This window comes from Acinetobacter sp. 479375 (assembly GCF_000581715.1).
Lineage (GTDB): Bacteria > Pseudomonadota > Gammaproteobacteria > Pseudomonadales > Moraxellaceae > Acinetobacter > Acinetobacter ursingii.
The window spans coordinates 171,816-223,867 of the sequence record NZ_JEZN01000003.1 but is presented as its reverse complement, the minus strand read 5'-3'; the positions used below and the strand labels follow the sequence as shown (position 1 = coordinate 223,867).

The following is a 52,052-nucleotide window of genomic DNA, read 5'->3' as shown; positions in this document are numbered from 1 at the left end:
CTTGTGTTTGGCGTAAAGCCAGTTGGAACAGGTTTCGTATCGTCAGGGCAAATTGAATTGCTATATCAGTGTAGGTAGGTTGACGTCCTTTTTTTCCAGTAGGTGTTGCAGACCATTGCATTTGGGGATCAAACCAAATGGTGAAAGCACCCCGTTGACGTAAAGCCTGATTGTACTCAGACCAGTTCGTTGTTTTGTATCGGCTTTTTGATTCTGTATTCATCTAACATGTATGGGGATGAAATTTATTTATGCAACAAAGCCTAATAAAAGCAAAGAACTAATGAGAGATTAAAACATTTCAATAGTCCCAAATTTGAGACTAGAGTCCACCATTAGATAACGTGGACTCTTTTTTTAGGCAAATAAAAAGCATCTTACGATGCTTTTTACCTAAATTATTGCTTACGTTTACGATGCCATTCAATAAATTGTTGCACCCTTGGATGTGTTAAAACATCTTGCAAATTCATAATATAGTATTTGCAATAATAAACATCTTTCCCCATTTCTGTTCGATAAGGGATTTTGTGTGCTTCAATTAACCACCCATCTTGCCTTAATTCACAAATACGGGCTGCTGAACTAACACAATCAAGCTTGTTACCCATTTGTTTATTTGTCGGCTGATCACCAGACAATAAAAACATTAAGATATCAGCTTTATTTGTACCCAATTTCGGGAGCTTCCCGATAATTGGAGTCATTTTTGGCATGTCACCAAAGTCTAAAAATTCCATAATGGAATCCTCTTATTACAGAGAGACTTTGATCAATATAGTGTCATACTCATGACATTAAACTAGCATTAATATAGGTAAAGCATTTCAATTCGATTTGCTTTTCGCTATAATCACGCGGCTTTTTGAATGAGCATCTCGAACGAAATTCAGCTTGACTAAATTTTGAATAAGATGTAATTCTAAACTTCAACACTTCGTTTAACGCTTTTAAGAGTGACATTTTTGATCTCCGTCTCTCACTTAAAGGTTTGTTGTGTTCTAGATTTGAATGAAAGGGAACTAGGCGGCCACCTAGTTCTTTTTCTATATCTAGTACACAAGTAACTGCTCAACCACTATATGTTGAGCATTGGAATGATTTTATTATAAAAGCTATGACAGTGGAAGTTTGTTGCGTCTAGATGTGACGCAGAGAGCGTATAAGAGAGTATTACTGCAACCCTATACTTTGGGTCAAATTCACTTGAATATGCAAGAATAAGCGGGAATAATGAGATAAAAACATAACATTTAAGATATTTTGATTTAAATTTAACCAGTTTGCTGTCTATATGCTTAAAATCATTTTTTTGTAACAAATGATTTCCAATTTGAATTTTATAATATTTACAATCTTAATACTGCTTCTTTTGCATATTCTTCTCGGTCAGTCCATCGACTGCTAATATTTTTCTTTCGACACCATTCATAGGCTTTATAACCTAAATATTCTCGTGTCTTTAAAAGATTTTTTTCCGTAACTTGCCCACCATCTTTGGTATTATCATTCCAACCATAAAAGTAAATTTTATCTGCATCTTCTACATCTCTTTTATATATAGCTATGTCTTGAGATGATACACGTTGTGTTTCTAAAGCAATTGCTGGAATAGCCTTATTGAACTCATTAAAAAAAGCAAATGGAGAAAACTTATTTAAAGGATCGTATTTAATACCTAAAACTTCACAAAGTTTTTTATAAGTCTCTCTAGGAAGTTTATCATTGATTAAAAAGCCATTTTGGACTTCAACAACAAAACTAAAATTCTTTATACGAACACCAAATAAGAGAATAAACGGTGATTCATCAATAAAAAAGAACACATCAAAAATTACATTATTTTTTCTAAAATTAAATTTATATCGTTGAATGCCTTGGCTTCTCATACTATTAAATAAAGGAACCAGACCATCTAATTTCATATAATAATTCTCTTTTGTCATTCTGAAGTCGCATAACTTCATTTTATGTTAAATAGAATATCTAAAGACTGTAGCCTACACAACACTGTTTGTTGCCACAGCTCAGTAATTTTGAATCTCTCAAATAAACTTTTCTTTGTCTATTTTCAATATATAGCGCGTACTACGCCCACCACCTTCGAGTTTATACAATACATCATTTTCTAAAAGCTCAACTAGATGGCGTGTTGCTGTCGCTTTACTTACACCAGTCACTTTTTGATACTGAGAAGCACTGATCCCATGAGGAAAATCATTTTCTTCACCATGAAGTAACCGATTTAAAACTTTATTTTGGGCTTCATTGAATTCGATATGTGAATAAGAACTCCAAAATTTAGCTTTGGCAATCGTTCTATCCAGTCTTAATAAAGACCTGTCGATACTTTTCTCTAACGTATCTAAAAACCAGATTAACCACTCATTAATCGTATAGGTATTATTCTGACACTTCTCTAGAATTTCATAATAGCTACTCCGATTTTCATGGATTGCCACTGACATCGCATACAAACGAATACTCTGGTGATCCATTTGCGCTAATGCTAAATCAGTGATGACACGAGTGATACGACCATTACCATCTTCAAATGGATGTAATGTTATAAACCAAAAATGAGCAATTGCAGCTCGTAATAACGGATCAAGCATGACATCTTCTTTAGAATGATCAAACCATTCTAAGAATTCATGCATGAGTCCTAGTAAATGTTCTCCACCTTCTGGGGCTTCAAAATAAAGCTTGGTTGATGTGCCATAAAGAGAACCACCCACAACCTGCATGGGAGCCGCATTATCTCGAATCTCTCCTACTTTGATTTTCTGGGCAGCATAATCAAAGCGTTCTATATTTTGAAAAAGCCATTTATGCCATTGCAACAGGCGCTCCATAGTTAATGGCGCATTATGATTATTTACGGCATCCATCATGATATTGGCTAATCCTTCAGTTTTATCCTGAAGTGGCGCAGGATTCTCTTCTGTTACACCTAGACGACGAGCTAAAGAGGATTTGAGTGAGCGAACATTTAACTTTTCATCCTCAATTAAAGAGGATGCTACAAGGTTGGTTAGCAGCATATCTAAGGGTAATGCCTCAGCATCTGGTGATGCTTTACTCTCACCGACCAACTGACCTATCTTCTTATGGATTAAGCGCAATTTGGCCGTGACGAGTGTGTCATCCCATTTAAATTTAGTCCAATCGGCTTTTTGCCAGACCCATTTTTTCATTAGCATCCCCTATTCCATGAGCTGATTATAGCCTTTATTCGACTCATAATGTGAGCTGTTTAACTAAATTATTCGGCTCATTCTGATGAAACATAGATTATGAAAATCCGCCATAAGCTAAATATGTTTTAAATTGGCTCATATATTGATTTAAATAGAATAATTATTCGGCTCATGAAACAAGCTGATAATGACTAGTATTTGGCTCACCTTGTAATTTAGATTTTTATGTGAAGGTCTAATCATCTTTACAAGATTTTTGCCGCAAGTATGGAAATGCAATTTTCAGAGTTCAATGTTATATAATAAAGCGCAATACACTCTTTATTTCATTCTTATATGGCCAGTACATTTTCCGATAGTCGTCAAATTAGCGTAGTTTCAACTTTTTCTGAATTGATAAATTCAAATTTTCAAAAAAGCATGAATGCGATTTGCTGGCATCGAAATCTAATTGGTGATTTCAAAGAGATTGTTGATAAACTTGAGTTAAAAAAGAATATTACAGAAATCTCGATTGAGGATCTTCTAGAGCTTAACCTCTCGGAAAATGGACATTTAGCAAGAGACATTATTTTAAAAGATATGCAATTATTAACTGATTTTGGTGCATCACCTGTGCTGAATTTGCTTAAAAATTATCAGCGCGATGAAGATCTCGATTTTATTTCCACAGATGTTTATTCATATCATATTGATCGTTCACCGATCGAGACTGATACATTTTTATGTACTTATTTTGGTCCAGCCAGTGACATTTTACCCAACGATCAAGTTGAGCAAAAAATTAAGATTCCAGAAATTAGGGAAAAACTTAAAGAGCTGTATCATGGCCCAGAAGATGAATTCGACATGTTCCTAGAAGACCATTTTTTCGATCTACATTATCAACCTAAACCTGATGCAAACCCTTTAAACTTAGGCTCAGGACATCTTTGGCGATTGGCAGTAGATCATCCCAAACAGCAAGTTTTACCTTGTGTTCATCGTGCGCCCACTGAAAGAAAAAATGAGTATAGATTATTATTGATTTGCTAAAACAAATCCGTCATTTTAATTCAATATAACTCGATGGCATTCTATAGGACACTCTAGAAGCCATGAGTCGATCGAAGGTGTAAGTTTAGAAGCGCTACTATTCCAAATTTTGTTTAATGATCTTCAATGAATCATTTAAACGGTCAATGTCAGAAGGCTTTAGTCCTTTAAAACTATCTTCAAACAACACAACTGTCATTTCATTAATTTTTTTGACCATTTCTTCACCTTGTTGTGTCAATTTAACTCGAGTCACTCGGTTGTCATCGGGACACAACATGGTTTCAATCAAATTCTCTTCACGCAAACGAATTAAAATTTTGGTAGTCGTTGATATTTTTATTAACGTCATTTCCGATAAATCAGAAACGCTTGCATTTGGATAAAGATAAGCCGCCAATAAAATACGACGTCTAGAATTATCTAAACCGTATTTTTTTAAAGAGTTGTCCATTTTGGCAACATACAAACCATAGACTTGTGTAATCCAGTAGTAAGGAAAATTATCTAGATTAAATTCGTCATGATTTGGAAAAAATTTGGAATACTTATTTGACATAAAAAAATGATTCATCCATAAGCTATGGGATAAAAGAAAAATTCAGACAACAGCTAAAAACTATGACCATTTTAGAGTATTTATTTTTTTAAAATCAATATACTAGTGTAATAATTTTCATCATAATTACTATGTTTTTTGGCATAATTTTATAAAATTAACCATTCATTAAAACTAAGTCTATGATCTTCTATACATAGTTTTCATAAGTTGTTCATTTAAAAAATTATGAAATTTAGCAGTTTATTCAAGCCACAAAGTCCATATCTAGCTCAAACCTGAACTTTTTTTAAAAAACTCCAGATCTGCTGTAGGGAGGAATCTTTGTTTAACTTATTCCTTAAAATAAAAATTTCTTGCTGAATGCTAAATTTTGTATCGGCTAAAATTTTGACTTTATTCGTTGCCAGTTCATCTTCAATCGTAATTCTAGGTAACCACGCTACGCCTGCTCCTTGCATTACAAAATCTTTTAAATTATTTGCATGATCTGTTTCATATAAAATCCGATAATTTAATTGGTTTAATATGACTTGATCTACTAGATTTCTTAAATACGCATTTTTACTATATGAAAGCAATGGAAAATGTTTATTTATATCAAACTTAGCTTCACCATTATTATTGGTAATGCAAACTGGAATAATTTCAGTTTGCCCTAATTTTAAATAATCAATAATATCAGTATTTATTTGATTGATTTTATTATGATCAATGTAACCAATAAAAAAATCACATGCTCCTTCTTTTAAAAGCTTAAAACCCTCTCCCACATTCGCAGCAATTAATTCAATTTTAAACTCTTGTAAATGCTCTGGAAATAGCTGAATAAACTTTGAAAAATACGTTGAACTTAAAGAATGAACGACAGCAAAACGAACCGTAATTTCTTTTGATCTATTTAAATTATTTAATAAAGCCAACGTTGCCTCTAATTGATTTTCTATACTTTTAGCGGTCGCAAGTAAAATCTGTCCTGCATCGGTAAACTCAAGATGCCGACTGTCTCTATCTAAAATTGGAAAGCCTAATGCCTGCTCAAGATGTTGAATTCGTCTGGTAAATGCAGATTGGCTAACAAATCTTCGTTCTGCGGCTTTAGAAATTGATCGTTCTTGTTCAAGGGTTAAAAGATCTTCAATCCAGCGAATTTCAAGGCTCATGTGTATGGTCTAAGCGTAAGATCATCAAATTATAATCACAGTATGCAAATTTTGCATAGCAAATTTAATCTATGCATTAGAAATTATTTCTTACCAATTTTATGATGAATTATCTTCCTCAGACAGATAAAAAAATGAACGCCGAAATTTTAACACGTACAGAAAAAGATCTTTTAGGTTTTCGTGAAGTACCCAATCAATTTTATTTTGGAATTCAAACTTTAAGAGCCATAGAAAACTTTAACTTAAGTTCAAATAAAATAGAACAATTTCCGAATATAATTAAATCTTTAGCCATGGTTAAACTGGCATGTGCGCAAGCAAATAACCAGTTGGGTAAACTTGATAATAGCAAACTTGAAGCGATTAAATATGCTTCTGAACAACTTGTAAATGGTTCATTTCATGAACAGTTTCCGATTGATATGATTCAAGGTGGTGCTGGAACCTCGACCAATATGAATGCAAATGAAGTGATTGCTAATATTGGACTTGAATATCTCAATCATAAAAAAGGCGAATATCAATATTTACATCCAAATAATGATGTGAATATGTCACAATCCACCAATGATGTATATCCTACTGCAATTCGCTTAGGCTTGTTATTTAGTTTAGATGATCTAAATAAACCATTTGAAGACATCATTGCAAGTTTGCGCGCCAAAGGTCAGGAATTTTCTCATATTTTAAAAATGGGACGTACCCAACTTCAAGATGCGGTACCGATGACACTCGGTCAGGAATTCCATGCTTTTGCTGCGACACTTGAAAAAGATTTAGCTCAAATCAATAGCATTGCACCAAACACATTGAATTATATGAATTTGGGTGGCACAGCAATTGGTACGGGTATCAATACTGAGTATCGTTATACGCAACTTGCAATTCAAGCTTTGTCTGAAATTAGCCAAAAAAATATTCAGTCTGCACCAGATTTGATTGAAGCCACTTCAGATATGGGCGATTTTGTCCTTTTATCGGGTTTGCTAAAACGTACAGCAACGAAACTTTCAAAAATTGCCAATGATCTGCGCTTATTGTCCAGCGGTCCGCGTACAGGAATTAATGAAATTAATCTTGAAGCGCGTCAGCCAGGTAGTTCAATTATGCCAGGTAAAGTCAATCCAGTGATTCCTGAGGCATTAAATCTGGTTTGTTTCCAGATTATTGCAAATGATCTAGCGGTTACTTTGGCAGCCGAAGCAGGTCAACTTCAATTGAATGCAATGGAACCTTTGATCGCATTTAAATTATTTGAATCCATTGAGTTGTTATCTCGTGCTTTGGTAATGTTTAGAACCAAATGTATTGATACGGTGACTGCCAATGCCGAGCATTGTAAAGCTCAAGTAGAAAATTCGATTGGAATCGTGACTGCACTGAATCCATATTTAGGTTATGAAACAACGACTCGTATTGCCAAAACTGCAAATGAATCAGGTTTAAGCGTTCTTAGTTTAATCCGTGAAGAACAGCTTTTATCGGATGAAGTGATTGCTGAGATTTTAGCGATTGATAATATGGTCAAACCTAAAGACGCAGCTTAATCATTTCATCAATAAAGGCGCTTTAAAGCGCCTTTATTTTTGAATATAAATATGATTTACCAATCTACTTTTGCACTTAAAACAAAGGTAATCGGTTCTCCTGCACCAGAGTTCATCCAGTATTTTTTATTGAATAAATTATTAATGTCAGCCCTAAACGTGACAGGTTTATTCGAGATGCGTGTCTCATAACCACCCCCAATATTCACCAGTGTATAGTCTGGAAGTTTTAAGGTATTTTCATCGCTATGAAACACATCACCAAAATGACGTACATCGCCATGTACACTTAAACCTTCGACATATGGAATGTTCCAATCGGTCTGAACTACGGCTTGAATTTTAGATGCACCCGCTGGTCGATTACCTTTTTGAACTGTGGTATTTGAGCTACTAATTTTTTCAATACTTGGATCGTTTAAATTGATCCCTGCATTTATAGTTAAATCTGGGGTAATTTTATATCCCCCCATCAGTTCAAAACCTTGATAGACGGTTTCACCATTTTGGGTTTTATAAAGTTTATCATTCATCGTTTCATCAATTGTCGCCATTTTTTCTAAGCGATATAATGCTGCTGAAACGAACCAGCGATCCTGTTGGTATTTGGTTCCAACTTCATATTGTTTGCTGATGGTCGGGTTTAAAAAGTCATCTGCATTTTCATATTTTGTTCCATTATTATCGACCTGAGGTACTTTTTGACCTTCTTCAAGTGCTTCTACATAGCTCGCATAAAAGGACCAATTTTCCATTGGTTTATAAATTAAAGCATAGGTTGGTGTCACGACTTCTTTTTGGTAATTATTGTCCTGATTATTATAATTAATATAACGTCCAGCAATAATGGCCTGCCATTGCTCTGAAAGATGAATTGTATCGCTAGCAAAGACCTCTTTTTGGTATGTATCTCCGATTGGTGTCTGGGTAAAGCTGATTGGTTTATTATAATACGTGGTTTGTGGATGGTAGATATTCCCCGAACCTACATCTGCCTCCCAATTAGAATCTGCATCGCGTTCTGTTCTCTTCTGAAATGATCCACCAAAAACTAGTTCATGCTGAATAGGGCCTGTATCGAATTGCCCCGTCACCATCACTTGACTGGTATCTTTAACGACATCCCCACCCAGTTGATATTGGTTAATTGAGTAATCGCCTTGTTCATTTAAAATATAGGCAAAGGTTTTATTGACCATATTACGGTTACGTGTACGTGCCTGAGTCACCTCAGCTTTCCAGTCATCATTAATCTGCCAATAAAGCCCAGTTTGAGCAAGTGCAGAATGAATCGTATAAAATGCACCTTTTACAATGTGTTTATCGCCACCATCTATTGGTTTTGGCAGTTGTGCTCCATCTGGTAGATTGAACATAAACATGCTTGCTTCATTATCCAGATGACGATCCTGATAAATGATTTCACCTTTCCAGAGTAAATTAGGCAAAATACGATAATCCAGAGCTAAAGATGTGACGGTATTATCTGCATCTGAGCCATTATAGGTTTCCCCTTTTTCTTTAACGATATTAAAACGATAACCAAGCTGTTTATCATCTCCAACACGCCCTCCAGCATCAAGCTGTGCAGATAAAATCCCTGCACTGCGATAGCCGATTTTTGTAGTTAGAAGTGTTTCATCAGTTGGTTGTTTGGTTTGATAGTTAATAATCCCACCAGGTGCAGAGAAGCCATACATGAACCCAGATAGCCCTTTTAAAGCACTGACGGTTTCTACCACTTCAATTGGAAATTCACCGCCATGCGCTGACAGAGTACCCATTCACTTTATAGCCATTACTGACATCAATATCTAAGCCACGAATCGAAACAGGGGTACTCCATCCACTACTATAAGAGTTTACCTGTGTCACAATACTTGGATCACCGACAAAAATTTTACCTAAAGAGTTCGTCTGTCTGATTTCAATTTCTTCAGCAGTTTTTGTGGTAATCGAATATGGCGTATCAATTACGCTTTTATTCCCTAAAACACCCACAGTATTGACCCGTTTTAAGGGCGCATCTTGATTGTCAGCTTCAAGGGTAATCGTCGGAAGCACAGAATCCGAAGATGCTAAACCTGATCGCCCACTTTGATTGGCTTTTGATTGAAGTGGTGTTAATTTAACCACTTCTTCTTTTTTATTATTTTTATTTTTTTCTTCTACGCGATAACCACTTGATGTTTGTTTAATTTGATAATTGGTATTTTTTAATAACTCTGCAAAGCCATTATCAACTTCATACGAACCCTTTATTCCCTGACTTCTAACTCCTGAAAACAAGCGACTATCGAAAACAATATTGACACCCTGTTGTAGTGCGTATTGGTTAAGTACCTGCGCCAGATTCCCCGCTGGAATGTTGACTTGCGTAGGCGCTGCATGAGTAATCACTGGTAAAGCAGCAATAGAGAGAGTTGCCATATGAATCGCCAAAACCAACGGTTTTGGATTGAGAAATGGACGACGAATAGACCCCATTTTAATTTCCTTACATCATTTATATTTGCCTATTAACTAAGACGTTTTAGAAATCAAAACAGGAAGTTTTTTTATAGATTTTTAATCTTTTTGAATAACAGTCAATAAATCGCCGACGGAATAAGTACTTAGATGGAGTTGGTCTTTTAATAATTGCATGGCTGAATCAGGATCATCCAATGGCAATACGGCATTAACACGGTATTGACTCAATGTCTTGTGGTTATAAATAAATTTACTGGACTGATAGCTTTCAAGTATGTCCAAGACTTGATCCAGTGCCATATCATCGACAACCAGTTTTTTACTTTGCCATGATTTTTGTAATAGATCTGGATTCACGCTAGCTATATGCACCTGATTCCCAGAAAAATTAAAGCTTTGACCTGTTTCAAGCACAATGGGTTCAAAACGATGATGCACAGAATAAATTTTGGTTTTCGATTCAATCATACTGATACGAACCTGATCATGATCGTAATTGACAATAAATTGAGTCCCTAATGCTTGTACTTGGATATCGCCTAAATCAACCACAAAAGGTCTACTACGATCTTTGGCGACATGAACCAAAATATTTCCTTTAAATAAATGTATTTTTCTCTGATCCAAATTGTATTGTAGATTGTACGCTGTTTGACCCGCCATCTGAATGGAGCTTTGATCAGATAAAATATTCTGTTGCCATTGTTGCGCTTCCGTTGAATGATCTGCGTTCCAACGTTGATAAGGTAACTGAGAAACAATCCAAGCCGTAATCACCGCAATGATTAAACTGCTCCCCCATAATAGAGGTGCTGTTTTTTTCTTGGTCGACGTTTTTCTTAAAATATTATTCTGAACCACTGGATGTTGTGATCGTAGATTTTGAGCTTTAAGTACATCTACTTGATTTAAAAATTGTTGTAATTCTTCAAAAGTTTTTAAATGCTCAGGACTTTGCTGTTTCCAATATTCGAGTTGACTCAAATCATCCTGAGAATAGTCACCAGAACTTAATGTAATTAACCATTCTGCTGCTTCGTTTACAATTTGTTGGTCAGGTTTTGACATGAACATTCGTCTTATTATAAGAATATATTTATAAATCTGATTTTAACACAGCATAACAATGACTTAAGGTTTTAACCAAATCATGATGAATGGTTTTACTGGTCACGTTTAATTGTTTGGCAATATCGACCAGACTCAAATCATCAATGTAATGCATCAGAAATGCAAGTTGCTGCCGTTCAGGTAAACCATCCAGAACCTGTGCAAGTTTATTGAGTATATCTATCGCAAGTACAGTTTGTTCTGGACTAATATCATAACTGAGGTTTTGCTGAGTCAAATATTCAAGATAAGTTTGCTCTATTTTTTGATGTCTTGCCCGATCAATTAAAATCCGTTTCGCCGTCGTGGTTAAATAAGCTTTAGGCTGTTGAATGTCGAGCAATCCCTGACTACGAATCAGTTTGGTAAATGTATCTTGTAAAACATCTTCGGCATTTTCAGCCGAGCCTAATTTTTTATACAACCAACCATATAACCAGCTATAGTGAACTTTATATAGCTCTGCTATGTAATGCGTGATGATTTGTTGATTTGCCGTCATGAGAGTAACGTCACACCGTCAGAAATGTGGCTAATGTATCAGTAATGAGAATTACTATCAATTTTATTTAAAATTAATTTTAGAACATCAGTCTCTGCCCCATCCTGTGCCTAATGCTGCAATCAGTTGCATTGAATTGATCATCTGACGTTGTTGTAATTCCAGTCGATCTTGTTCTGCTTGCAAACGTAAGTTTTGTGCTGTAACTACTTCTAAATAACTGACCAGTCCAGAATTATAACGCTGAGTGACAACACGTTCATTTTCATGGGCTAGATTTAACAATTGAGCTTGTTCAGAAGCTTGGTGTTTTAGACTTGCTGATTGCATTAAGCCATCTTCCACTTCTTTCCAACCCGTCAAAACTGTTTGCTTATATGCAGCCAGTTTTTCATCATAATTGGCTTGTGCTTGATCGATCCCCGCTTTACGTTTTCCGCCATCAAATACTGTCGCTGCGGTATTTAAACCAATTGACCAAAGATAGTTTGGTGATTGAAAAAGTTGTGAAAATATATTGTTATTTAAGCTTCCATTTAAACCAATACTCAGGTCTGGAAGCCATGCGGTTTGCGCCAAACCAAGTTGTGCATGTGTTGCAGCCAGTTCTCGTTCAGCGCGGATTACATCTGGTCGTTGAATTAATAAATGACTTGGAATCTGGACAGGAATTGTAGGGACATTAAACTGAGCTGTTTGTTTGCCAAGCTGAAACTGAACAACCGTTTGGCCAAGTAATACAGCGAGGATATTTTCTTGTAAATTTCTTTCGCGTTGTCGTTCAATTTGTTGAATTTCGACTTGTTTGAGCTGTGTTTCTGCCTGAATCACATCTGCACGAGCGATCATACCCGCCTGATATTGATTTTTTAAAATTTGCACCGAACGCGCATAACTTTGCCGAGTTTGTCTAAGTACATCAAGCTGTAAATCTAATAATCGAATATTCCAGTAGCTTTGTGCTGCTAAAAGTTGCTGATTAAGCTTGACCGCTGCTAAGTCTGCCTGTGAAGCCTCCAGATTGGCTTGTTGTCCCTCTACAGCTTTGGCCACTCTGCCCCATAAGTCAGGCACCCAACTGGCTTGTATTCCTGCACTAAATTGGCTAGTCGCCTTATTATTTTTATTGCCATTCCGATTTGCCGTGCCTTCGACACCTAAGCTGGGTAAACGTGCGGAACGTTGCTCATCAAGTAAAGCGATCGCATTACGATAACGCGCTTCAGCCTGTTTTAAAGTTAAATTTTCTGTATTAAGTTGCTGAATCAAAGTATTGAGCTTTGCATCTTGATAAAGTTGCCACCACTGAGAGGTTTGGGGCGTCAAAGTTTGAGTTTGTATCCAATTTAATGAAGCATATTTATACTGCGTATTTGCCTGAATAACAGGTTGTTGATAAGCAGGTGGATGCGTCACTATATTTGAACTACACCCTACAAGTAGTAAGACACAGCTAAAAATTGGTAGATGTTTAGATAAAATCGAACTGATCACTTTTCTATTTTCCTATCTATTTCTATCTTCTATAGCCGAAGGCATTGGTAATATTGAATTGTTTACACATTTGAGCCAGTTTCTCTAACAAGAGATACATCACAGGTGTGGTATAGAGGGTTAATAATTGACCCAATGCCAAACCACCCACGATCACAATGCCCAAAGGTTGTCGTAGTTCAGAACCTTCGGTTGTACTAAATGCCAATGGAATAGCACCTAATAAAGCTGCGGTATTGGTCATTAAAATAGGACGAAACCGCAATGCTGCCGCAGATAGAATCGATTCAAATGCTGTCTTGCCCAGCCGGCGTTGCTGTAAGGTGAAATCAATCAGTAAAATTGCATTTTTTACAACAATTCCAATTAATAAAAACATGCCGAGTAAGGCAATCAGGCTAAATTCAAAATTAAATAACCAAAGTGTGAATAAACCGCCCAAAGCCACAGCAGGAACCGTTGACAGTATCGTCAATGGATGGAGCATACTTTCATAAGTTACGCCTAACACGATATAAATCAGCATAATCACTGCTAAAAGTAACATTGGTGTGCTTAAGCCTGCTTGTAAACTTTCGGCTTCTACATCTTTATCTGTTGCAACAAAAATCTGATGAGGCAGCATGACCTCTGGTAATACACCACGAATCGCGGTCTCGGCTTGTTCAGCGGGGTAACCTTGTTTGAGTACATAGCCAATACCCATTGCGGCATATTGGTTGCGTCGATGTACGCGATCATTTGTAATTCCATATGACCATGTTGCAAAGTTAGTCAGTGGTACATATTCACCGTTTTGATTCGGAACTTTGATATTTGCCAATGATTCTGGATTTTCAGTAAAACGCTTATCAATTTCCATCACGACATGAAATTGATTGGTTTGATCATAAATGGTCGAAATTTGTCGTTGTGAAAATGAGTTGTTCAGTACACTTGAAATACTTTCAATATCAACGCCTAAACGTCGTGCGGCCTCTCGATGAATATTGAGCGTGACATGCTGAGCCCCTTCATCGCCTAAAGTTTCCACCTCTTCAAGCTCAGGTAGTTTTTGCATCGCCTCTGCAACTTTCGGCGCCCATTTTCTAAGTAAGGCAACATCATCCGATTGCAATAACAGCAAATAGTCCTGCCCTCCACTCGCAGCAAAAAGATCTTCCAGATCAAGATCCTGTTGAACTCTTGCCGAAAATATTGCCCCTGCTAACCACGGAGCATTTTGACGAATCCTTTCAGCAATTTCATGCGTTGTCTGACCATCGCGTTCAGCTTTGGGTTTTAAACTCACCATAAAGAAGGAATTGGTGGTTCCGCCAGCGCCGCCAGAAGTTCCAATCACATCTTTGATGGCAGGATCTTTGAGTAAACTTTGGCTAAATGTCAAAATTTTAGGCTGCATAATCTGAAAAGAAAAACCATCATCCCCTCGAATGAATGTTTCGATTCGGCCTGTATCCTGCTCAGGTAAAATCTTTTTAGGCAAACTTTGATATAAATAGATTGAACCCGCAATTGCACCTAACCAAAGTAATATCGCGAGATAAGCATGACGCATGATCCACTTTAATGAATGCAAATAATGCTGTGTTAAGTACTGCATCATGCGTTGGCTATACGTATATAAAACTTGATGATTCTGCGAATTTAAAGGTTTTAAACAACGGGCCGATAGACTTGGGGTTAAAATTAAAGAAACAAAAACTGAGAGAATAACAATGAAAACCAGTGTGAGCGAAAATTCCCTAAATAGCCGCTCAATGACCCCACCCATAAATAATACGGAGATAAAAATCACAATCAGTGCCAGATTCATGGCAATCAGCGTAAATCCAACCTCCCGAACGCCTTGAATAGCTGCATTAAATGGTGTTTCCCCCTGTTCAATGTGACGTTCAATATTTTCAAGAACAACAATGGCATCATCTACGACTAACCCAATCGCAACAATGACTGCCATAATGGATAAATTGTTCAGCGAAAAACCTGCCAAATAAACCAGACTTGTCGCGCCAATCAAAGTAACTAACATGGCGATGGTCGGCACAATTGCACTTTGTAGTCTTCCTAACATCAGCGCAACCACAATCACAACCAATAGCATAGAAAAAAGCAAGGTATCACGCGCTTCTTTTAAACCTGCATGAATAATTTCAGAACCATCCATGACTGTTGTCAACTGTGCATCGGCAGGAATAAGAGAATTTAATTCAGGTAGTTTTGCCTTGATTTTTTCAATTGTTGCGATGGTATTGGCATTGGGTTGTCTGCTGATTTTAATAATGACCGCAGGTTCACCATTATGGAAACCACTGACATAACGGTTCTCAACGGAATCTTCTACTTTTGCAATATCTTTTAGTCTGACAATACCCTGCGGTGTTTGATGGATAATTAAATTGTCAAAATCTGCCGCAGCTTTTAAATCGGTTGAAAGTGCAACTTGCCAACGATGTTGCTGATTTTCAATGACACCTAAGGACTGTACGACATTACTTTTTTCAACTGCCTGTCGAACTTGCTCCAAAGAAACTCCTTGTGAAATCAGAGCATTTGGATTTAACACAATACGCACGGCAGGCATTGACGCACCATCAATTTCAACCTCACCAACACCACTGATTTGGGCAAGATTGGGTTGTAACTGATTGGTTGCCAACTCATATAATTGACCTGCGGATAAATATTTGGAACTCAGCGCAAGATAAAAAATTGGGCTTTGACTGGGGTTGACCTTAAAATATTCAGGAGGGCTAGGCATACCAGAAGGCAATTGAGATATTGCGGCATTGATCGCGGCCTGTACTTCACGCGCTGCTTCATTGATATCTGTATCCAGATCAAAATGCAAAGTGACTTGAGTTGAGTTTTGGCTGCTCGATGAATTAATCGCTTTGACGCCAGACACCCCCATCATGGCGCGCTCCAGTGGCGTTGCCACTGTAGCCGACATGCTTTCAGGACTTGCCCCAGGTAAATTTGCACGTACTACAATGGTAGGAATATCTGCCTGAGGCAAAGCCGCGATGGGTAAACGAAAATATGCCAATACGCCAAGCAAAATCATGGCAATGCCCAATAAAACGCTAGCAACAGGTCGATGAACAAACAGAGCAAAGATATTCAAGTGATTGCTCCTGATTCATCAACAGATGGATTTATCTTGTTCTGCTTATGCTTAATTCGTTGTAAACGATCGAAAAACAGATAAACCACAGGCGTGGTAAATAATGTGAGAATTTGGCTTAGGATAAGACCACCAACCATTACAATACCGAGTGGCTGACGTAATTCAGCGCCAGAACCAGACGCTAGCATGAGAGGAATTGCGCCGACAAGTGCGGCTAATGTCGTCATTAAAATTGGTCTAAAACGCATTAAGGCAGCCTGATAAATCGCTTGTTCAGGAGATAAACCTTCATTGCGTTGAGCTGCCAGTGCAAAATCGACCATCATGATGCCGTTTTTTTTCACGAGTCCAATGAGCAAAATAATCCCGATCAGCGCGATCATATCGAGTGGCTGGTTGACGATAAATAATGCCAATAATGCACCAATGGCTGCGGAAGGTAGCGTAGAAAGAATCGTAATTGGATGAATAAAACTTTCGTACAAAATACCCAGTACAATGTACATCGTGACAATTGCAGCCATGACTAGCCAGAAAGTATGTTGTCGCGAATTTTCAAAAGCGGCTGCCGCACCTTGTAAACTCAGATTGATTTCAGCAGGAGGTTTTAGTTCCTGTTCTACTCGCTTGATCGCTTGAATCGCTTCACCAAGTGATACACCTTGCGCCAGATTAAATGAAATTGTATTGGCTGGAAATTGTGCTTGTTGTTGCAAAACACTTGCCACTCTTTTTTGCTCAATACTTGCGACAGCACTCAGTTGTATTGCTTCACCATTTGCATTATGAATATAGGTCTGGTTTAAACCATCAAGCCCGTGGGTCAATGCAGGATCAAGTTCCAATACAATCCGATACTGATTGGACTGTGTATACAAAGTCGCAATCTGGCGTTGTGCAAATAAATTTTGCAATGCCAGACTAATATCTTCAATGGAAAGTCCTAAACGCGCTGCGGCATCTCGATTGACATCAATATAAGCCTGCAATGCTTGTACACCATTTTCACTGGTGACATCTGAAAACTCAGGCTGTTGCTTTAATGCATCAACTAAAACAGGTGTCCATTGTTGTAAATCTTGAGTTTTTGCTGTGCTGAGACTGAGTTGGTATTGGGTACGACTAATTTTGTCTTCAATACTTAGTTCCTGAACGGGCTGCATCCAAGCATGAATCCCTTGTACATCAGCAAGTTGATCTCGTAATCGATCAATCACTTGCTCCGCCGAACTTCGCTCTGCATGTGGTTTTAAATTAATTAAAATACGACCATTACTGAGTTTTGGATTATTGGCATCAATGCCAATAAATGAAGACAAACTCGCAACAGCGGGATCTTTTAAAATCTGTGCGGCCAAGTTTTGCTGACGTTCACTCATCGCCTGAAAAGAAATATCGTCTGGTGCTTCAGTCACCACTTGGATGACACCACTATCCTGCACAGGAAAAAACCCTTTCGGAATCATCCAATATAAAACACCTGCTAAAATCACGGTACTCAACATAATACCGAGCATGAGTGGCTGATGTTTAAACACCCACTGTAATGCTTTTGCATAGCGGTCAATGACTTGATCCAAACTCCATCGGCTATTTTTTTGATGATGTTTATTTTCTTTAAGTAAGTAAGCACACATCATCGGCGTGAGCGTTAAAGACACCACCAGAGAAAGTGCAATCGCTGCCGCTAAAGTCACCGCGAATTCATGAAATAAGCGTCCGACGACATCGCCCATAAACAGCAATGGAATCAAAACGGCAATTAATGAAATAGTCAGTGAAATCAGGGTAAATCCTATTTCCTTTGCACCCTTGAGTGCAGCCTGTAATAGATTTTCTCCTGCTTCACGATGCCGCGTAATATTTTCCAGCATGACAATCGCATCATCAACCACAAAACCCGTGGCAATGGTCAGAGCCATGAGCGTTAGATTGTTGACTGAAAAACCGAGAAAATACATCAATACAAAAGTGCCAATAATCGACAATGGCACGGCAATACTGGGAATTATGGTCGCGGACAAATGTCTTAAGAAAAGGAAAGTGACCATCACCACCAGACACACTGCAAAAACCAGTTCTTTTTGTACATCACGGATCGAACTCCGAATGCTTTCAGTACGATCCGTCAAGACTCGAATTTTTACACTTTCAGGTAGATTTTTTTGCAATTCAGGTAAAATATTTTTGATCTGGTCTGCGACCTGAATCACATTGGCATTGGGCTGACGTTGTACATTGACTAAGATTGCAGACTGCTGATCTGCCCAAGCTGCCATATAGCGGTCTTCACTTCCTTCCTGAATCTGTGCAACATCTTTCAAACGAATAGGTGCACCATTGTTCCAGCGCAAAATCAAATTCTCATAATCTGCAATAGAACGAATCTGATCATTGGCATCTAGCATCGTGGTTCGATATGGCCCATCAAAACTGCCTTTAGGCTGATTGGCATTGGCGGAATTAATGGCTGAACGAACATCTTCAGCACTCATTTTATAAGCTGCCAGTGCTGTTGGATTCATTTGAACACGTATAGCGGGACGTTGCCCACCCGCCAAACTGACCATTCCCACACCAGACAATTGTGATAATTTTTGTGAGATACGAGTATCCACCATGTCATACACAGTTGTGAGCGGCAAAGTATCTGAACTGACCGCCAAAGTAATCACCGGCACATCGGCAGGATTTACTTTTCGGTAAATAGGTGGCGTCGGTAGATCATTGGGCAATTTACTACTTGCTGTACTCAATGCCGACTGAACTTCTTGTTCAACCACCCCTAACTTAGCACTCAGTTCAAATTGTAAAGTAATGACAGATGCACCAATGGAACTGTTTGAGGACATCTGCTTGAGTCCAGCAATTTTGCCCATTTCACGTTCGAGTGGTGCTGTAATGGTTCTTTGAACCGTATCCGGATTAGCACCTGGTTGAAAGGTATAGACCTGAATAATGGGATAATCCACTTGCGGTAATGCCGAAACAGGTAAAAACCGCCAAATCAACAAGCCACTAAATAGCAGTGCCAGCATTAACAAAGTGGTGGCAACGGGCCGTAGAATAAAGAAACGGGAAATATTCATTGCACTTAACCACGTGCTGTTTTTGTTGTTGCAGATGGCGCTTTTTCATCTTGAACAACTTGAGCTTCTTTACCTTCAGAAAGACGGTCTATTCCTTCTAAAACGACTCGCTCATTGCCTTGTAATCCTTCTAAAATCTCTGTTTGTCCATTCGAACTCATCCCCAGTTTAAGCATGCGAATTTCAGCTTTATTGTCTTTATTAATGATATAAACATAAGCCCCTTTAGCACCGTTTTGAATTGCATCTGTGGGAATATTGATTGCATTTTGAATGGTTTGAGCATTTAAACGGACATTGACAAATTGATTTGGAAATAACGCATCATCGAGATTTTCAAAAATAGCTTTGAGTTTTAAAGTCCCTGTATGGGTATCAATCTGATTATCAAGTGCTTCCACATATCCTGTCGCAAGCTGTTTTTTTTCTGAGCGATCCCACGCAGTAACTTGAACTTTCTGACCCTTTTGCACAGAAGCTCGCAACATGTCCAGATAATTTTCTGCCACCACAAACTGTACATAAATTGGATGTACCTGTGTAATACTGACCAACCCCGCTTCTTCATTGGCTTGTATTAAATTTCCTGCATCTTTTTGTTTAAAGCCGACACGACCTTCAATGGGCGCATAAATTCGGGTATAGGAAAGTTGTAACTTTGCTGCATCGACCTGTGCCTGATTCGCCTGAATTTGTCCTTTTAACTGATTCACTAACGCTTGTTGCTGTTCAACTTGTTGTCTGGCGATCGAATCTTGTTTAAAAAGTAATTGATATCTGTTTAATTCACTTTCAGCATTACGCAGTTGAGCCAGATTTTGCTGTTGGGTTCCCTGTGCCTGAGCTAAAGCAACATTAAAGGGTGCTGAATCAATCTGGGCTAAAAGTTGACCTTTGCTGACGTATTGCCCGTCTTTAAAATAAATTTTTTGTAAAACACCCGATACCTGACTTTGTACTTTGACCAAATGAGCTGGAATAACTGTCCCAATTGCTTTAATTTCAAATTGCATATCATTTCGTTGTACAGGGATTACACGTACAGGTACAGGTTTACTCCACTGGCTGTATTCCTGTATTGGAACTTGATTCGATTTCCACCAATAGATTGCTATGGCAATTGCCAAGATGACAATTACGAATAGCACTAACCATTTTGTATTTTTTGGGAGAGTTTGAGATTTTTTTTCAACATTCAACGGTTGTTCTATCATTACATTCACTTAAATCGATATCAATATTGATCAAATAACCTTCATCCCGCTTCCCCTTTAAAGCATGTTTAATGGGATGAAAATTGCATTTGTATTAACTAAGACGTTTGAAGCAGCGAAAAAGGTTCAATCTTCGTGTAAGGAATTGTATATTATTTTTATAAACGATTCTCATTATTATTAAAAATAGCTTAAATTTTTCAAAAAAATCCAATTAAATTTTATTTTTAGTTTTTATTGACTATAAATTTTTTTCATAAGCCCCTCTTATCTCTAGCGATGGCAAGAAAATAAAGGGGTTTTTAAATAACGATGAAAGAAGTCTAATGATCAATGAGCTCTATTGATCCGATATCAGCCATTTATTCTGAACATTGACACGTTTTGGAATAAAAATAAGAGAACACAGTAATAGAATCCCAGCAATCCAGTAAGGCAATTCGTTTTTATAGTGGTAAAGCAGCGTTGCAATCAATGGTGAAACCAGCATCGACAGGCCCTGTGCCGCAGAAATGAGTCCTGATGCAGCCCCTTGTTCATGAGCATCAACAGCAAGTGAAGTCATGGTATTGATCATCGGCAGAATTAAACCGCCCCCAATACCCATAATCACAGCACTGAAGATAAAGAAAAATAAACCCTGAGTAAGTGTAAATAAAATCGTTCCAAGCGCCATGCATAAAATTCCTATGCCAAGTAGGAATAGATGACGTTTAGGTTTTAACTTGGAGATCAAAACTTGTACGATAATTAAAGTCAAACCGACAGCACTGAGTGTCATTCCGCCAACAGTCGCACTTTGTTGCTGTGTCGCTAAATTTAAATGGTCTTTGCTAAAAAAACCGATACACATATTAAAAGTAAAAATGCAATTCATGGTGAGGAACATCACCAATACTTCAAACCAGATGCGTGAATCTGTCATTTTTAGATGTGTTTTCTCAGAAAGCTCTAAAACCAGTCTGTCACTTTCCTGTACTTTAAAATAAGTCAACATCAAGGCAAATAAAGGTAAAATTGCTGCACAGTAAAAAGCAAAACTTAGATCTAAACCCGCTAACAAACCTCCGATAAAAGGCCCTAAAAAAACCGCAATACCCGCCGCTGCACCTAGCATGGCAATCTTTGACGCACGTTCTTCAGGTTCATAATGATCTGCAATATAACCCACCATGACTGGATTGATCCCAGAGAAAAAAGCAGCAATAATACAGCGCAAAATCAGCATCACCGATAACATGATTAAAATGCTTAAGGGGTGTTGCAGTGTGTAACCAATAAAAACAGCCCATATCAAATAAAAGATAAAGAAACCCAATGTGAGCGGTAATAATACTTTTTTACGTCCCAACTCATCACTACGCTGTCCCCAGAATTTTGCACTGAGCATCCAAAATAAACCTGAAAGACTGACAATCAAACCTGCATGCCATTCTTGGAGACCTTGTGTCCTAATCACTGGTCCAATGGCTGGTAAAATCATCATAAAAGCCATTTGTAGTAGCATATAACTTAAAAACAACGCCTTAATATTATTCATTTTTTAGCTGACCTATCTTTAATTTCGCATGATTTTAAATTATTTCAACCTTAATTATAATGATAACTATTATCATTTAAAAGTGATTTATCGTCTTCGGGTGGTCGTTATCGCAAATAAAAGGACTCAAAATGCACCCAACAGCAAATTTAATAACAAAATCATCTATTGTAATTCGTATGAAAATCTCAATATATCTTCCTGACTAATCGTAATAGACGATGTAAACTAATCCTTGATCATTAAATTTTATTTTTAATCAATAGCTTATAAACTTCATAAATTTAATAAGTTTTCAGATTATAAAGGAGTTATCCATGACCACCCTGCCAAACACTATGCGACATATTGAAATCTCACAACCGGGTGAACCTGAAGTTTTAAAAATTGTTGAAGCTGAGATTCCTCAACCGAAATCCAATGAAATTTTGATTCAGGTCAAAGCTGCTGGAATCAATCGTCCTGATGTATTGCAGCGTAAAGGACTCTATCCTATGCCTAAAGGAGTTACCCTGATTCCAGGACTTGAAGTTGCAGGGATTGTGGCAGCGATTGGTGAGAATGTTCGAGATTTTAAAATTGGTGATCGAGTTTGTGCGCTCACCAATGGTGGTGGTTATGCAGAATATTGCATCGTACCTGCAACTCAAACGCTAATTATTCCAGAAAATTTAAATTTTGTTCAAGCAGCAGCAATTCCTGAAACCTATTACACAGTGTGGGCAAATCTGTTTGATATTGGTCAACTCAAAGTTGGAGAAACTGCCTTGATTCACGGGGGTGCAAGCGGGATCGGAACAACCGCTCTCTCCATTTGCCATGCGTTGGGTATTCAGACTTTTTGTACAGTAGGAACTGATGCGAAAGTTGATGAACTTAGCGAGATAAGTACAGCAATCAACTATAAAAAAGATGATTTTGAAAAAGTTGTCTTAGAAAAAACAGAGCAAAAAGGTGTTGATGTTATTTTGGATATTGTGGGTGCGAAATACTTTACCCAAAATATGAATCTGCTTAAACGAGATGGACGTTTGGTTATTCTGGGTTTTATGGGGGGACGTATTGCAAAAGAGTTTGACTTACAACAACTCATTTTAAAACGTGCCAAAGTCACAGGTTCAACCATGCGCGCGCGAACTGATCAAGAAAAAGCTGAGATTACTCAATCATTAAAGCAAACGGTTTGGCCATTATTAGAACAAGGTAAAAGCCTTCCTATTATTTATAAAACCTTTGCATTTGAAGATGTGGCGAAAGCACATACAACAATGGAGCAAAGTGAGCATATTGGTAAAATTGTCTTGGAACTAAACTAGTTTATAATTTTGGGAGGAACACAACCTCCCTTTTATTCAAATAAAATTCTGAACCAAGTGCAAAGGAAAATTTTCTCTACAAATGAATAAGTGTTATATTATAACAATATTCAAGATTTAAGATGCCTACATGATTTCTGTCAAATATTTATTGAGTACAAGTCTTTTTATCTTAGGATTAACCGCATGTAGCCAATCCCCGCAAAGAACCTCATTTCCTAAAAATATTGCTAAAACTCCAGAAATTAAAAAATTACATAAACATACGCCTGTTTCTTATTTTGTCTGGATTGCACATCCGCGCAATGCCGATCGAGTGAAAAGTTATAAATACTATTTACAGCAACAAGGTGTGCAACTCGTTGCTCCAGATTTTGAGTTTTTCCGTTCGGCGCGGGGTTGGCAAGAATGCCATTATGATGAATACGATGTGCCAGAACCGAATGTATGGCCGAATATTGTTCCAACTCTAAATTTGTTATCGCATTTAGTCAAAAATGGCGTATTGGATGATTTCGAACTGACCTCAAGCTACCGATCTCCTACTCTAAATAGCTGTGTAAATGGAGCGAAGTCATCGAGTCATATGCAAAATGCAGCAGTTGACTTTCGCATAGGTCCAGAATTCCCCAATGCAAATGATCGCATCGCCATCGCAAATAGTAAGCTAAAACTGTGCAAATTTTGGCAAACTGAAGGACAAAAATATAATATGGGTTTAGGCGTTTACAGTACAGGTCGAATTCATATCGATACCAAAGGCTTTCGGACTTGGGGACCTGATTTAAGTTGGCACAGTTCGATCTGCGCAGAGATCATCCCTTAAGAAAAAGTTGTGCCGTTATATTTTTACTGGAGTTCGAGTGATTTGATACATTTTTGTCCAGAAAGCTTGCCAAAGTGCTAAATAACGCTGGGCAATGTCACGTAGCTCTGATTCATTTTCGGGGTGAATCGCCTGAATGAACAGTGACCAAAGATCATTTGCATGGTTATCATCATTGGCTAGATTATCCTGATCATTGGCAAAACCGTGACATGCGTAATAGCCCTGATCAAACATTTCACCAAATTTTTTCAGATTAATATGTAAGGCTTCACTAAAAATAATGACCTGTTTTTCAGTAATAGACAAAATAACTAATAATGCTAAGTAATTGTCATAGTGTTCACGAATAAAACTCTGAACCTCTAAAGCTTCAGATTCGATATTGTTTTGAGAAAGAGGATCTGCACCAAAGGTTTCCAAAATCTTTAAATAATAAGCAAGATGAGACTTCGCAGCAGAACTTTGCTCAAGCTGCGCAGTATCAAATCCTAATTCATCCAGTAAATTAAGGGAAAGCAAATAACGTGCATAAATTTTGGATAAAATTCGATTTTGAGTATAAATATTTGAATTATTTTCCAACTGTTGTGCTTGAAAAATCAGCATACTCAAGGCATCGGTAAAAATTTTTACGATACAATTTAAATAATTGATATGTATTATTTTTAACTGTTGTAGATCTAACTGTTGTGCTTTCAGATTTTTTAAAATGTCGTGCTCAAATAAAGCATGCTGATCAATCTCTACTCTGAACTGTTTCACTAACTCTGTATTGGATGTCCATATATCAACTGGTATCGCATTTTGAATAAAAGCAATTGCTTCAGTACGTGAGTGTTCAGATTGCGTAAATGAAAGATTCTGAATCATGGATTTATGCTTCATATACAGAGTATTCAGTATATAAAAAAACAAATAACTGATCTATAGTCAAACTCGATGCACGATAAAAAATTTTAAAAATAAATAAGTTATGGAAAATCACTCGAAATAAAATCGGCTATTTGAACTGATCGTTTGTATTATCTTATAAACGTGACAAAACTACGCTAAGTGGTTAAATTTTTATCACATTTTCATTTAAGCTTTAACTTAAATGTTATACTGTAGAAATTATTTACTAAATTATCTAATTATCGCCGCTGTACGCCAAATGATGATGTATTTAGCAGGAATCCAAAAATATGTCGAAAAAAGATGACATTATTCATACCGCCTTACGTCTTTTTAACGCCAATAGCTATAACTCAGTTGGTGTAGATCGTATTATTCAAGAGTCAGGTGTTGCTAAAATGACTTTTTATAAATACTTTCCTTCAAAAGCCAGACTGATCGAAGAATGTTTAGATCAACGTAATATGAATTTACAAGAATCTCTAACTGCGTCATTAGACGCATGCGATGAAAATGACTTTCTAGGTCGAATTAAAGCGATTTATTTTTGGTATTCGGCATGGTTTCATACTGATGATTTTAATGGCTGTATGTTTCAAAAAGCAGTCGAAGAAGTCTTTAAAATCTATCCTTCCACCATTCGTCCAGCACTTGAATATAAAGAATGGTTGACCAGTACAATTCTTGACTTATTGCAGCATCTTCAAATAAAAAAAACCGCCTCTCTTGCCAATCTATTGGTGAGTATTTTGGATGGGATGACCATGCAAGCGCAAATTGATAAAGATTCAGTTGATATTGATGAGTATTGGGCGCGCGTTGAACGTTTGATTGAATTTGAAAGACAGATGTAAAGAAATAAAGCGTGAGTGATATTCTTATTTTATTTTTATCATTGTTTTATTTCACGCTTGCGTCTGAAACCTAAGCAACTTTATCAATAAAATAAATTTATTTAAAAAGTTGAATGTGCATAATTAAATTATGCCTTCTTATTTATTAGTACATATACGTGGAGATTTATGTACTAATCTTAGAAAACATAATGATGTTGATTTTCATGCTTGTACCCTCTCTTTGTTTTATCAAACTTAACAATCTAAAATTATTATAAAGTTATACATACAGGTCTGTATGAATGCTTCTTATTATAAATAAGTTCTAGAAAAGCACAACTTTTTTTTCAAGTGACATCTTTTTAGATTTTCTACATTCACTCATAATTTGCTCTAATTATGATTTTGTAGCGTTATTATTTTTATAAAATTCCTGTAAAATTAATTATGTTAAGATTTTATTTCACGTCATTTGGATGTATTCGTTCTATACTGATGCCCGCGGTAAAATTGAGGGTAAAATGATGCAAAAAGAGTTCCAAATCGAGCAGATGAGAAATTCAGCCGATAAGGTTGTGACTATTTTAAAGTCTCTGGCGAATACAGACCGCTTACTTATTTTGTGCCATCTTGCACAAGAAGAACTCAACGTATCTCAGATTGAAGAACGAACCCACATTACTCAACCCACACTTTCGCAACAGTTAATGATGTTACGTAAAAGTGAAGTGGTCGATACGCGTCGTGCAGGTAAGCAGATTTTTTACTCAATCAAAGACCAAAAAATGGTTGAAGTTTTGGGTACACTTTATCGTCTTTATTGCCCCGTAATGATTTAGATTTTTTATTGGATATCAGCATCTTACTTTTTTTAAATTCAGTATTTTTTTGAACTCTTTTAAAAAAAACTTAAGCTTCAAGATCATTCTGTATAAAATACTTTTTTTGCTGATTTAGCTGTATGTCGCTAAGGCTTGTTTATGTTATCGATTTTTTCTCGTCTGAGTCTTGTTACTAAGATATTGATTGCCATTATTTTAGGTTTTTTTGTAGCTGTATTTTTTCCAAGTTTTACGCCTTATTTAAGTTTACTTGGCGAGTTATTTATTAAAGCATTAAAGTCGGTTGCTCCCATTTTAGTTTTTGTGTTGGTCATGAGCTCTATTGCCAATTTTAAAGTGGGTCATAATGCCAATCTAAGACCTATACTAATTTTATACGCTGTTGGCATGATTTTAGCTGCCTTATGTGCCATTGTGGCCAGTCATTTTTTCCCAAGTTTTTTGTATCTCAATGCTGATGCTCAAACCGAGCTACAGCCTGCAAGTAGCCTGAGTGAGATTTTAAAAAATCTACTGCTGAGTTTTGTAGCAAATCCCGTGCAAGCGATTGCTGAAGCAAACTTTATTGGCATCTTAGGTTGGGCTGTTGGCTTGGGTATTGCTTTACGACATAGTTCAGATACAACTAAACAAGTTTTGACAGATATATCGCTAGCGGTGAATCAAATTATTCAAGTGGTGATTAGTTTTGCGCCGTTGGGTATTTTTGGTCTTGTTGCAGTGACATTTGCCGATGCAGGTTTGGCAACTTTAAAAAATTATGCTCAGTTAATTGCGGTTTTATTAGGCACTATGGTTTTTGTCGCTTTGGTCATTAACCCAATTTTAGTGGCAATCGTGATTCGTTCAAATCCATACCCTCTCGTGCTGAAATGTTTAAGAGAAAGTGGCATCACTGCATTTTTCACTCGAAGCTCAGCAGCCAATATTCCAGTCAATCTAGATTTGGCCAAACGTTTAGGGGTAAATGAGGCAACCGCTAGCGTTGCTATCCCGCTTGGTGCCACGATTAATATGGCCGGAGCGGCAGTGACAATTACGGTATTAACGCTGGCAGCCGTGCATACTTTAGGTATTCATGTTGATATTCTTACTATGATTATTCTATCTATTGTTGCTACAGTATCAGCATGCGGTGCTTCAGGTGTTGCTGGCGGTTCATTATTATTAATTCCAGTAGCCTGTGGTTTATTCGGTATTCCTTCTGATGTCGCTATGCAAGTCGTTGCGATTGGCATGGTGATTAGTGTATTACAGGATTCAAGCGAAACTGCACTGAATTCATCAACAGATGTGATATTTACAGCAGCGGTTGATATTGCATCAAAAAAATAACTATCGTTCAGGTTGAGGTCTTATGCCTTTTCAAAGTTTACCAAATTGGGTTCAATTTGCAGCATTTTTACTCGCGATGAATGCTGGAATGATTAACGTCTTGTCATTGATTACGGTGTTGCATCAATCCATTTCTCACATGACCGGCAATGTCAGTATGTTGGCAATGGATTTGGTAGACTGGAAAGTCCATAATATTATTTATCTGGTTTTTGTTATTGTTTGCTTCGTACTTGGTTCATTTTATAGTGGCTTTATACTTGGAAATAGCCAGTTCCAGTTAGGTCGTCGCTATGGTATTCCACTAAGTCTGGTGGCTTTATTTATTTTTATTTCGTGGTTGCTACTTCCATATTTCCCTCGTTATGGGCTACTTTGGGCATGTGCAGCCATGGGAATACAAAATGCGATGGTGAGTCATTACAAAGGTACAATTATTCGTACCACACATTTATCGGGAGTTCTCACCGATATTGGTTTGGCTCTTGGTTATAAGGCACGAGGTTTACCGCTAGATAAACGCCGTATTACTTTGCATTTGCTGATTTTAATCGGATTCTTTTTGGGTGGTGTCGCTGCCGCGCTGATCCATCCGCTGCTCTCTATTCAGGCCTTTTTAGTTCCTGCAACTTTAAGTTTGATTCTCAGTATCGCTTACTGGTTCATTTATCTTCGTCATTCTTCTTTGCATCAATAGTTTTGGAAATAGTTATGGTTAAAAATGCACTACAGGCACAACTGCTTAAAGCAGGTTTAGTCGATAATAAAAAAGCAAAAAAGTTGAATAAACAAACTCAACATGAACATCGCACGGGTCAAAGTAATGAAGCCGAGTTGAAAGCGAATATTGAAAAGAATAAACTCGACAAGCTTGAAAAGGATCAAGCACTCAATCAGGAAAAACAGCGTCTGTTAGAAGAAAAAGCATTAAAAGCAGCTATTATTCAGATGATTTCTCAGCATAAAATCAAAGAATTTGAAGGTGATATCGCCTACCAGTTTATTGACGACAACAAAGTCAAAAAGGTCTATATCTCTCAGACTATTTATAATGCCTTAGTGTCTGGTAGTTTAGTGATTGCAAAGGATCAGGAAAGCTACGCCTATTTGCCTAAAGCACTGGCTGATAAAATTAACCAGAAGATGGAAGGATTCATTCTGGTCAATCATGCTCAAAACAATGAGAAGACCACCGATGAGGAAGATCCATACGCGGCTTATGTTATTCCAGACGATTTAATGTGGTAATTCTCCTGAGTTAAATATTTGATTTTATTATTGTAAAAAGTCTGATTTAAATCGTATAAAAAAAGTATCTTTATACAATGTTACAAAGCCAAGCCTTTACACTCTACACAATTATTTATTTGTACAAAGGTGTAAAGGTTTGGATTTCTTAAAGCTTTTCCGTGATGTCGAAAACTGGATTGATCAATATCCATGGCTTGAGATGTTGACGTCACTCGGTATCCTTATTTTTTTAGCGGTAATTGCTAATTTTGTTGCGAAACAAGTGGTTGTTCGTGGTATTCGCAAACTCATCAGCAAAATTAAATCCGCAAACCAGTCCATTTTTGCACAGCATAGTGTGATTCGTCGTATTGCCAATATTGTTCCTGCGATTGTCATTATGAATGGCATTACCACTGTTCCCCATCTATCTGAAAAAATAATTATTTTTGTACAGATGGCATCGCAAGCCTTTATCTTTTTAACCATTGCCCTTGCGATCAGCGAAATGCTGAACATCTTTAATCTGGTTTATCAACGCAACCCCAACGCTAAAAATAAACCCATTAAAGGTTATTTACAGCTGGTTAAGTTGATGATTTTCATCGTCTGCGCTTTGATGGTTTTAGGTACATTCCTCAAAAAAGATGTATTTACCTTGCTCGCGGGTTTTGGTGCAATGGCAACCATCTTGATGTTGGTCTTTCAAAATACCATTCTTTCATTGGTCGCCAGTGTTCAGATTTCATCCTACGATATGGTACGTATTGGCGACTGGATTTCAATGCCATCACTCAATGCGGATGGCGATGTCATTGATATGTCATTACATACGGTGACCGTACAGAATTTTGACAAAACGTACACTACCATTCCAACCAATAAGCTAGTTACAGATACCTTTATAAACTGGCGTGGTATGAGTGAAGCGGGTGCTCGACGCATTAAGCGAGCATTATTTATTGATCAAAGCAGTGTTCATTTTATGACTGAACACGAACAAGAGAAGTTAAAGAATTTTTTATTACTAGATCAATACTTAGATACCAAGCAATCTGAACTGGAAAATTTTAATCATCAGTTGAGCAATCAGACCGTGTATAACCAGCGTCGTTTGACCAACCTTGGTACATTTCGCGCCTATATTGAGTTTTATTTAAAACAACATTCTGGAATTGCGCAAAATCAGTCCTTGATGGTACGTCAATTACAGCCGACCAGTGATGGTTTGCCACTTGAAATCTATGCATTCACAAATACCACTGTATGGACTGCCTATGAAGCGATACAATCAGATATCTTTGATCATTTACTCGCAATTATTCCAGAATTTGGATTAAGAATTTATCAAGCACCATCAGGTACTGATGTGAAATCTTTATCATCGGGTATAATCGTTGAGAATTTTACGCAAAAAAATTAAGAGACTATTATGCTGCTGCAATGGTTCGAAAAACTGGTTAATCCCTATCCTGAAACAAATTTAAACGAGCCATTGCCTACTTCCTTTTTTGCATTTGTATGGCAGTCGACCAAAGGTGTTCGTCCTTTCCTGATTTTATTGATTTTGTGTGCAGCAGGCGCAGCCAGTTTTGAAGCTTTACTGTTTTCACAAATTGGTCATTTGGTCGATTGGCTTAGCCAAAGTCAACCTAGTAATTTTCTAGAAAATCATACGCAACATCTGATTATTTTAACGCTTATTCTTTTTGCCAATATTTTATTTGTTTGTTTGCAGTCCATCGTAAAACATCAAATTTTATTTAGCAGTTTTCCGATGCGATTACGCTGGCGTTTTCATAACTTGTTATTACAACAAGGGCTTGATTTTTTTCATAACGACTTTGCAGGACGTTTATCTTCCAAAGTCATGCAAACTGCTCTGGCTGTACGTGAGTTCTGGATGATTTTAGGCGATATATTGGTTTATGTTATTGTCTATTTTATCACCATAAGTGCAGTACTGGGTGCAGTTTCGCCGATTTTACTGATTCCATTATCGATATGGCTCGGCTTATTTATTTTAAGTACATGGCTTTTTGTTCCTCGTCTGAGCAAGGTTTCAGAAGAACAAGCCGACGCACGTGCGGTAATGACAGGACGAGTCACCGATGCTTATACCAATATTCAAACCGTAAAACTCTTTGCACATGCAGGTCGTGAAAGTCAATATGCCAAAGAATCCATGATTGAATTCATGGAAACTGTATTTCGCCAAATGCGTTTAGGTACTTTATTTGAAGTCATTACCACCCTATTAAGCGCAGTATTATTTATTGGCGTGATTGGAACTGCTGTATGGTTATGGCTCAATGGTCAGGCGGGTTTGGGGGTTATTGCCGCTACCACTGCCATGATTTTAAAGCTCAATAGCATGTCAGAATTTATGATGTGGCAAACATCCATGCTATTTGAAAATGTCGGTACCATCCAAGACGGGATGCAAACGCTTGGCAAGCCAGTGAATATTCAAGATAAACCAGATGCCAAACCTTTAATCGTGAGCCAAGGCAATATTAAATTTGAGGATGTCTGTTTTGCCTACAATAAAAAGAACGTCATCGATCATTTTAATCTTAATATCCGTCCAGGTGAAAAAATTGGTGTCGTAGGTCGTTCAGGTGCAGGAAAATCAACACTCATTCAATTGCTTTTACATTTTTATACCCTCAACCAAGGTCGTATTTTGATTGATGGACAAAACATTGAAGATGTAACCCAAGATAGCTTAAGAGCCAATATCGCGTTGGTCACTCAAGATACTTCACTTTTGCACCGTACCGTGGCTGAAAATATTAAATATGGCAAACCTGATGCGACATGGCAAGAAATCTATGAAGCTGTGAAAAAGGCACAAGCTGAGGATTTTATCCCACAATTAACCGATATGCGTGGTCGTAAAGGTTACGACGCTTATGTAGGCGAACGCGGTGTCAAGCTTTCAGGTGGTCAGCGTCAACGTATTGCGATTGCACGAGTATTTTTAAAAGATGCTCCTATTTTAATCTTGGATGAAGCCACCAGTGCGCTGGATTCAGAAGTCGAAGCCGCGATTCAGTCTAGCCTTGATGCACTGATGCAAGATAAAACTGTGATTGCCATTGCACATCGACTATCCACCATTGCGCAAATGGATCGCTTAATTGTTTTGGATGAAGGTCGAATTGTGGAACAAGGTACGCATGAACAATTGATTGAACAAAATGGTTTATATGCCCAGTTATGGAAACGTCAAACGGGCGGTTTTTTAGTTGAACAACATGAAGTTGAGGACAAATAATAATGCTGTATCTGGAAGATTTAAACGTTGGGGATCGTTTCATTAGCCGTGAATATGAAATGACGCTTGAAGAAATTAAACAGTTTGCAGGTCAATATGATCCCCAACCTTTTCATCTAGACGAAGCAGAAGCAGAAAAAAGTTCGATATTTCAGGGATTAGCCGCCAGTGGTTGGCATACTGCGGCTGTCACCATGCGATTATGGACAGAATGCTTTTCTATTCAAGGAGGCTTAATTGGCTCAGAATCAAGTTTACGTTGGCCACGCCCTACACGTCCTGGTGATAAAATCCATGTTGAAGTTGAAATTACTGCAATTGTACCTTCAAAAACTAAAAATGATCGTGGTATTGTGAGCTATATCACACAAGCACTGAATCAGAATGGTGACGTATTACTGATCTCGACCACCAAAATTGTCGTTTTTAGGAAAAATGTATAAATGATAGGCATGAAATTTTGTCCAACAATTTCAGTATTTTTATTTTAAATTTCATGCCAAGATGTAACAGTTTAAACGAAGCACATGTAAAGCCACGGATAGCGAATGAAAATTAATTCAGCTCGTCAAGAACAAGGAATACCAGGCGTTTATGGCTTATTGCTATTAGATGTCGTGTCGCGTTGGGGATATAACGATCAAACCCTATTTGCTCCATTTCATTTAACCAGTGAGCAATTGGCCGATCCCGAATATCGGATTCCTATTCATGTTGCCAATGAATTGGTTAAACATGCTTTGCGTTTAACAGGTGAAACGACGTTGGGTTATCATCTTGGCAATCAGATGCGTATTTCCATTCATGGATTTATTGGTTATGCCATTATGACTGCGCATGACATTACCGATGCTTTGGCTTTAGCAACGCGTTTTATTCAATTACGCATGCCCTTTTTACAGCTTTACTTCTCTACTTTTGGGCCCAAAGCAACATTACAATTACAGTGTGATTTTGATCTTGAACCCTTGCGAACTGAAATTATTCTGGCATTGACCATTGGCATCATGAGCATGGCTAAAGCGTTGACGGGTAATGAAGAATTAACAGGTGAAGTAGATCTGGATTTTCAAAAACCTGAAGGTTTCGATAAATATTTGAATAAAATGAATATCGATATGCGTTTTGAACAACCGCATCTCATATCTAGTTTTGATAAGCAATATTTGGGATTAAAAATGGTGAATGCCGACCCGATTGCGAGTCAGATTGCGATTAATCAATGTGAATCTGAACTATCTGCCTTAGGTGAACGCCGTCGTTTGGCTATGCGCGTCCGCGATATTTTGACTCATTCTGAACAGCATTATTTAAGCATTGAAAGCGTTGCTGAACGTTTACATATGTCTGATCGGACTTTAAAACGTCAGCTTGCAGCCGAAGGAACTTCTTTCTCAACTTTGGTCGATGAAGTTCGGTATCGCCATGCAACCTCCCTACTTTCAAGAACAGATTATAGTCTTGAGCAAATTGCTGATGAACTAGGTTACTCAGATGTTGCCAATTTTAGTCGTGCTTTTAAACGCTGGAGTGGTCGTAGCCCTAGTAACTGGCGCAAAGACCCTTATTTATAAGCTTTTATTTTTATTTAAAAACCTGTATAACCACTTTCAAAATAAGCAAACTTTGGATGTTAAGGAGCTGCAATGAATCATCCTTCTGAATTGAAATATGCGAGTACGCATGAATGGGCAAAAATTGAGGGTGATCTTGTAGTCACTGGGATTAGTGATCATGCTCAGGATGCACTTGGTGATCTTGTCTATGTTGAAGTTCCTGAAGTTGGAAGTCATCTCACTGCGGGTGCTCAAGCGGGTGTGGTCGAATCGGTCAAAACCGCATCAGATATTCATGCACCTGTTTCTGGTACTGTGATTGAAATCAATACATCGCTTGAAGATGATCCTGATTTTATTAACGATGATCCTTATGGTAAAGGCTGGATTTATAAAATTAAACCAGACAATATCGCAGATGTAGATCAATTGCTTTCAAATACTGATTACGAAGCAGGCTTATAAAAATTTCTGAGCCGTTAAAAACAAGCCACTCCCTTTAACAAGTGAGTGGCTTTGTATTATGCAGATTGTGCTAATTCTATTTCATCAAGTTGCATCGCAACTGCCAACAATAGATTTTCAGTTTTATCCCAACCCAAGCAACCATCTGTTATAGACTGGCCATAGGTCATATCGCATGAAATTTTTTGTTGACCATCGACCAAATGACTCTCTAGCATAACACCACGAACGTTGCTAACAGTGCGCTCTGCAATGATTTGCTTTAATACTTCAGGTTGTTTCATCGGATCTTTTGAACTGTTGCCATGGCTACAATCTATCACCAGTGCAGGTAATTCACCTTGGTATTTGCTGCTATAGTCGGCTTTAATCCGCTCGATTGAAGTGAGATCATAATTTGGACCATGATTGGCACCACGTAAAATCAAATGTGCCAATGGATTACCTTTGCTTTGTAATATTGCAGGTAAACCCTGCTGATTCATTCCCAAAAACTGATGTTGGTTTTCTGCAGACTGAATCGCATCAAGCGCAATCTGGATTGAACCATCGGTGCCATTTTTGAAGCCGATAGGAAAAGGCATATGACTAGAAATTTCACGATGAATCTGTGATTCACTAGTACGCGCACCAATTGCTCCCCAAGCCAAAAGATCATCAAAATAAGCTGTTGCCATAGGGCTTAGAATTTCACTGGCAATCGGTAAACCCATTTCAATGATCTGTAAATATAAAGCGCGTGATTTTTCCAAACCCAATTGCAAATCTGATGATCCATCAAGATTTGGATCATACAAAAAGCCTTTCCAACCGACTGTTGTGCGTGGTTTTTCAATATAAGCGCGCATGACCAGAAAAATTTGATCTTTAACCTGTTCTTGTAATTTGATCAATTTTTCTGCGTATTCTAATGCAGATACAGGGTCATGAATTGAACATGGACCAGCAATCACCATTAATCGTGAATCTTTGCCTGAAAGTATATTTTGGATGGTTTGACGACGTTCAGCAATTTGTTTGGCAAAAGTAGAAGATAGCGGATATGCCGCTTTTAATTCACATGGCAAGCTAAGCGAGATTTCTTTTGAAGTATTTTGTGCAATTAAAGTTTTATTGAGCGCATTCATTTGACTATTTCCTTTGGACTGACTCTATTTTCAGTCCGATCATTTATTTGAGCGATGTGGGTCTATTCAGTTGTAGGTTTTGACTAAAGTAAAACCAATAAACATTGCTAAAATATGAAGTCATCAAGTTATACACGGCACATCTCCAAAATAAAGGTATGAAATAGATATAAAAAAAACCTGATCGGGGTTGCCGATCAGGTATTAACTTGAAGGGCAACTATTTTGCTGCCCGAATGCGTTCAGGCAACTATTTAAATTGCCAAAAGTAATAATAAGCGTTGTTGATCATAGGTTGTTTTAACATTGCTATTTCAGTTAAATAAAACATATCTTGATGCCAAACATACTCTGTGTTTGGGAAATTGACAAGTGTTTTTCATAATTTATTTATTGACGAATAAATATACAAAGCATTAAGATGAGCATTCCCCTTTTGCTCAATTGAGTTTCTGCCAATGAAGTAAGTCCTATTTTTATCAATTTCACTTTCTTGTAATTGATGTACAAAATAGACTTCTACTTTGTTGTTTTACCTATTTTTATTTACTTTCTATTTTGTACATCCTGTTGTATGAGGAGGTCTTATGACCCAACAGGCGTGTATTATTCAGCAGCTTAGCTTAGACATTCATTCCAAAAATATTTTTGATCAACTTCACTTTAATCTTCCCATACAGCAATGCACCGGTCTCATTGGTCGTAATGGTCAAGGTAAATCACTCTTAATGCAGTGTTTGGCGCAAGTTTCTAAATTCAGCTTTATTGGACAGATTCATTGGCAATGTCCTGTCGCATATCTATCTCAATTCAACCGACTAAGGGGTAATACCATTGCTCAAGTATTGGATATTCAAAATTTAGTTGATGCTTTTAAACGGATCGAAAATAGTTCAGCTTCATTTCAGGATTACGATCTGGTCGAAGATAAATGGCACTTACCTTACGAATGGCAACAGCAATTAGAACAGGCAGGATTACCCCTTGATCTTAACTTTTCTGTACATTTATTGAGTGAAGGACAGAAAACCAAACTGGCTCTATGTCGCTTATTTGCCTTAAAGGATCATTATCTTTTATTGGATGAGCCCAGCAATCATCTGGATTGTGTCAGTAGAAAATGGTTAATTTCATGTTTAAAAGCACATGCAATGGGATCTTTAATTATTAGTCATGATCGTTTGTTATTAGATGAAATGCAGCATATCTTGGAATTTAATGAGTTTGGTCTTTCCCATTTTTCTGGAAACTACACACATTATGAGAAACAATCAGCATTACAACGTCATGCTCTTGAACAAGATGTTGAGCAAGAAAAGCGTCAACTCAAGCAACAGGTTGTACAACAACATCAAACTTTAATGAAGAATCAGAAAAGACAGGCTAGCGCGAACAAAAAGCGTAAAACAGGATCACAAGCGAAAGTGATTTTGGATTTTAAACGAGAGCAGGCAACGCAACAATCGGGGCAACTTATTCGACAACAACAGCGTCAGTTACATCAGGAACAGCTATCGCTTTGCAATAAAAAGCAGAGACTAGAAACTGTCAAACCTCAGCAATTTGAATTTTCATCTGCTGTTCAAAAATCAGGTGAAATTTTGAGATTAACGAACACGCCTCATCCCTATTTACAAAATGCTCACTTCAATTTTTCTTTACAATCCAAAGAAAAAATTCATTTGGTAGGTGAAAATGGAAGTGGGAAATCTACTTTTCTTAGAATTTTATCTAGAAACTCTTCAAATGAAAATAATGATTCTTTAAGTTTAAGTCGTAGCTTGTATCTAGATCAAAACTTTAGCTTTTTAAATCAACGGCTGTCAGCACTTGAAAATTTAATGGCTTTAAATCCAGATCAAACAACAGAGTTTTGGAGAAATTTGCTAGGTCAATTACGATTGCGTGGAGATAAAGTATTACAGCCATTAGCCGAATTGAGTAGTGGTGAACAATTAAAAGTTGCTTTAATTTCTATGGCTCATCCATTAAATTCATTTGATCTTTTACTATTGGATGAACCAGAAAACCATCTTGATATAGACTCTAGAGAACTGCTGGCAAAAGCGATTCAAAGTTTTAATGGCGCAATTATATTAGTATCTCACGACGATTATTTTGTAAAACAATGTGGAATCATCCATGAAGTCAAGATTGCAGCTCTTTTAAATGAACGAAGAGCGTCGTAACGACGCTCTTGTTTATGTGTATTGGTTGTGTTTGGGTTCAGATTAGAAATACACGAGCTTGGTTAATAGTGAATCACACTACGAATTGACTTACCTTCATGCATCAAATCAAAAGCATGGTTGATTTCATCTAAAGGCATGGTATGGGTCACAAATGGTTCAAGCTGAATTTCACCTTTCATTGCATCTTCAACCATACCTGGTAATTGGCTACGACCTTTTACACCACCAAAAGCTGTTCCTAACCATTTACGCCCTGTGACTAACTGAAATGGACGTGTTGAGATTTCTTGACCTGCGCCCGCGACACCAATAATCACAGATTGTCCCCAACCACGATGCGCACATTCAAGTGCTGAACGCATCACATTGACATTGCCAATACATTCAAAAGAATGATCGACTCCCCAACCTGTCATTTCTACAATCACTTGCTGAATTGGCTTGTCATAATCTTTAGGATTAAGAAAATCTGTTGCACCAAATTGTTTCGCCAGTTCAAACTTGTCTGGATTCATATCGATTACGATAATGCGACCTGCTTTTGCCTGACGTGCACCTTGTACCACCGCCAGTCCAATACCACCTAGACCAAAGACTGCAACGCTGTCACCTTCCTGCACTTTGGCGGTATTATGAACAGCACCAATACCTGTAGTGACACCACAGCCAAGTAAGCAGACTTGTTCATGATTCGCTTCAGGATTAATTTTTGCCAAAGAAACTTCGGCAACCACTGTATATTCACTGAAGGTTGAACATCCCATATAGTGATAAATGGGCTCGCCCTTATAAGAAAAACGTGTCGTACCATCTGGCATAACACCCTTACCCTGTGTAGCACGAACAGCAACACATAGGTTCGTTTTTCCTGATTTACAAAATAAACACTCGCCGCATTCAGCTGTATAAAGTGGAATCACATGATCGCCGGGTTTGACACTGGTAACGCCCTCACCGACTTCAACCACAACACCAGCACCTTCATGCCCTAATATGGCAGGAAATACACCTTCAGGATCATCACCCGATAAAGTAAATGCATCGGTATGACAAACTCCTGTATGACTGATTTTGATCAGGACTTCACCTGCCTTGGGTGGAGCAACATCCACTTCTACAATCTGTAAGGGTTGACCTGGACCAAATGCAACAGCAGCACGTGATTTCATGCTTTCTCTCCTTTTGTATTTACTTTAAATAAGATTTCAGAATTTTGGTAATCTCAGCTAACTCTTCATAACGCTGTTGTTCTGTCGTCTCTCCTTCAACTAGAGTGTCTTTGAGATGGATTTCCAGCACTTCATTCATTAGACCATTCATCGCACCACGTGTTGCACAAATTTGTTGAAGAATTGCGTTACATGAAGTGTCATTTTCGAGTGCACGTTCAATGGCCTGAACTTGACCCTGAATTTTGCGAAGGCGAAGTATAATTTTCTTTTTGTCTTCAATTTGCTTAGGCATAAGCACTCTCTTTTATATCTTTCTATACTATACTCCAGTATAGTATGAAAGTGAATATAATATGCTTTACTCAAAAAAGGATTTAGAACTTTTTTGCTTACATCATGTAGTCATCTTTTTTTATTAATATTTTGTTAGCCAAATATCAACAATTCATATATGAGATAATTGATATAATTCAAAAGAATAGCCTAAAAATAATTTTTACTTTTCTCATGATTTAAGGATCGGGTGGATGCAAAGAATGTGGAGTCAAGACTTTGAACCTCTTATAAAAAGAAGTCTGATCTTTATGCTTTTTATATGGATGACTGCTTTCCTACCCCAATATAGCTCTGCTTCTCAAGGAAATAATATTTTGAATACAAGTAATTGGTTAAATGACCCATCTGCTAAAGAAAATATTGAACAAGGATTGACTGCATTCGTTCCTCTGGATGATGCATTTGCCAGTATTGCCTCTCGTATTCATCTTATTCGAAAAGCTCAACATACCATTGATTTACAATATTATATTTGGAACAATGATTATGTCGGTCAGTTGATGCTCAAAGAGTTATTAAAAGCGGCAGATCGTGGTGTAAAAATCCGTCTTATTATTGATGATCAAAATGGTAATAAGCTTGATCCAACCTTAAGAGCTTTATCTCAACATCCCAATTTTCAAATAAAACTGTTTAATCCTTATCAATTTCGACATTTTAGAGTATTAGATTACCTGTTTAGGTTAAAACAGATCAATCATCGTATGCACAATAAACTGATTATTGCAGATGATACGATTGCTGTTACTGGAGGTCGAAATATTAGTAGTGAATACTTCGATGCCAGTTATAAGTTTCAGTTTACAGACCTTGATATTTTATTTTATGGCACTGCTGCCGATCAGGCTGAGCGCGTTTTTAAAGAATTTTGGAATAATTCACTCAGTGTTCCTTCACATCAATTGATTGGAAAAGGAAAAGCCAAACAGCTTGTAGAACTCAGACAAACTTATGAAAATATTGGAAATAGTTACAGTCCTACAGAAAATCGAATCAACGAAGCACAAAATGAACTCAATGAAGCCTTACAGTTACGTCCAGTACAGTGGGCAAAAGCCTATTTTGTGGCAGATCATCCAGATAAGATTTTAGATCAGGCCAGTGATCAAGGGCTTATTTATAATCAGATGATTGAAATAATGGGCTACCCTAAACAACATATGGAACTTGTTTCTGCCTACTTTGTTCCAACTGATCGAGGAACTGAATACCTGTCCCAATTAAGTCAGCAAGGGATGAAAGTAAGAGTTTTAACCAATTCTTTTGCCGCCAATGATGTTGCGATTGTTCATGCATTCTATGCCCAATATCGTAAAAGGCTTTTGGAAAATGGGGTGAAACTTTATGAATTTAAGCCGTTATTAGAGCGAACAAAACCAACATGGTATGAAAAGTTGACTGGACGAGTCATTCCAGCCAAAGGAAAAAGTAGTTCTAGTTTGCATGCGAAATTTTTCGATATTGATGGAAAAGTTTTTATCGGTTCATTCAATTTCGATCCAAGATCAGCACACTTAAATACAGAAGTCGGTTTAGTCGTAGAGTCTGATGAGTTACAAAATGAAATTACAGAAACACTAGATCAATATTTACCGCAAGTTGCTTATGAACTTAAACTTAATGAGCAAGGCAATATAAACTGGATTGAATATAAAAGTGATGGAAAAACAGTGATATATAATAATGATCCAAATACCACAAAATTTCAGCGATTTATGATGAAAATAGTGGCTTTTTTACCTATCGAATGGATGATGTGATTAGACTTTACATTCAAATAGGCATAAGCCCTGTATGACTAATTGAATATCAATGGAAATAAATCCTGCCTGTTTTAAGACTGATAAATGTTCAGTCTTAGACATATACAGCTCATTATTTTGCATCGCATCTTCAGCAAATAGGTGATCACACACAAAATAAGTTGCTTTCGGTTTTAGTAAACTAATTACTGCCTTATGGAAGTCTAATGCATGGCTTTTATGTCTTAATTCATGTAAAGCCTGATGGATAATAATATAGTCAAATTGATCTAAACTCTTTTGCCAGTTGGCCTGCTTAAAATCACCCAATAAGTAAGTCGCTCGTTGAGATTCATTTAGGCTAAGCTTTTGCAAAGCAAGCGTATGCATGACTTCTGAAAAATCAAAGGCTGTATATTGAATATTAGGTAAACGTTCTAATAAATACTTACCTAAAAATCCTGGCCCTGATCCTAGCTCTAAAACTTTTAACTGAGCATCAGTACCTTGCGCAATTTTTTGTGCATAATAATCAAAAAAATCATAACGCCACGGTCGCTTAAGATTTGCCGTTAACTCCCACTGTTTTGCGTCCTGATATTTTTTTAAATCTATTGGACTTGGAACATCGATATTCATATTTTTTCTCTTTGATTTTTCTTTAAATTAAACCAATATTTTCAAAGAGTACACGATAAGCTTCTGCTTTTTTTTCGAGCGCTAAAGGATAAGCTCTGGACGATGACGGCATACGATACAAATCAAGCCACCGACCTACAAAATAAGTTTGAGTAGATTGCCCTATCTGTGGCTTTTCGGTATTTTTAGGTAAAGACAGCATCAATGTATCCGTGGCTTTATCACCCGTTGTCATCAGCGTATTGCACAGAGGAATTTGCTCAAGTAAATCCTGTAAATTGGTCGGTGTCACAATCTGTAAAAACTTATCAGAAGCATTGCCTTTTAAGCGTTGAACTTGAACAGCAGTATCAAAAATGGCAATCCCCTTTTCAATTAAAAAATCATGGATTTGTTGCTGCTTAAAATTTTTATTTTCGAGATCTAAAAAATAGTTCTTATCATCGAAGAACAAATAACCAAAAATCCGCCACATGTCGTTTTGATAATTTGGGTAATAAAAATCCATTTTCCAGCGTTCTTTTGGAGGTGGAAAGCTACCTAACATCAGTAGTTTTGCATTGCTTGGTAAAAATGGTTGAAGTGGATGTGACTCTATTTCGAACTCAGTATGCTTCATACCCTGTTTCTATAAAATTAATAATTTTGCAAAGTATTTTGCCTATGTGATGAATCAAAGTAAAATTTAAAATGTATTTAATTTTCACTTATTCCTTGAAATGACTAAGTTTTAAAATAATCCCAAGATAAAAAATATAAAAAAGTCCATCGTAAAATGGACTTTTTTAAAATGACTCAAAGAATAGACTTCTTTCATAAATCCATTTTATTGCTCCCTATACGAGAAAAATAAAGAAGATTTAAACAATCATGAAAAAAGTCTAATAGAAGAACAGTAAAACTTAGTTAACTGTTTCACGGTTTAGCTCGTCATCTTTAGCAAGTAAAACCGAGAAGACAATTGGAAAACCTAAAATCAAAGGAACAACAATGATCCACAAATCAATTGTGAGTTTTGCAGGAAATAAAAAGTGAATCCCTAGAGCAAATACGATAAGTACTGCCACCAAAATCCCCATGAAACGCGTCGCAAATTTTAAAAGCATGTTTTAAATCTCTTGTGGTTAAAATTATGTTTAAATTATAGGCTTTATTTGTGGAAAATCCTATTTGTTCAAGAAATACAATCAATAAATTTAAAAAATATAAAGTTTATTTTCAAAACATCTTAAAAATAAAAAATTGGCAATTTAAAATTTGTGCAATGAATGCGTTAAGAAAAATTTGAATATTGTTGAAATGCTTGCTTTGATACAAGGATGGTTATTTTAAGTGAAATCCAAAACTTAAATCACAACAAAAGATACTTATTGAGAGAAGATAATGAACATACGTCCAGTAACAAAAAATGATTTCAATGAATGGCTTCATCTATGGAAAGGTTATCAGGTATTTTACAAGGCGGCGATCATTGATGAGATAACCAAAACCACGTTTGACAGATTTCAGGATGCGCGAGAACCTGTATATTGTTTAGTTATAGAAAATCAAGAAAAACAATTGATTGGATTGGTACATTATATTTTTCATCGTAGCACATGGACCATTAAAAATTATTGTTATTTACAGGACTTGTTTGTTGATCCCAAACATCGAGCGTCTGGTTTAGGGCGCAAGCTGATTGAAGCCGTTTATGCAGAGGCCGAAAAAAATCATTGTTCGCGTGTTTATTGGCTAACACAGGAAAATAATGATCAGGCGCGGATGTTATATGATCGTATTGCAGATCAAACTGGTTTTATTCAATACCGAAAATTATTCAAATAATCTAAAAAAACCAAGAGATAGCATAAAATTTAATGCTATCTCCTAGATATTTTAGCCTAATTTATTGACCAGTCTTAATGGCAATACTTTCATGGCAATCCCCATTGGCAGCCACGGCCATTGCGGGACATAAGCTTTCACTGGTTCTTTTTCAATAGCTTTAACCAAAAGACGTGATCCCGTTTTTTCATCGACTTCAAATGGCAAATGTTTAGCGCCTTCATTTAACTCGGTACGAATATATCCGGGGAAAATGGTAGAAACTTTAATGGGCGTATCAATCAATTCAGCACGGATGCCTTCAGCCAAGTGAGCCACTGCTGCCTTACTGGCTGCATAAGTTGAAAGGTGTTTTGGCAGGCCGCGCATCGCGCTCATGGATGAAATCACCACCAAATGCCCTGATTTTTGTTCACGGAAAATTTCAACAGCAGCTTCACATTGCGCCAGTGCTGAAATAAAATTGGTTTCAGCGGTCGCTCGATTAATTTCAAAGTTGCCTTTACCAATCCGCCGACCATTGCCCACACCTGCATTGACAATAATTCGATCTAATTGACCAAATTCTTGTTTAAAAGCTTTAAAAACTTCAAATACCTGATCGTAATCTGTGACATCTAAAATTTTTGCAATCACTTTGACGCCATATTCGCTTTGCAGTTCCGTTTGAAGTTCCTGTAATCGCTCTAAACGTCGGGCACAGATCGCAAGATTATAGCCTTTCTTTGCAAATTCTCGTGCCATGCCTGCTCCAAGTCCAGAGCTTGCTCCCGTGATTAAAATCGTTTTTGCCATGATAAAATCCTTTTATATCCATGTCAGCAGATCTGGGTTAACTGCTTTAATAAAATGATGTTCGTTTAAACTTAGAAGTTGCGGTTCATTTCCAACCAATCTCAAGGTCGTTAAACTGGTATTGGCAATCGCCCAATTTAATGCAAAAGTATGATTGATGCTCAACTCCATGATTTTTCCAACAGCGACAGAAATGACTCCGCCTGAAGTAAAAACGACAGCGTATCTGGGTTTCGTTTGCGCAAGCTCATCACATAATTTTTGCAATGCTGTTTCTACACGCTGCTTAAAATCTGGCCAAGACTCATCATATTCATGATGAAATTCACCGTCTGTCCAACGAGTAATTGCGCCTTCAAAGATTTTAGCTAAATACGCACGAGGGTTAGCTTCTTTGGCTACATCAGCCTTGAGTAATTCAGGTTGCTTAAAGCGAGGTTCATACTGCGCAAACACTTGTTGATGATTAAATTCATTCCAACCCGCATCGGTATGGATGGTTGTTTCTGGAAAACTTTCTTTGAGTGTGCCTTGTGCCGTTTGCAAATGACGTTGCATCGTACCCGCAACAACGTATGGCTGCTCTTTTAAAATATCTTTAAAATAACGACCTAGTAAGGTGGCTTGAGCTTCACCGTTTTGAGATAGTTCATCATAATTGCTTTTGCCAAAAGAAGCCTGACCATGACGTACTAAATAGATGGTGGTCATTTTTTTAACACCCTTTGCACTTTATCTAAATATTTCTGGGCAATTTCTGAATCTTGTATTTTTTGCTGTGCAATCAACTTTAAGGCACGAATATGCAAAGCATGAATCACGATCCAAAAATCTTTAAATGCAGGATTTCGAGTTTGCTTATGGAAGTAACGATAATAAATTTGCTGTGCAATCACGGCTAATCGAAATACACCAAATACTTCATAAAAGGTCCAGTTTTCAGTACTTAAACCTGTTTTTTGCAGATAGTAGTCAACCACTTGTTTTCGCGTGAACATGCCTTTTAGATTGGTCGGTTGTCTACGTGTCGACTTAAAAATCATATTGTCGCTATCTTCGACCCAATACGCCAAAGCACTGCCCAAGTCCATCAGTGGATCACCCAGTGTTGCCATTTCCCAATCCAGTACCCCAATCACCTGAGTTGGCTGTTCAGGATTAAGAATCACATTATCAAAGCGCCAGTCATTGTGAATAATACAAGTGGTTGAATCTTGAGGAATGTGATCAAACAACCACTTTCTTACATAATGAAAAGAAGGCACATTGATGGTTTTCGCTTTTTCATAGCGTTTATCCCAGCCTTCAACTTGTCTACGACAATATCCTTCACCTTTACCAATTTCAGCAAGTGGCGTGTTTTGATAAGGCACTTGATGTAATTCAATTAATTTATCCAATACGTTAATACATAACGCATGCACATCCTGCTCAGAAAAGTTTAACTCAGGTGGCAGTTTCGCACGGGGAATAATCCCTTCGATACGTTTCATCACATAGAAATCACAGCCAATGACAGACTCGTCCTGACAAAGAGCAATCATTTCAGGGACAACGGGATAAGACTGCGCTAAGTTTTTTTGTACCAAATATTCACGCGCCATATCATGGGCTGACTTGGCTTTAGTTCCTACAGGTGGTCGGCGTAAAATCAGATCTAGATTGTCATATTGCAAACGATAGGTCCAATTCGAAGCGCCTCCTGTATATTGAGTAACTTTAGCTTCCCCAGCCAATACAATGCCTTGTTGTTTAAGCCAGTTTTCAACGGCCACAACATTCAGCTCCTCACCCTCTCGAACCTGACCGCCAATATCAATGATCGACATATATCTTCCTTTAATATTAAATCTAACTTTATGCTTTTTTTCTCGTGCTATAACCACGCTTTGCCAATTCAAGTTTAGCAATCATGCCTTTATGTACTTCATCAGGGCCATCTGCTAAACGCAAACTACGTGCCTGAGCAAAGAATCCAGTCAAAGGTGTATCTTTGGACACTCCCTCACCGCCATGTAGCTGTATTGCCATATCGACGACTTTTTCAAGCACACTTGGTGCAACCACTTTAATCGCTGAAATTTCAGTCAATGCCGCCATATTTCCTAATGTATCCATTTTATAGGCAGCATATAAGGTTAAAAGTCTTGCCTGATCAATCGCAACACGAGCTTCTGCGACCCGCTCTAGATTACCACCCAGTTTTAATAATTCTTTGCCAAAAGCTTTACGCGACATACCACGGTCGATCATTAATTCCAGTGATTTTTCCGCTGCGCCAATACAACGCATACAGTGATGGATACGTCCTGGTCCTAAACGGCCTTGCGCAATTTCAAAACCCTGACCAGCCCCACCAATAAAATTTTCAATAGGCACACGTACATTATCAAAACTAATTTCACCGTGGCCATGTGGTGCGTCGTAATCACCAAATACAGGTAGCATCCGCTCGATTGTAACGCCTTTGGTATCGACTGGAACCAGTACCATGGAATGCTGATGGTGGCGATCTTTATTTTCATCAGGCGTATGCGCCATAAAAATAATGATTTTGGCATTTGGATCACCTAAACCTGATGACCACCATTTACGACCATTTAAAACAATTTCATCGCCATCAACCACCGCAGTCGCTTGCATATTGGTCGCATCACTAGAAGCAACCGCTGGCTCAGTCATACAAAAGACTGAACGAATTTTTCCTGCGAGTAAAGGCATTAACCATTGCTGTTTTTGTTGCTCAGAACCGTAACGCCATAAAACTTCCATATTGCCACTATCTGGCGCATTGCAGTTGAATACCGTAGGTGCAAGCAAACTACGTCCTGAAAGCTCTGCAATATGGGCATACTCCTGTACAGATAAACCTGCACCAAGTTCAGGGTCAGGTAGAAACATATTCCATAAACCCGCTTGCTTGGCTTTATCTTTTAATATTTCAAGCTGTGCAGGCCATGTCCAATTTTTCCAGTTCCCGTCTGGATTAAGAGTACGCACTTCATGCCAAAAATCAGCCTCAATGGGCTCAATTTCATTTTCAATAAAGCTTTTTGTTTTTGAAATAAAATCCTGTGCACGTTCGGATAGCTCAAACATGATGATTCCTTAAAATGAGTGTGTTATTTCGCTTTACTTGAACATACGCTCAAATTTATTATGCATGAAATGATTTTATTGAATATCAAACTATGAATCCTATTCATAACTCTAATCCTCGCAATTCTTTTTTAGATCTTGGGCTATTTCATCGCATTGATATCAATTTATATCCACTGTTTGTTGCAATTTTTGAACAAAAAAGTATTTCTCATGCAGCATCGAGTCTATCTGTTAGCCAATCAGCGGCAAGCCATGCATTACAACGTTTGAGATTACAATTAAACGATGAAATTTTTGTGCGTCATGGCAATAAAATGCTACCGACGCCTTTTGCTGAGCGGGTTTATCCTGTTATTAAGACTGCGTTACTTTCAATTCAAAGTATTAGTCAACAAAAACAAAATTTTGACCCAAGTCTCATTAAAACTCTTAAAATAGCAATTCATGACGAAATTGAACCATTAATTTTTCCCAAATTAATCGATCATTTTCAACGTATTGCTCCAGACATTCAGTTTAGTAGTATTAAACTGAATCGAAAAACCATACAAAATGATCTTTCGACTCAACAACTAGATTTTGTAATTGACCTTGAAAATAATCTCGCGCAACACATTGGGTTTCAGCGCTTAGTCACAGACCGTTATGTGATTTGTACCCAACAACTTGAAGTGACTAAACAATCCTATCAGTCTGCGCTGCATATCGGGGTTTCGTCGAGACGTAGAGGCGTATTACTTGAAGATGTCTATTTGAGTCAAAATAATATTTCGAGACGCATTTTTTTACGTTGCCAGCATTATTCCACTGCTTTACAAATTCTTGAGCAAAATCCATTGGCTATGTTGACCTTGCCTAAGACTCTTTTGGAGCATTTATTTTATGCAAAAAACTTGAATATTCATGAATTGCCTTTTCATTTTCCACTGATAAATATTGGAATGTTTTTTAATTATGATTTGGAGGAAAATTTAAGATATCAGTTTTTAAAACAAGAGATTATCAATTTATTTGCTTAGGCTATTTTAATGTTATCTCGTTTTAATTTGAACCCTATTTATCGTGCTATATCCGTTTTGATCGAGTTAAATTAAGATAATTTTAAGATGTATTTCCTAAATTGCATGATTCACATTTGGTGCTGATTTATGTTGCATTTTCCTCACCGAATTAAAGCATCTCTCCCCAAAATCTCACTTGCCTGCTTTAATTTAATCATAGCCTTGTGGTTGGCACTCGCTTTAAATTTTCGTTTTTACCAACAGGTTCATACTTTCTCAGGCTTTACTAGCTGGTTTGCTTGTGTGTGGATAGGCATCGTAGCCATCTGTTTGAGCGCTTATTACAACCTTTATCTTCAGTTTTTTGGCTGGAAATGGACAGCAAAACCCATTGCTATTGTGTTGATTTTATTAGGTGGACTCAGTGCTTATTTTAGTAATGAATTAGGAGCTTATATCTCTCCTGAACAAATTCAAAATGTCATGCAGACAGATTTGGCTGAAACCAAACAACTGATGACCCTTCCTTTCTCGCTCTGGAGTATAGGAATGGTTATTTTACCGATTTTAGTCGTTTGTCTAATACCTATTGAATACCCTTCTTTTAAAAAGAATCTGATTCAAAAATCATCTTATGTTATTGTTTCTTTTATCATATTATTGGTTTTAGTATTAAGTAACTATTTAAATTTTACTAATATTTTTCGGCAACATAAAGATATTCGCCAGTTGATTTCCCCTGATAATATTTTGACTTCAAGTTATAAATATTTTCATCATTTACATAAAAAAAACTTACCTTTGGTTAGATTTGGTGAAGATGCAAAAATCATTGTATCGCAAACTGAAACGTCTAAACCCAAACTAATGGTTTTAGTGGTCGGTGAAGCCGCACGTGCAGAAAGTTTTTCAATCAATGGTTATACGCGAAATACCACTCCCCAATTAGCACAAATAGAAAATCTACTTAATTTTAGTCAGGTAACTTCCTGTGGTACAGCTACAGCAGTGTCCGTCCCCTGCATGTTTTCAGGCATGACTAAAGAACAATATGATGCAAATCTAGCGGTTCATCGTGAAGGTTTACTCGATATCGCGCAACGTGCAGGCTATAAAGTGACGTGGATTGATAATGATTCTGGTTGTAAAGGTGCTTGTGATCGAGTTAATAACATTAAAATTAGTAAAAAGCTCAAGAAGCAATATTGTCGCGATGATGGTTTTTGTCTGGATGATGTCTTACTCATGAGCTTACAACGTTACTTGGCATCCATCCCACATCAGGATAGAACCCCACAGTTGATCGTGTTGCATCAGCGTGGTAGTCATGGCCCTGCTTATTATAATCGCACCACGCCTGAGTTTTCTCCATTTCAGCCGACTTGTAAAACCAGTGCAATTCAAACTTGTGATCGCCAGATGCTCATCAATAGTTACGATAATACCATCGTTTATACTGACCATATTTTAAGTAAAATGATTCAAAGTCTTGATAAAAACAAACATTATCAGACAGCGCTTTGGTATTTATCCGATCATGGGGAATCGACTGGTGAAAATGGGATTTATCTGCATGGTACGGTTTACGCGCTTGCACCATCACAGCAAACACATATTCCAATGTTCATGTGGTTTTCAAATGATTGGAAATCTACACAAAACACTCAGGTTGAATGTTTAAAGTCTCAAAAAAATCATAACTTAAGTCAGGATAATTTGTTCCCAACCCTTCTGTCATTACTGGATATCAAAACCAGTGTAATGGATTCTAAATTTAATATGCTGGATCAATGTCAGGTCGTTCAGGACTAACTTATAAATTATGAACCAAATTTAGAACCATCTAAATTCGGTTCACCACAGGTTTTATTTAAATACTTTGAAACGTGCTGCATCATCAATATATGATTTTTCACCTGCTGGCGCTTCGATCGAACCAAATACCAATTGAGCGCGAAGTTTCCAACTGCTTGGAACTTCCCATTCCGCATGTACTTTATCATCCACAATCGGATTGTAGTGCTGCAAAGAAGCCCCAACATTCTCAGCAGCCAAAGCTGCCCACACTGCGAGTTGTGCCATTGCCGTTGAATGTTCAGACCAAACTGGAAAATTATCTGCATACAATGCAAACTGCTCTTGTAAGCCTTTGATTACCTCTTGATCCTCAAAAAATAAAACAGTGCCAACGCCCGCAGCAAAGCTATCCATTTTTGCATCAGTTTTAGCTGCGGCTGCATCATCAGTTGCATATTCACGTAATTTTTCTTTGACAAAATTCCAAAATTTTTCATGTTCATCATTCAACAAAATAACGGCACGCGATGATTGGGAATTAAAAGATGATGGGCTTTGACGAATTGCTTCCTGAATTAAATCAGTCAGTTGTTCTGGTGTTTGAGAGAGATTTTTACCAATCGCGTAAATCGTACGACGATTTTGCAATAAAGGAAGAAAAGTATTTGACATTGTATATTTTCCTGATGAGATACAACAAAATTTTAAGAAAGTGAAAACCGTGTTTCACTTTCTTTATAGCACTTTTTATACCATTTCGTCGTATTATTTCATTAGAAAAAATTCAATAATGCTTTGATTTATTAATAATAATTAAAATTTACTAAATAAAACCTGTTCAGAAACTTCATTTTTCCAAAGTTGGCGCAATGTGGGTAAATAAAAACTTTCACCGATTTCAATAAGTTCTGCGTCCAACAAACTATGTACCTCATGAATAAAAATGTAATCAAGATCAACCAGTGAAAGTTGGGCTTGTTTTATAGAGACTTGTTTACGTCTAATCTGCGCTTTTTTAACCAGTTGATTGGCAAATTCTTTATCTTTAAATGCAGTAATAGCATTTAAACGTAGCTCGATAATGCCCCATGCTTCCAACAACTTTTTAAAAGTTTCAAAATCTGTCGAAGTCGATTCCCATGTGACATCTTCCAGATTATTATCTTCAGGTAAAACAGGTAACAATAATTCTGCGGTACTTGGAAAGATTTTTTTGAGATTAATGAGGAATTTAACAGGTTGTTCACTTGGATAGTCATTAAATTGAATATGTTTTTGAACATCTGTTAAATAGACATCGATCATAGTAAATTTCATCAGCAGTTAATATCAAGAGGCATATATTGTACGCACATCGAGATCAGATACAAACTGCTGATGTGTTTATTTCGACTTATTTCGCGTTAGGAAATACCATTTGTTCAGGTTTCACGACATCGTCAAACTGCTCCGCAGTCACTAAGCCTAGCTCTACAGCAACCTGTTTCAGGGTTTTATTTTCCTTATAAGCAGTTTTAGCCACTTTTGCAGAATTTTCATAACCAATGACAGGGTTTAAAGCGGTCACGAGCATCAAAGAGTTGTGTAAAAAATAATCAATTTTTTCTTTATTTGGCTCAATGCCAACTGCGCAATGCTCATTGAAACTATTACATGCATCGCCCAATAGCTGAATCGACTG

At 37.2% G+C, this 52,052-nt stretch carries 48 protein-coding genes (1 of these 48 only partly in view); 19 read left to right on the top strand and 29 right to left on the bottom strand.

Annotation, left to right across the window (positions count from 1 at the left end; genetic code table 11):
* The 4 genes from J500_RS17055 to J500_RS04790 all read right to left on the bottom strand — a co-directional run.
* Window positions 1-223: transposase (locus J500_RS17055; RefSeq protein WP_032019985.1), on the bottom strand; the 223-nt coding region annotated here is incomplete at its 3' end.
* Between the two features lie 175 nt (window positions 224-398).
* Complete coding sequence (locus J500_RS04800) at window positions 399-740, bottom strand: helix-turn-helix domain-containing protein (protein WP_034698479.1); 342 nt, start codon at window positions 738-740, stop codon at window positions 399-401.
* A gap of 609 nt (window positions 741-1,349) precedes the next feature.
* Window positions 1,350-1,925: a DUF6037 family protein gene (locus J500_RS04795; protein WP_034698513.1), complete on the bottom strand. Its 576-nt coding sequence runs from the start codon at window positions 1,923-1,925 to the stop codon at window positions 1,350-1,352.
* A gap of 120 nt (window positions 1,926-2,045) precedes the next feature.
* A complete protein-coding gene (locus J500_RS04790; RefSeq protein ID WP_004997912.1) occupies window positions 2,046-3,197 on the bottom strand; it encodes a Fic family protein in 1,152 nt (383 codons plus the stop codon).
* Between the two features lie 339 nt (window positions 3,198-3,536).
* On the opposite strand from J500_RS04790, the gene J500_RS04785 reads away from it, so the two are divergent.
* Window positions 3,537-4,235, top strand: a complete 699-nt coding sequence (locus tag J500_RS04785) for a hypothetical protein (protein ID WP_004997916.1) — start codon at window positions 3,537-3,539, stop codon at window positions 4,233-4,235.
* 97 nt (window positions 4,236-4,332) lie between these two features.
* On the opposite strand, the gene J500_RS04780 is transcribed toward J500_RS04785, so the two are convergent.
* Together J500_RS04780 and J500_RS04775 are read right to left on the bottom strand one after the other, a co-directional pair.
* Window positions 4,333-4,794, bottom strand: a complete 462-nt coding sequence (locus tag J500_RS04780) for a MarR family winged helix-turn-helix transcriptional regulator (RefSeq protein ID WP_004997920.1) — start codon at window positions 4,792-4,794, stop codon at window positions 4,333-4,335.
* A gap of 272 nt (window positions 4,795-5,066) precedes the next feature.
* The gene (locus J500_RS04775; protein ID WP_034698475.1) at window positions 5,067-5,957 is read right to left on the bottom strand and encodes a LysR substrate-binding domain-containing protein; all 891 of its coding nucleotides are present in this window, start codon (window positions 5,955-5,957) and stop codon (window positions 5,067-5,069) included.
* 134 nt (window positions 5,958-6,091) lie between these two features.
* Between J500_RS04775 and J500_RS04770 the strand changes: the two genes are divergently transcribed.
* Window positions 6,092-7,507, top strand: a complete 1,416-nt coding sequence (locus tag J500_RS04770; protein WP_171063805.1) for an aspartate ammonia-lyase — start codon at window positions 6,092-6,094, stop codon at window positions 7,505-7,507.
* 56 nt (window positions 7,508-7,563) lie between these two features.
* Here the strand turns inward: J500_RS04770 and J500_RS04765 are convergent, their stop codons facing one another.
* From J500_RS04765 to J500_RS04730, 9 genes are all read right to left on the bottom strand, one after another.
* Window positions 7,564-9,291 carry a TonB-dependent siderophore receptor gene (locus J500_RS04765; RefSeq protein ID WP_004997932.1) on the bottom strand — a complete coding sequence of 576 codons (1,728 nt, stop codon included), beginning with the start codon at window positions 9,289-9,291 and terminating at the stop codon, window positions 7,564-7,566.
* Window positions 9,263-9,994: an STN domain-containing protein gene (locus tag J500_RS17680; protein ID WP_004997935.1), complete on the bottom strand. Its 732-nt coding sequence runs from the start codon at window positions 9,992-9,994 to the stop codon at window positions 9,263-9,265. Before J500_RS17680 ends, J500_RS04765 begins: the two co-directional genes overlap by 29 nt.
* An 81-nt stretch (window positions 9,995-10,075) precedes the next feature.
* Window positions 10,076-11,047, bottom strand: a complete 972-nt coding sequence (locus tag J500_RS04760) for a FecR family protein (protein WP_004997937.1) — start codon at window positions 11,045-11,047, stop codon at window positions 10,076-10,078.
* Window positions 11,048-11,075: 28 nt separating this feature from the next.
* Window positions 11,076-11,591, bottom strand: a complete 516-nt coding sequence (locus J500_RS04755; RefSeq protein WP_004997940.1) for an RNA polymerase sigma factor — start codon at window positions 11,589-11,591, stop codon at window positions 11,076-11,078.
* A gap of 87 nt (window positions 11,592-11,678) precedes the next feature.
* Window positions 11,679-13,085, bottom strand: coding sequence for an efflux transporter outer membrane subunit (locus tag J500_RS04750; protein ID WP_034698472.1), 1,407 nt, complete (start codon window positions 13,083-13,085; stop codon window positions 11,679-11,681).
* Window positions 13,086-13,107: 22 nt separating this feature from the next.
* Window positions 13,108-16,212 carry an efflux RND transporter permease subunit gene (locus J500_RS04745; RefSeq protein ID WP_034698469.1) on the bottom strand — a complete coding sequence of 1,035 codons (3,105 nt, stop codon included), beginning with the start codon at window positions 16,210-16,212 and terminating at the stop codon, window positions 13,108-13,110.
* Window positions 16,209-19,304 (bottom strand): multidrug efflux RND transporter permease subunit, encoded by a 3,096-nt coding sequence (locus J500_RS04740; protein WP_034698467.1) that lies wholly within the window; start codon window positions 19,302-19,304, stop codon window positions 16,209-16,211. The genes J500_RS04745 and J500_RS04740 overlap by 4 nt, the downstream gene beginning before the upstream one ends.
* A 5-nt stretch (window positions 19,305-19,309) precedes the next feature.
* Complete coding sequence (locus J500_RS04735; RefSeq protein ID WP_004987743.1) at window positions 19,310-20,518, bottom strand: efflux RND transporter periplasmic adaptor subunit; 1,209 nt, start codon at window positions 20,516-20,518, stop codon at window positions 19,310-19,312.
* A gap of 340 nt (window positions 20,519-20,858) precedes the next feature.
* Complete coding sequence (locus J500_RS04730; RefSeq protein ID WP_004987744.1) at window positions 20,859-22,058, bottom strand: MFS transporter; 1,200 nt, start codon at window positions 22,056-22,058, stop codon at window positions 20,859-20,861.
* Between the two features lie 317 nt (window positions 22,059-22,375).
* Here J500_RS04730 and J500_RS04725 point away from each other — a divergent pair, with 317 nt between their 5' ends.
* Together J500_RS04725 and J500_RS04720 are read left to right on the top strand one after the other, a co-directional pair.
* Window positions 22,376-23,374 (top strand): NAD(P)H-quinone oxidoreductase, encoded by a 999-nt coding sequence (locus J500_RS04725; protein ID WP_034698464.1) that lies wholly within the window; start codon window positions 22,376-22,378, stop codon window positions 23,372-23,374.
* 130 nt (window positions 23,375-23,504) lie between these two features.
* Window positions 23,505-24,200 (top strand): YcbK family protein, encoded by a 696-nt coding sequence (locus J500_RS04720; RefSeq protein ID WP_034698461.1) that lies wholly within the window; start codon window positions 23,505-23,507, stop codon window positions 24,198-24,200.
* A gap of 15 nt (window positions 24,201-24,215) precedes the next feature.
* Here the strand turns inward: J500_RS04720 and J500_RS04715 are convergent, their stop codons facing one another.
* Window positions 24,216-25,073 (bottom strand): hypothetical protein, encoded by an 858-nt coding sequence (locus J500_RS04715; protein WP_005004411.1) that lies wholly within the window; start codon window positions 25,071-25,073, stop codon window positions 24,216-24,218.
* Window positions 25,074-25,387: 314 nt separating this feature from the next.
* Here J500_RS04715 and J500_RS04710 point away from each other — a divergent pair, with 314 nt between their 5' ends.
* The 10 genes from J500_RS04710 to gcvH all read left to right on the top strand — a co-directional run bounded on the left by J500_RS04710 (window position 25,388) and on the right by gcvH (window position 34,641).
* On the top strand, window positions 25,388-25,951 hold the full coding sequence (locus J500_RS04710; RefSeq protein ID WP_005004413.1) for a TetR/AcrR family transcriptional regulator: 564 nt from the start codon (window positions 25,388-25,390) through the stop codon (window positions 25,949-25,951).
* A 506-nt stretch (window positions 25,952-26,457) separates the two neighbouring features.
* Window positions 26,458-26,772: an ArsR/SmtB family transcription factor gene (locus J500_RS04705; protein ID WP_034698510.1), complete on the top strand. Its 315-nt coding sequence runs from the start codon at window positions 26,458-26,460 to the stop codon at window positions 26,770-26,772.
* A gap of 141 nt (window positions 26,773-26,913) precedes the next feature.
* Window positions 26,914-28,110 carry a serine/threonine transporter SstT gene (gene sstT, locus J500_RS04700; RefSeq protein ID WP_004987761.1) on the top strand — a complete coding sequence of 399 codons (1,197 nt, stop codon included), beginning with the start codon at window positions 26,914-26,916 and terminating at the stop codon, window positions 28,108-28,110.
* Between the two features lie 22 nt (window positions 28,111-28,132).
* Window positions 28,133-28,807, top strand: coding sequence for a YoaK family protein (locus J500_RS04695; protein WP_004987763.1), 675 nt, complete (start codon window positions 28,133-28,135; stop codon window positions 28,805-28,807).
* Window positions 28,808-28,821: 14 nt separating this feature from the next.
* The gene (locus J500_RS04690) at window positions 28,822-29,358 is read left to right on the top strand and encodes a DUF2058 domain-containing protein (RefSeq protein ID WP_005004417.1); all 537 of its coding nucleotides are present in this window, start codon (window positions 28,822-28,824) and stop codon (window positions 29,356-29,358) included.
* A gap of 139 nt (window positions 29,359-29,497) precedes the next feature.
* A complete protein-coding gene (locus tag J500_RS04685; RefSeq protein ID WP_005004418.1) occupies window positions 29,498-30,763 on the top strand; it encodes a mechanosensitive ion channel family protein in 1,266 nt (421 codons plus the stop codon).
* A gap of 12 nt (window positions 30,764-30,775) precedes the next feature.
* Window positions 30,776-32,620, top strand: coding sequence for an ABC transporter ATP-binding protein (locus J500_RS04680; protein WP_119686191.1), 1,845 nt, complete (start codon window positions 30,776-30,778; stop codon window positions 32,618-32,620).
* A gap of 2 nt (window positions 32,621-32,622) precedes the next feature.
* Window positions 32,623-33,063: a MaoC family dehydratase gene (locus tag J500_RS04675; protein WP_005004430.1), complete on the top strand. Its 441-nt coding sequence runs from the start codon at window positions 32,623-32,625 to the stop codon at window positions 33,061-33,063.
* A 105-nt stretch (window positions 33,064-33,168) separates the two neighbouring features.
* Window positions 33,169-34,194, top strand: coding sequence for an AraC family transcriptional regulator (locus J500_RS04670; protein WP_005004432.1), 1,026 nt, complete (start codon window positions 33,169-33,171; stop codon window positions 34,192-34,194).
* Between the two features lie 72 nt (window positions 34,195-34,266).
* On the top strand, window positions 34,267-34,641 hold the full coding sequence (gene gcvH / locus J500_RS04665; RefSeq protein ID WP_034698458.1) for a glycine cleavage system protein GcvH: 375 nt from the start codon (window positions 34,267-34,269) through the stop codon (window positions 34,639-34,641).
* A gap of 56 nt (window positions 34,642-34,697) precedes the next feature.
* On the opposite strand, the gene J500_RS04660 is transcribed toward gcvH, so the two are convergent.
* Window positions 34,698-35,768: a 3-deoxy-7-phosphoheptulonate synthase gene (locus J500_RS04660; protein ID WP_004997964.1), complete on the bottom strand. Its 1,071-nt coding sequence runs from the start codon at window positions 35,766-35,768 to the stop codon at window positions 34,698-34,700.
* A 587-nt stretch (window positions 35,769-36,355) separates the two neighbouring features.
* On the opposite strand from J500_RS04660, the gene J500_RS04655 reads away from it, so the two are divergent.
* Complete coding sequence (locus J500_RS04655; protein ID WP_004997965.1) at window positions 36,356-37,957, top strand: ATP-binding cassette domain-containing protein; 1,602 nt, start codon at window positions 36,356-36,358, stop codon at window positions 37,955-37,957.
* Between the two features lie 62 nt (window positions 37,958-38,019).
* Here J500_RS04655 and J500_RS04650 read toward each other — a convergent pair whose 3' ends face one another.
* Both J500_RS04650 and J500_RS04645 read right to left on the bottom strand, forming a co-directional pair.
* Window positions 38,020-39,129, bottom strand: coding sequence for an S-(hydroxymethyl)glutathione dehydrogenase/class III alcohol dehydrogenase (locus tag J500_RS04650; protein WP_004997970.1), 1,110 nt, complete (start codon window positions 39,127-39,129; stop codon window positions 38,020-38,022).
* Window positions 39,130-39,148: 19 nt separating this feature from the next.
* Complete coding sequence (locus J500_RS04645; RefSeq protein WP_004997971.1) at window positions 39,149-39,424, bottom strand: metal/formaldehyde-sensitive transcriptional repressor; 276 nt, start codon at window positions 39,422-39,424, stop codon at window positions 39,149-39,151.
* 292 nt (window positions 39,425-39,716) lie between these two features.
* On the opposite strand from J500_RS04645, the gene J500_RS04640 reads away from it, so the two are divergent.
* The gene (locus J500_RS04640; RefSeq protein ID WP_034698507.1) at window positions 39,717-41,228 is read left to right on the top strand and encodes a phospholipase D family protein; all 1,512 of its coding nucleotides are present in this window, start codon (window positions 39,717-39,719) and stop codon (window positions 41,226-41,228) included.
* On the opposite strand, the gene J500_RS04635 is transcribed toward J500_RS04640, so the two are convergent.
* The 3 genes from J500_RS04635 to J500_RS04625 form a co-directional block, all read right to left on the bottom strand.
* Window positions 41,229-41,849 (bottom strand): class I SAM-dependent methyltransferase, encoded by a 621-nt coding sequence (locus J500_RS04635; RefSeq protein ID WP_004997977.1) that lies wholly within the window; start codon window positions 41,847-41,849, stop codon window positions 41,229-41,231.
* Window positions 41,850-41,871: 22 nt separating this feature from the next.
* Window positions 41,872-42,468, bottom strand: a complete 597-nt coding sequence (locus tag J500_RS04630) for a uracil-DNA glycosylase family protein (protein WP_034698455.1) — start codon at window positions 42,466-42,468, stop codon at window positions 41,872-41,874.
* 283 nt (window positions 42,469-42,751) lie between these two features.
* Window positions 42,752-42,955, bottom strand: a complete 204-nt coding sequence (locus tag J500_RS04625) for a hypothetical protein (protein WP_034698453.1) — start codon at window positions 42,953-42,955, stop codon at window positions 42,752-42,754.
* A gap of 277 nt (window positions 42,956-43,232) precedes the next feature.
* On the opposite strand from J500_RS04625, the gene J500_RS04620 reads away from it, so the two are divergent.
* On the top strand, window positions 43,233-43,676 hold the full coding sequence (locus tag J500_RS04620) for a GNAT family N-acetyltransferase (RefSeq protein WP_004997985.1): 444 nt from the start codon (window positions 43,233-43,235) through the stop codon (window positions 43,674-43,676).
* Between the two features lie 51 nt (window positions 43,677-43,727).
* Here the strand turns inward: J500_RS04620 and J500_RS04615 are convergent, their stop codons facing one another.
* Genes J500_RS04615 through J500_RS04600 form a run of 4 tightly spaced genes read right to left on the bottom strand, consistent with a single transcriptional unit; the run spans window position 43,728 to window position 47,570 of the window.
* Window positions 43,728-44,471 carry an SDR family oxidoreductase gene (locus tag J500_RS04615; RefSeq protein WP_004997986.1) on the bottom strand — a complete coding sequence of 248 codons (744 nt, stop codon included), beginning with the start codon at window positions 44,469-44,471 and terminating at the stop codon, window positions 43,728-43,730.
* 12 nt (window positions 44,472-44,483) lie between these two features.
* Window positions 44,484-45,182, bottom strand: coding sequence for a histidine phosphatase family protein (locus tag J500_RS04610; protein ID WP_004997987.1), 699 nt, complete (start codon window positions 45,180-45,182; stop codon window positions 44,484-44,486).
* Entirely contained in the window at window positions 45,179-46,300 is a 1,122-nt protein-coding gene (locus J500_RS04605) for a phosphotransferase family protein (RefSeq protein ID WP_004997990.1), read from the bottom strand. Before J500_RS04605 ends, J500_RS04610 begins: the two co-directional genes overlap by 4 nt.
* 28 nt (window positions 46,301-46,328) lie before the next feature.
* Window positions 46,329-47,570: an acyl-CoA dehydrogenase family protein gene (locus J500_RS04600; protein ID WP_004997995.1), complete on the bottom strand. Its 1,242-nt coding sequence runs from the start codon at window positions 47,568-47,570 to the stop codon at window positions 46,329-46,331.
* Window positions 47,571-47,662: 92 nt separating this feature from the next.
* On the opposite strand from J500_RS04600, the gene J500_RS04595 reads away from it, so the two are divergent.
* Together J500_RS04595 and J500_RS04590 are read left to right on the top strand one after the other, a co-directional pair.
* Entirely contained in the window at window positions 47,663-48,592 is a 930-nt protein-coding gene (locus J500_RS04595) for a LysR family transcriptional regulator (RefSeq protein ID WP_004997996.1), read from the top strand.
* Window positions 48,593-48,721: 129 nt separating this feature from the next.
* Window positions 48,722-50,386, top strand: a complete 1,665-nt coding sequence (locus tag J500_RS04590) for a phosphoethanolamine transferase (protein ID WP_004997999.1) — start codon at window positions 48,722-48,724, stop codon at window positions 50,384-50,386.
* Between the two features lie 54 nt (window positions 50,387-50,440).
* Here J500_RS04590 and J500_RS04585 read toward each other — a convergent pair whose 3' ends face one another.
* The 3 genes from J500_RS04585 to fumC all read right to left on the bottom strand — a co-directional run.
* Window positions 50,441-51,043: a nitroreductase family protein gene (locus tag J500_RS04585; RefSeq protein WP_004998000.1), complete on the bottom strand. Its 603-nt coding sequence runs from the start codon at window positions 51,041-51,043 to the stop codon at window positions 50,441-50,443.
* Between the two features lie 141 nt (window positions 51,044-51,184).
* On the bottom strand, window positions 51,185-51,676 hold the full coding sequence (locus J500_RS04580; RefSeq protein WP_004987815.1) for a hypothetical protein: 492 nt from the start codon (window positions 51,674-51,676) through the stop codon (window positions 51,185-51,187).
* 88 nt (window positions 51,677-51,764) lie between these two features.
* Window positions 51,765-52,052 carry the 3' end of a class II fumarate hydratase gene (gene fumC / locus J500_RS04575; protein WP_004998003.1) on the bottom strand. Its footprint extends 1,107 nt past the window's final position, so 288 of the gene's 1,395 nt are visible here — the last part of the coding sequence; its start codon lies off the right edge, out of view — the gene reads right to left on this strand; it ends in the stop codon at window positions 51,765-51,767.

Excerpts from the sequence above, each read along its gene's own strand:
- J500_RS04800 (WP_034698479.1), bottom strand. The coding sequence starts at position 740 with ATGGAATTTTTAGACTTTGGTGACATGCCAAAAATGACTCCAATTATC.
- J500_RS04795 (WP_034698513.1), bottom strand. The coding sequence starts at position 1,925 with ATGAAATTAGATGGTCTGGTTCCTTTATTTAATAGTATGAGAAGCCAA.
- J500_RS04790 (WP_004997912.1), bottom strand. The coding sequence starts at position 3,197 with ATGAAAAAATGGGTCTGGCAAAAAGCCGATTGGACTAAATTTAAATGG.
- J500_RS04785 (WP_004997916.1), top strand. The coding sequence starts at position 3,537 with ATGGCCAGTACATTTTCCGATAGTCGTCAAATTAGCGTAGTTTCAACT.
- J500_RS04780 (WP_004997920.1), bottom strand. The coding sequence starts at position 4,794 with ATGTCAAATAAGTATTCCAAATTTTTTCCAAATCATGACGAATTTAAT.
- J500_RS04775 (WP_034698475.1), bottom strand. The coding sequence starts at position 5,957 with ATGAGCCTTGAAATTCGCTGGATTGAAGATCTTTTAACCCTTGAACAA.
- J500_RS04770 (WP_171063805.1), top strand. The coding sequence starts at position 6,092 with ATGAACGCCGAAATTTTAACACGTACAGAAAAAGATCTTTTAGGTTTT.
- J500_RS04765 (WP_004997932.1), bottom strand. The coding sequence starts at position 9,291 with ATGGGTACTCTGTCAGCGCATGGCGGTGAATTTCCAATTGAAGTGGTA.
- J500_RS17680 (WP_004997935.1), bottom strand. The coding sequence starts at position 9,994 with ATGGGGTCTATTCGTCGTCCATTTCTCAATCCAAAACCGTTGGTTTTG.
- J500_RS04760 (WP_004997937.1), bottom strand. The coding sequence starts at position 11,047 with ATGTCAAAACCTGACCAACAAATTGTAAACGAAGCAGCAGAATGGTTA.
- J500_RS04755 (WP_004997940.1), bottom strand. The coding sequence starts at position 11,591 with ATGACGGCAAATCAACAAATCATCACGCATTACATAGCAGAGCTATAT.
- J500_RS04740 (WP_034698467.1), bottom strand. The coding sequence starts at position 19,304 with ATGAATATTTCCCGTTTCTTTATTCTACGGCCCGTTGCCACCACTTTG.
- J500_RS04735 (WP_004987743.1), bottom strand. The coding sequence starts at position 20,518 with ATGATAGAACAACCGTTGAATGTTGAAAAAAAATCTCAAACTCTCCCA.
- J500_RS04730 (WP_004987744.1), bottom strand. The coding sequence starts at position 22,058 with ATGAATAATATTAAGGCGTTGTTTTTAAGTTATATGCTACTACAAATG.
- J500_RS04725 (WP_034698464.1), top strand. The coding sequence starts at position 22,376 with ATGACCACCCTGCCAAACACTATGCGACATATTGAAATCTCACAACCG.
- J500_RS04720 (WP_034698461.1), top strand. The coding sequence starts at position 23,505 with ATGATTTCTGTCAAATATTTATTGAGTACAAGTCTTTTTATCTTAGGA.
- J500_RS04715 (WP_005004411.1), bottom strand. The coding sequence starts at position 25,073 with ATGATTCAGAATCTTTCATTTACGCAATCTGAACACTCACGTACTGAA.
- J500_RS04710 (WP_005004413.1), top strand. The coding sequence starts at position 25,388 with ATGTCGAAAAAAGATGACATTATTCATACCGCCTTACGTCTTTTTAAC.
- J500_RS04705 (WP_034698510.1), top strand. The coding sequence starts at position 26,458 with ATGCAAAAAGAGTTCCAAATCGAGCAGATGAGAAATTCAGCCGATAAG.
- sstT (WP_004987761.1), top strand. The coding sequence starts at position 26,914 with ATGTTATCGATTTTTTCTCGTCTGAGTCTTGTTACTAAGATATTGATT.
- J500_RS04695 (WP_004987763.1), top strand. The coding sequence starts at position 28,133 with ATGCCTTTTCAAAGTTTACCAAATTGGGTTCAATTTGCAGCATTTTTA.
- J500_RS04690 (WP_005004417.1), top strand. The coding sequence starts at position 28,822 with ATGGTTAAAAATGCACTACAGGCACAACTGCTTAAAGCAGGTTTAGTC.
- J500_RS04675 (WP_005004430.1), top strand. The coding sequence starts at position 32,623 with ATGCTGTATCTGGAAGATTTAAACGTTGGGGATCGTTTCATTAGCCGT.
- J500_RS04670 (WP_005004432.1), top strand. The coding sequence starts at position 33,169 with ATGAAAATTAATTCAGCTCGTCAAGAACAAGGAATACCAGGCGTTTAT.
- gcvH (WP_034698458.1), top strand. The coding sequence starts at position 34,267 with ATGAATCATCCTTCTGAATTGAAATATGCGAGTACGCATGAATGGGCA.
- J500_RS04660 (WP_004997964.1), bottom strand. The coding sequence starts at position 35,768 with ATGAATGCGCTCAATAAAACTTTAATTGCACAAAATACTTCAAAAGAA.
- J500_RS04655 (WP_004997965.1), top strand. The coding sequence starts at position 36,356 with ATGACCCAACAGGCGTGTATTATTCAGCAGCTTAGCTTAGACATTCAT.
- J500_RS04650 (WP_004997970.1), bottom strand. The coding sequence starts at position 39,129 with ATGAAATCACGTGCTGCTGTTGCATTTGGTCCAGGTCAACCCTTACAG.
- J500_RS04645 (WP_004997971.1), bottom strand. The coding sequence starts at position 39,424 with ATGCCTAAGCAAATTGAAGACAAAAAGAAAATTATACTTCGCCTTCGC.
- J500_RS04640 (WP_034698507.1), top strand. The coding sequence starts at position 39,717 with ATGCTTTTTATATGGATGACTGCTTTCCTACCCCAATATAGCTCTGCT.
- J500_RS04635 (WP_004997977.1), bottom strand. The coding sequence starts at position 41,849 with ATGAATATCGATGTTCCAAGTCCAATAGATTTAAAAAAATATCAGGAC.
- J500_RS04630 (WP_034698455.1), bottom strand. The coding sequence starts at position 42,468 with ATGAAGCATACTGAGTTCGAAATAGAGTCACATCCACTTCAACCATTT.
- J500_RS04625 (WP_034698453.1), bottom strand. The coding sequence starts at position 42,955 with ATGCTTTTAAAATTTGCGACGCGTTTCATGGGGATTTTGGTGGCAGTA.
- J500_RS04620 (WP_004997985.1), top strand. The coding sequence starts at position 43,233 with ATGAACATACGTCCAGTAACAAAAAATGATTTCAATGAATGGCTTCAT.
- J500_RS04615 (WP_004997986.1), bottom strand. The coding sequence starts at position 44,471 with ATGGCAAAAACGATTTTAATCACGGGAGCAAGCTCTGGACTTGGAGCA.
- J500_RS04610 (WP_004997987.1), bottom strand. The coding sequence starts at position 45,182 with ATGACCACCATCTATTTAGTACGTCATGGTCAGGCTTCTTTTGGCAAA.
- J500_RS04605 (WP_004997990.1), bottom strand. The coding sequence starts at position 46,300 with ATGTCGATCATTGATATTGGCGGTCAGGTTCGAGAGGGTGAGGAGCTG.
- J500_RS04600 (WP_004997995.1), bottom strand. The coding sequence starts at position 47,570 with ATGTTTGAGCTATCCGAACGTGCACAGGATTTTATTTCAAAAACAAAA.
- J500_RS04595 (WP_004997996.1), top strand. The coding sequence starts at position 47,663 with ATGAATCCTATTCATAACTCTAATCCTCGCAATTCTTTTTTAGATCTT.
- J500_RS04590 (WP_004997999.1), top strand. The coding sequence starts at position 48,722 with ATGTTGCATTTTCCTCACCGAATTAAAGCATCTCTCCCCAAAATCTCA.
- J500_RS04585 (WP_004998000.1), bottom strand. The coding sequence starts at position 51,043 with ATGTCAAATACTTTTCTTCCTTTATTGCAAAATCGTCGTACGATTTAC.
- J500_RS04580 (WP_004987815.1), bottom strand. The coding sequence starts at position 51,676 with ATGATCGATGTCTATTTAACAGATGTTCAAAAACATATTCAATTTAAT.